40 protein-coding genes are annotated in these 44,496 nt (G+C 43.4%); 23 read left to right on the plus strand and 17 right to left on the minus strand.

Going from position 1 to position 44,496, the window contains the following annotated elements; translation table 11 throughout:
* The 10 genes from V7L07_RS12035 to V7L07_RS12080 all read left to right on the plus strand — a co-directional run.
* Nucleotides 1-223, plus strand: a 223-nt coding sequence (locus tag V7L07_RS12035) for a hypothetical protein (protein ID WP_335058033.1), incomplete at its 5' end; no start/stop codon positions are given.
* A gap of 3 nt (nucleotides 224-226) precedes the next feature.
* Nucleotides 227-409: a hypothetical protein gene (locus V7L07_RS12040; protein ID WP_335058035.1), complete on the plus strand. Its 183-nt coding sequence runs from the start codon at nucleotides 227-229 to the stop codon at nucleotides 407-409.
* A gap of 86 nt (nucleotides 410-495) precedes the next feature.
* Nucleotides 496-702, plus strand: coding sequence for a hypothetical protein (locus tag V7L07_RS12045; RefSeq protein WP_335058037.1), 207 nt, complete (start codon nucleotides 496-498; stop codon nucleotides 700-702).
* Between the two features lie 16 nt (nucleotides 703-718).
* Nucleotides 719-1,129: a hypothetical protein gene (locus V7L07_RS12050; protein ID WP_335058039.1), complete on the plus strand. Its 411-nt coding sequence runs from the start codon at nucleotides 719-721 to the stop codon at nucleotides 1,127-1,129.
* Entirely contained in the window at nucleotides 1,122-1,364 is a 243-nt protein-coding gene (locus tag V7L07_RS12055) for a hypothetical protein (protein WP_335058040.1), read from the plus strand. Before V7L07_RS12050 ends, V7L07_RS12055 begins: the two co-directional genes overlap by 8 nt.
* Nucleotides 1,364-1,498, plus strand: a complete 135-nt coding sequence (locus tag V7L07_RS12060) for a hypothetical protein (RefSeq protein ID WP_335058041.1) — start codon at nucleotides 1,364-1,366, stop codon at nucleotides 1,496-1,498. The genes V7L07_RS12055 and V7L07_RS12060 overlap by 1 nt, the downstream gene beginning before the upstream one ends.
* A 213-nt stretch (nucleotides 1,499-1,711) precedes the next feature.
* Nucleotides 1,712-3,091, plus strand: a complete 1,380-nt coding sequence (locus V7L07_RS12065; RefSeq protein ID WP_335058042.1) for an IS110 family transposase — start codon at nucleotides 1,712-1,714, stop codon at nucleotides 3,089-3,091.
* Between the two features lie 122 nt (nucleotides 3,092-3,213).
* Nucleotides 3,214-5,328 (plus strand): MASE1 domain-containing protein, encoded by a 2,115-nt coding sequence (locus V7L07_RS12070; protein WP_335058043.1) that lies wholly within the window; start codon nucleotides 3,214-3,216, stop codon nucleotides 5,326-5,328.
* A 457-nt stretch (nucleotides 5,329-5,785) separates the two neighbouring features.
* The gene (locus V7L07_RS12075) at nucleotides 5,786-7,981 is read left to right on the plus strand and encodes a lytic transglycosylase domain-containing protein (protein WP_335058045.1); all 2,196 of its coding nucleotides are present in this window, start codon (nucleotides 5,786-5,788) and stop codon (nucleotides 7,979-7,981) included.
* A gap of 399 nt (nucleotides 7,982-8,380) precedes the next feature.
* Nucleotides 8,381-9,766, plus strand: a complete 1,386-nt coding sequence (locus V7L07_RS12080; RefSeq protein ID WP_335058047.1) for an MATE family efflux transporter — start codon at nucleotides 8,381-8,383, stop codon at nucleotides 9,764-9,766.
* Nucleotides 9,767-10,114: 348 nt separating this feature from the next.
* On the opposite strand, the gene V7L07_RS12085 is transcribed toward V7L07_RS12080, so the two are convergent.
* From V7L07_RS12085 to petC, 7 genes are all read right to left on the minus strand, one after another.
* Nucleotides 10,115-11,104 (minus strand): D-alanine--D-alanine ligase family protein, encoded by a 990-nt coding sequence (locus tag V7L07_RS12085; RefSeq protein ID WP_335058049.1) that lies wholly within the window; start codon nucleotides 11,102-11,104, stop codon nucleotides 10,115-10,117.
* Nucleotides 11,105-11,186: 82 nt separating this feature from the next.
* Complete coding sequence (locus tag V7L07_RS12090) at nucleotides 11,187-11,582, minus strand: SET domain-containing protein (protein ID WP_335058051.1); 396 nt, start codon at nucleotides 11,580-11,582, stop codon at nucleotides 11,187-11,189.
* A 112-nt stretch (nucleotides 11,583-11,694) separates the two neighbouring features.
* Nucleotides 11,695-12,855: a KamA family radical SAM protein gene (locus V7L07_RS12095; RefSeq protein ID WP_335058053.1), complete on the minus strand. Its 1,161-nt coding sequence runs from the start codon at nucleotides 12,853-12,855 to the stop codon at nucleotides 11,695-11,697.
* 131 nt (nucleotides 12,856-12,986) lie between these two features.
* Nucleotides 12,987-13,337 (minus strand): DUF6717 family protein, encoded by a 351-nt coding sequence (locus tag V7L07_RS12100; RefSeq protein WP_335058055.1) that lies wholly within the window; start codon nucleotides 13,335-13,337, stop codon nucleotides 12,987-12,989.
* Between the two features lie 300 nt (nucleotides 13,338-13,637).
* Nucleotides 13,638-14,705, minus strand: coding sequence for an SDR family oxidoreductase (locus V7L07_RS12105; protein ID WP_335058057.1), 1,068 nt, complete (start codon nucleotides 14,703-14,705; stop codon nucleotides 13,638-13,640).
* Between the two features lie 121 nt (nucleotides 14,706-14,826).
* A complete protein-coding gene (gene petA, locus V7L07_RS12110) occupies nucleotides 14,827-15,828 on the minus strand; it encodes a cytochrome f (protein WP_335058059.1) in 1,002 nt (333 codons plus the stop codon).
* A gap of 196 nt (nucleotides 15,829-16,024) precedes the next feature.
* Nucleotides 16,025-16,564: a cytochrome b6-f complex iron-sulfur subunit gene (gene petC / locus V7L07_RS12115; RefSeq protein ID WP_335058061.1), complete on the minus strand. Its 540-nt coding sequence runs from the start codon at nucleotides 16,562-16,564 to the stop codon at nucleotides 16,025-16,027.
* A gap of 229 nt (nucleotides 16,565-16,793) precedes the next feature.
* Between petC and V7L07_RS12120 the strand changes: the two genes are divergently transcribed.
* Nucleotides 16,794-17,102, plus strand: coding sequence for a DUF3067 family protein (locus V7L07_RS12120; protein WP_334697172.1), 309 nt, complete (start codon nucleotides 16,794-16,796; stop codon nucleotides 17,100-17,102).
* A 530-nt stretch (nucleotides 17,103-17,632) separates the two neighbouring features.
* On the opposite strand, the gene miaA is transcribed toward V7L07_RS12120, so the two are convergent.
* Complete coding sequence (gene miaA / locus V7L07_RS12125; RefSeq protein ID WP_335058064.1) at nucleotides 17,633-18,550, minus strand: tRNA (adenosine(37)-N6)-dimethylallyltransferase MiaA; 918 nt, start codon at nucleotides 18,548-18,550, stop codon at nucleotides 17,633-17,635.
* Nucleotides 18,551-18,820: 270 nt separating this feature from the next.
* Between miaA and gyrB the strand changes: the two genes are divergently transcribed.
* Nucleotides 18,821-20,758: a DNA topoisomerase (ATP-hydrolyzing) subunit B gene (gene gyrB / locus V7L07_RS12130; protein ID WP_335058066.1), complete on the plus strand. Its 1,938-nt coding sequence runs from the start codon at nucleotides 18,821-18,823 to the stop codon at nucleotides 20,756-20,758.
* A gap of 1,897 nt (nucleotides 20,759-22,655) precedes the next feature.
* The gene (gene rpoD, locus V7L07_RS12135; RefSeq protein ID WP_094353188.1) at nucleotides 22,656-23,825 is read left to right on the plus strand and encodes an RNA polymerase sigma factor RpoD; all 1,170 of its coding nucleotides are present in this window, start codon (nucleotides 22,656-22,658) and stop codon (nucleotides 23,823-23,825) included.
* A gap of 131 nt (nucleotides 23,826-23,956) precedes the next feature.
* Here rpoD and V7L07_RS12140 read toward each other — a convergent pair whose 3' ends face one another.
* Entirely contained in the window at nucleotides 23,957-24,142 is a 186-nt protein-coding gene (locus V7L07_RS12140; RefSeq protein ID WP_335058068.1) for a chlorophyll a/b-binding protein, read from the minus strand.
* Nucleotides 24,143-24,601: 459 nt separating this feature from the next.
* Nucleotides 24,602-27,175, minus strand: a complete 2,574-nt coding sequence (gene gyrA / locus V7L07_RS12145) for a DNA topoisomerase (ATP-hydrolyzing) subunit A (protein WP_335058070.1) — start codon at nucleotides 27,173-27,175, stop codon at nucleotides 24,602-24,604.
* Nucleotides 27,176-27,644: 469 nt separating this feature from the next.
* Here gyrA and V7L07_RS12150 point away from each other — a divergent pair, with 469 nt between their 5' ends.
* Entirely contained in the window at nucleotides 27,645-28,043 is a 399-nt protein-coding gene (locus V7L07_RS12150) for a response regulator (RefSeq protein ID WP_292847718.1), read from the plus strand.
* A gap of 226 nt (nucleotides 28,044-28,269) precedes the next feature.
* Here the strand turns inward: V7L07_RS12150 and V7L07_RS12155 are convergent, their stop codons facing one another.
* A complete protein-coding gene (locus V7L07_RS12155) occupies nucleotides 28,270-29,163 on the minus strand; it encodes a tetratricopeptide repeat protein (RefSeq protein ID WP_335058072.1) in 894 nt (297 codons plus the stop codon).
* Between the two features lie 408 nt (nucleotides 29,164-29,571).
* Here V7L07_RS12155 and V7L07_RS12160 point away from each other — a divergent pair, with 408 nt between their 5' ends.
* The 6 genes from V7L07_RS12160 to V7L07_RS12185 all read left to right on the plus strand — a co-directional run bounded on the left by V7L07_RS12160 (nucleotide 29,572) and on the right by V7L07_RS12185 (nucleotide 36,221).
* Nucleotides 29,572-30,141 (plus strand): hypothetical protein, encoded by a 570-nt coding sequence (locus tag V7L07_RS12160; RefSeq protein WP_335058074.1) that lies wholly within the window; start codon nucleotides 29,572-29,574, stop codon nucleotides 30,139-30,141.
* Between the two features lie 101 nt (nucleotides 30,142-30,242).
* A complete protein-coding gene (locus tag V7L07_RS12165; protein ID WP_335058076.1) occupies nucleotides 30,243-31,829 on the plus strand; it encodes an efflux RND transporter periplasmic adaptor subunit in 1,587 nt (528 codons plus the stop codon).
* A 155-nt stretch (nucleotides 31,830-31,984) separates the two neighbouring features.
* Nucleotides 31,985-33,265: an ABC transporter permease gene (locus V7L07_RS12170; protein ID WP_335058078.1), complete on the plus strand. Its 1,281-nt coding sequence runs from the start codon at nucleotides 31,985-31,987 to the stop codon at nucleotides 33,263-33,265.
* 60 nt (nucleotides 33,266-33,325) lie between these two features.
* The gene (locus V7L07_RS33460) at nucleotides 33,326-33,586 is read left to right on the plus strand and encodes a four helix bundle protein (protein ID WP_442936050.1); all 261 of its coding nucleotides are present in this window, start codon (nucleotides 33,326-33,328) and stop codon (nucleotides 33,584-33,586) included.
* 410 nt (nucleotides 33,587-33,996) lie between these two features.
* Complete coding sequence (locus V7L07_RS12180) at nucleotides 33,997-34,668, plus strand: ABC transporter ATP-binding protein (protein WP_292847700.1); 672 nt, start codon at nucleotides 33,997-33,999, stop codon at nucleotides 34,666-34,668.
* 116 nt (nucleotides 34,669-34,784) lie between these two features.
* Nucleotides 34,785-36,221, plus strand: coding sequence for a TolC family protein (locus V7L07_RS12185; RefSeq protein ID WP_335058080.1), 1,437 nt, complete (start codon nucleotides 34,785-34,787; stop codon nucleotides 36,219-36,221).
* A gap of 288 nt (nucleotides 36,222-36,509) precedes the next feature.
* Here V7L07_RS12185 and V7L07_RS12190 read toward each other — a convergent pair whose 3' ends face one another.
* Together V7L07_RS12190 and V7L07_RS12195 are read right to left on the minus strand one after the other, a co-directional pair.
* Entirely contained in the window at nucleotides 36,510-38,774 is a 2,265-nt protein-coding gene (locus V7L07_RS12190; protein WP_335058082.1) for a cation:proton antiporter domain-containing protein, read from the minus strand.
* A gap of 254 nt (nucleotides 38,775-39,028) precedes the next feature.
* The gene (locus V7L07_RS12195) at nucleotides 39,029-39,847 is read right to left on the minus strand and encodes a class I SAM-dependent methyltransferase (RefSeq protein ID WP_335058086.1); all 819 of its coding nucleotides are present in this window, start codon (nucleotides 39,845-39,847) and stop codon (nucleotides 39,029-39,031) included.
* A 6-nt stretch (nucleotides 39,848-39,853) separates the two neighbouring features.
* On the opposite strand from V7L07_RS12195, the gene V7L07_RS12200 reads away from it, so the two are divergent.
* Complete coding sequence (locus tag V7L07_RS12200) at nucleotides 39,854-40,615, plus strand: class I SAM-dependent methyltransferase (protein ID WP_335058087.1); 762 nt, start codon at nucleotides 39,854-39,856, stop codon at nucleotides 40,613-40,615.
* Nucleotides 40,616-40,678: 63 nt separating this feature from the next.
* Entirely contained in the window at nucleotides 40,679-41,368 is a 690-nt protein-coding gene (locus tag V7L07_RS12205; RefSeq protein ID WP_335058088.1) for a Uma2 family endonuclease, read from the plus strand.
* A 69-nt stretch (nucleotides 41,369-41,437) separates the two neighbouring features.
* Here V7L07_RS12205 and V7L07_RS12210 read toward each other — a convergent pair whose 3' ends face one another.
* Entirely contained in the window at nucleotides 41,438-41,734 is a 297-nt protein-coding gene (locus V7L07_RS12210; RefSeq protein WP_335058089.1) for a hypothetical protein, read from the minus strand.
* Between the two features lie 28 nt (nucleotides 41,735-41,762).
* A complete protein-coding gene (locus V7L07_RS12215) occupies nucleotides 41,763-42,230 on the minus strand; it encodes a VOC family protein (protein ID WP_335058091.1) in 468 nt (155 codons plus the stop codon).
* A gap of 77 nt (nucleotides 42,231-42,307) precedes the next feature.
* Here V7L07_RS12215 and V7L07_RS12220 point away from each other — a divergent pair, with 77 nt between their 5' ends.
* Complete coding sequence (locus tag V7L07_RS12220; protein WP_335058093.1) at nucleotides 42,308-42,790, plus strand: DUF4385 domain-containing protein; 483 nt, start codon at nucleotides 42,308-42,310, stop codon at nucleotides 42,788-42,790.
* A gap of 371 nt (nucleotides 42,791-43,161) precedes the next feature.
* On the opposite strand, the gene V7L07_RS12225 is transcribed toward V7L07_RS12220, so the two are convergent.
* Nucleotides 43,162-43,359 carry a hypothetical protein gene (locus V7L07_RS12225; protein ID WP_334696435.1) on the minus strand — a complete coding sequence of 66 codons (198 nt, stop codon included), beginning with the start codon at nucleotides 43,357-43,359 and terminating at the stop codon, nucleotides 43,162-43,164.
* 226 nt (nucleotides 43,360-43,585) lie between these two features.
* The coding region (locus V7L07_RS12230) for a tetratricopeptide repeat protein (protein ID WP_335058096.1) at nucleotides 43,586-44,496 on the minus strand (911 nt) is incomplete at its 5' end.

The raw sequence follows: 44,496 nt of genomic DNA on the forward strand, positions 1-44,496 counted from the left end.
CGTCCGTTTAGCCCTGGTTGACCATCAACACCGTTGTGACCGTCAACGCCATCACGTCCGTTTAGCCCTGGTTGACCATCAACACCGTTGTGACCACCTCACCCATGAAGCTAATCGGCGAATGGCGAAACTTCCGCCCGGTAGTGAGGAGGAAATCATCAATTCTTATTTCCAGGGAAAAACAGACAACGTTTCCGCCATAGTCACAACCATTACCTTTTAAACCATGACTTACTCCGAGCAATTAAGACCGTGGGCAATTTTACGACGACTGCCCAGTGGTGAAAATGTTTGTGTGACCAGACTTCGTACCCGATCAGATGCCGATGCTTACACCAGCATTCTTCGCCAAGGTGGAGGGGTGTTTGAGGTAGTTTTCGATCATCCCCAGGGAGTTACCCAAGGATAACTTAAATCAACTGCGATCGCAGCGCCAGGAGGAGTGCGATCGCAATTGATTAATCGATTCAAACAAGTAAAAAATAGCACATGCCTATGAAAATTGAAACTATTACTTACAAGCGGGTCAAAAACCTGGGGAACTACCAGAGTGAAACGATGGAAGTGACCGCAGTCTTAGACCAATATGATGAGCCAGATAAAGTTAGTCAGCAACTCCGGGAACTGGTGAAGAATCAACTTTTTCCACCAACACCTACGCCGACTTTCACTGAATCTGACACTGAAACTGATAATTTTTAACTGACAGGTATCAAATATGAAAATCAAAACAATCCATGCACACTTTCTAATTTCAATTGGTAGTTACAGCAATGAGCGAATTGGCTTTTCAGTTGAATTAGATGAAACAGAATCTATTGAGTCAACTGTAGAAGAGTTGCGAGAAAGAGCTAAAAAAATTGTCGGTAAAACAGCCGATGAACTTTACGAAGAAAGGAGTAAAATGTGGCGCGAATGCGCTGAATTAGAAAAGAAGCTCAATACATTACGTAAAGAATGGGATGCAACAGCCGAATTCTTAAAAGCTCAAGGTCTAAATCCTGCTGCTCCTTCAATGCCTCAGTTTAGAAATTTGCTTACTGCTGTCACTGTTGAGTCTGAAGTTGTCACAGAAACAGAAGACGAGGAAAGCGATGATTACGACGAAGATGATGAGGATTATGGGTAAAAATTTAACAACTGAACAACCAAATAATGAGTTTGTGACTTTACCAAAAGATTTGTATGTTCTGAACACTTTAGCAATGGGAGTAGCTATACAACTTCTTGCCAAAATGACTGGGGAAAGCATAGAAGATTGGAAACAATATGTAGGGGCAAAAGCTGGCGAACAATACCGTGAATTATCTACTGAAAGAATTCAAGAAATAGTTGAGTCTCTGGATAAGGAAAGAACCGCCTGATGAATCGCAATTGCGATGGCGTAACCGCCCGCTGGAAGCGATCGCGCCACAAGCGCGGGCTACTTGACCCCGTAGCCGAAACTCTGGCTACTGTCAGAGTCGCGGATTGGGTCGCGCAACTCAATTCGTCTTGAGAATTTCTCAAGTCGGAGATAGCAGCAGTAGACGAATTTTTTAATGGGAAATGACCGCAAGGTTTCCTCTTTTCATGAATGCGCTACTGTTGTATATTTCCCCCATATTTGAGCTTCAAAGTGAATTGATTTCAAATCAATTTTAGAAGATTCGCGGCTTGTATGTATGGGTAAATTGTTGCAAATAATCTTCTCTACCTGAACCTTGAAAACATGAAAATAGTTGGTTTAGATGTCTGTAAAGACAGTGTTGTGGCGTGGGTATTAGAATCCGTTCCGAGGAATTTCCGGCAACACTTCAAGGATCGTAAACGGCGTGAACCTGACGAATTAACCTTTAAGGCTAACGCTGAAGGTGTTGCAGGACTACTGGCACTCAAACCCGATGCCGTAATTATGGAACCTACCGGGGTGCATTATTCCTGGATTTGGGCCCACATCTGCCAATCCGAAGGCATCGAGGTTTTATGGGCGGGGCATCAGGAAGCTGTGCATTACCGAAAAGAACACAAGCTACCCGATAAAAATGACCAAGCTGATGCTCTAGCTCTTGCTGCCTATGCTCTAGCACACTGGCAGCAGTCAGAATTCTTCCTAGAATTTGAACCGGGAAAGGTGGCTAAATTGAGGGAGTACTGGTTGCAGCTTCAATCCCTAAACCGGATCAGAAACCCAGTAGTCAACCGTGCCCGTCAACAACTTGCCAGAGAATTTCCCGAAGCTGCCCTCAAGGAATCCGACCCCAGTAAAACGGATGGGATGGAACCCTTATGGAGTTGGTTAGCTGGTCGAGAGCGCAACCTCAAGAAAAATAATTTCTACTACGATAAGCTTTATGCCAAATCTATAGCTAAAGTTTATGGGGTAGAAATTTCACATTTTACCCGGCGGCTGGCTAATCACATCTGTGACTTACGAGACTGGGAAATTGAGGTTGAGATTCAAATGTTGGAAATCTTAGCAGATCCCAAATTTGCAGCCTACCGAGCGGTGATGACTAATTTTGGTATCGGCAACCGTCCCCAGGCGTTACTCATCAGTCAAATTTATCCATGTACCAAGTTTGAATCCTTGGGGCGTTTCAAAAGACGCTTGGGGATGGCTAAAGATGAGAATAGCTCCGGTGACAAGGAGACGATGAACACTGGCAACGGCTCTAAACTGTGTCGTAGTCAACTATATATGTGGATATTGGATCGAATTGCCCCACAAAAAGCTAGACCCCAAAACGAAATTGGCGAGAAGCTGGGGAATTTTTACGATTCCAGAAACGCCCAATTTCAAAATAATCCAGAACTCTGGAAACAGAAAACAATCGCTCGTCAACAGGAGAGGGCATTACGAGAGTTTAAAGAAAAACTCCTAAAAAGCCTACTACCAATGATGACTAAGGAGATGGCCCCGCAAGTTGAAGCGATGTTAAATCTAACCATGCAAACCATGCAAATTAGTCTAGCTGCGTCATCTGAAAAACTCGCTCCTGGCGCTAAGTCCCAAGAGGTGAAGCGGGGGTTTGGGAAGTTGGTCATCTCCCAAACTGCCGCTTATGGTTGTCGGTTGCTGTTCAAAGAATTGAAAAAGGCAATTCAATAGTAACTTGAAACTACTCCTCTAATTCACCTGGGGAGTAGTTTTGTACTATATATAATATCTAAAGTGAAAAGGGCACTCTATGTAAAGATAAGCAACGTTGATATCAAGCAGCCATTAAAAAGATGATTCAACAAAAATCCTCTATAGTCCCTCATCCGCTATGGCAAATTGGAGGCAGCGTTGTTTTGGCGATCGCCTACTATGGAATGGCTGAAATTTCGCGGCATCTTGCCTCCACACCCCAGAATGTGACTCCAGTTTGGCCGCCGGATGGAATTGCTGCCGGGGCTGTTCTGTTGTTTGGTAGCTGGATCGGGTACGGTGTTTTGCTTGGTTCATTTCTCGCCAACTTCTGGGCGTTTCGAGATCCCACAAGTTTCTTATCCTTGATGATTTCCACGTTGCCAGTTTTGGGAATTGCGATCGGCACAACTCTAGGGACTCTCTTGGGTAGCTTCCTGCTGCGGAAAACTACCAACCTTCACCATCCCTTAGAACGTGTTCCCGACGTATTCAAATTTTTGATCTTAACCGGCATGGTGGGGCCAATAATCAATGCAACTGTAGGAGTGGCTTGCTTGGCATTGAGTGGTAAAGTTCCCTGGCCAGCTTATGGGAGAGTCTGGTTAACCTGGTGGATTTCTAATGTTTCGGGAATTTTTATCGTCACCCCAATTCTGCTTAGTTGGGGGCAATTCATTCAAAAAAACCGACATCCAATCAGGCAATGGTTATCCCTCGGTTCAACGAGTCGCACCCAGCAAGTTGGGGAAGAATTAGTTTTCCGGGACTCTTTACTGAGTACTGGGTATCGAGTAAGAAATTTTTTTAAGATTTGGTTGGGGTCTGCATCCTCATTCAAATCTTCCCAATCCCCAATCCCCAATCCCCAGTCCCCAATCCCCAGTCCCCAATCCCCAGCAAACCTTTTAAGATTCTGGTTAATCGTAGAGGCTGTTATCCTGATGGGGTTGGTCATTCTCATCACCAAAGTTGCTTTTGGTAAAGGATATCACCTGGAATATATGTTGATTCCGACGTTGATCTGGTCTGCTTTTCGACTGGGACAACCAGGGGCAACGCTGTTAACTTTTATTGTGGCAGCGATCGCAGTCATCGCAACTGTCAATGGCAAAGGTGGTTTTGTAAGTGAGGATCTCAACCAATCTTTGATGCAGCTGCAATCGTTTATTGGCGTGATTACACTCACCATTCTCGTGCTAACAGCAACGATCGCAGAACGAACACAAGCAGAAACCAAGCTGCGTTTGGCTTTTGCTGAATTAGCTAGAACTAATGAAACTCTGGAAGTTCGAGTCCAGGAAAGAACTGAAGAATTGAATGAAAAAAATACGACTCTAAAACAAGCCCTACAAACACTCAAACGGACTCAATTGCAGATGATTCAGAGTGAAAAAATGTCTGCATTGGGACAGATGGTGGCAGGAGTTGCCCATGAAATCAATAACCCGATTAATTTTATTTATGGCAACTTGACTCATCTTTCTGACTATATTCAAGGCTTATTTAGAGCATTGCAACTTTACCAACAGCACTATCCTAATCCACCTCAAACCCTGCACACAGAATTAGATAAACTTGAACTGGAATTTTTGCAAGAAGACCTGATCAACATTCTTGAGTCTATGCAAATTGGTACTGAGCGGATCAGTACTATTGTAGTGTCGCTGCGGAACTTCTCGCGCTTGGATGAAGCAGAAGTGAAAGCGGTAGACATTCATGAAGGGATTGATAGTACTTTGGTGATTTTGCAACATCGATTGCAAGAGACAAGCGATCGTCCGCAGATCCAGCTGATTAAAGAATATGGTCAGTTACCACTGATTGAATGTAATGCTGGCTCCCTGAATCAAGTGTTTATGAATCTTTTGAACAATGCTGTTGATGGATTAGAAGAATCTAATCAAGGGCGTTCGTTCCCAGATATTTTAGCTAACCCAAATACCATCTGGATTAAGACTCGTCAAATCGATACCAACCAAGTGACGATTATAATTTCTGATAACGGCATAGGCATTCCTAAAGAGATTCGCTCTAAATTATTTGATCCTTTCTTCACCACTAAGCCAGTTGGTAAAGGTACTGGCTTGGGTTTGTTTATGAGCTATCAAATTGTTACCCAGAAGCATGGTGGTAATCTTTGGTGTGACTCCACAGTGCGGAAAGGTACAAAATTTGTGATTGAGATTCCGATAAAAGCTCAGAGGATTGCATAAGGGCATTGGGCAAAACAGTTCCGTTAGCGGATAGCTAAGGTTTAGCCCGTGCTGAGTGGGGAATCTCACTTCTTTACTCAGCACTCATTACTCAGCACTCTTGAGGGGCATTGTCAGGAGAATTTCGATAAGTGATGCCTGCGGCGGTAAACTACGCATTTTGGCAACAAGCACTCAAGTTTGACCCAGAAAATGCGATCGCTTGTAATTAAAGGGACTGGGAACTGGGGATTGGGTTTTCACTGCCAAGTGGTGGCGACGAATTGCATTTATGATATACCCAAGGTAGATGTAATAGTATCTAATATGTGCTAACTACTCAATACTGCCAATTGTAGGATTGAAAATTAGTATTTTTCTACATAAAATGAAAAATCTAAAATTAAAATTTGGTAACACTGATGGTTAGGAGTGTTAGAGTTTCAAGAAATTCACCGGAACTTTTCAGCGGGTATTCATGCTGAAGAAACTACAGAAAAAGCAAATTTCGATAATCGCAGGTGCGGCACTGTTTGCCTTTTTAGCTGGGGCAATGGTATCAGCACCGGAGATCGGCAAATCTCTAGGGAAATGGCTCAAACTGAGTCAGAATAAAACGGAGCAAACATCAGAGGCGAGTAAGGCTCAATCAGCCGTCTTTCCACTGATATCACAATCGCTGCCAGAACGGGCGGCAAAACTAGCAGCGATCGCCCAAGAATCGCAATCGCCAGACCGAAATCGCGCTCGTTATCTTTTGGCGAGTGATTACATTGAAAGAACCCAAGGGAAAAAAGCTCTACTTTTACTCCAAGGACTAGAGAAAGACTATCCCATCCTTGCGCCCTACATTTTGCTAAAACAAGCCCAGGCAGAGGATATGCTGGGCGAGGATGGCAAAGCCTCGGATCTTAGGCAAAGAGTACTGAAACTGTATCCCAAAGAAGCGGCTACCGTGAAAGCACTATATCTAATTGCCCAACCGAAGCAACAAGAAACTGCGATCGCTCAATTTCCTAGCAATCCTCTAACTTGGGAAATTATTCGCAAACGCTTGCAAGAAAATCCCAATCAGCCCAATTTACAATTGATTTTGGCTACTTATGCTTACGACCAACCGGGCATAGTGGGCGTTTTGGATCAGTTAGTCAAACAGCCTACCTTGAAACCCGGAGATTGGGAACTAATTGGTACAAGCTATTGGGAAAATAGTCAATTTCTGAAAGCGGCCAATGCTTATGCCAAAGCACCCAAAACATCGCGTAACCTCTACCGTACCGCACGAGGGTTACAGGTGGGAGGCAAAGATAAAGAAATAGCGATCGCCACCTATAAACAATTGGTGCAGCAATTTCCCAATGCTGAGGAAACTGGGAATGCTCTACTACGGTTAGCAGAAACCGCAAAAACCCCTAAAGACGGCTTACCCTATCTCGATCAGGTAATTAGTAAATTTCCAAAACTTGCTGGTACTGCACTGACACAAAAAGCTAAAACTCTCCAAACTCTTAAGGATCAAAAGTCAGCTAGCGCCGCATGGCAAATACTCATAGCTAAATACGGTAATTCTGATGAAGCCGCAGAATATCGCTGGAAAATAGCCCAAGATAAAGCCAATGTTAAAGATTACGTCGGTGCTTGGCAATGGGCAGAACCAATTGTTACCAACAACCCCAACAGTATTTTGGCTCCGAGAGCAGGCTTTTGGGTAGGTAAATGGACAGCTTTACTAGGCAAGCAGCAGGATTCTAAAACTGCTTATGAATATGTGATTAGCCAGTTTCCTTACTCTTACTATGCTTGGCGAGCCGCAACCATGCTAGGGCTAAATGTCGGCAATTTTGATAACGTGCGCGCCATGAACCCAGAAGTAATCGCACCTCAACGTCCAGTACCACCTGCTGGTTCTGAGACTTTCAAAGAATTATATCTGCTGGGTCAAGACCGCGATGCCTGGTTACAATGGCAAACAGAATTTCAGAACAAACTTCAGCCAACGGTAGCAGAGCAATTTACTGAAGGGTTGATGCGGCAGGCTAAGGGAGAAAATCTCATCGGAATTGACAAAATTTCTAAATTGGAAGACCGCGAAATCCCCGCAGAACTGGCCCAATATCAAACTCTGAGCAAACAAATCACCTACTGGCAAGCCCGTTATCCATTTCCCTATCTTCGAGAGATTGAAAAGTGGTCTACTGAGCGTAAACTCAATCCTTTGTTAGTCACTGCCTTAATCCGGCAGGAGTCGCGGTTTGAGCCAAAAATCAAATCCGTTGCTAACGCCACTGGTTTAATGCAGCTGTTACCAAGTACTGCTCAATGGATTGCCCCACAAATCAAGGTGGATTTCAAAACCATAAACCTAGAAAATCCCAACGATAACATCATGCTAGGTACATGGTATTTAGATCATACTCATCAGCAATATAACAATAACTCTCTGTTGGCGATCGCTAGTTACAATGCTGGCCCCGGCAATGTCTCCAAATGGCTGCAAACTCTAACTACACAAGATCCAGACGAGTTTGTTGAAGAAATTCCCTTTGATGAAACCAAAAATTATGTGCGGCAAGTATTTGGCAACTACTGGAATTATCTGAGGCTTTACAACCCAGAGATTTCTGGCATCGTCGCTAAGTACTCAACTACACACCCACAACTACCGACCCGATAATCTGAGAAAGTTATGAGTTGTGAGTGTTGATTTATAGCGGTTCCCACTCAAATGCCGTACAAATTATATCGTAAGATGTAGAGGCAATTCATGCATATTGGTGTCAACTTAACGTGAAAGCAATTCTAGAACTAGCTTTTAGATTGCCTCGTTCCCAGTCGGAGACTGGGAATGCTCGTATTTGAGGCTCCGCCTCTCTTACTGGCGGCAAAGCCGCTTTTGAGTTGTATTTCCAGCCTCCGGCTGGAAACGAGATTTGAAAAGGGTTTTAGCTTAAGTTGACACCAATGGCAGGATGCCCACCCCACAATATTGGATAATTTATTTCTTGAAGTCCCCTAAGTGTTAATATATACTTAAGTGTTAATTTTTTTGCACCCCTCTTAATTTTCGTGCCCAATGGAGTTAACTTCAAAAGAATTTAAGTCAGAACTGATATTAGAAATCCAAGCCTGCCTGCAATTGGCAGTACCTTTAGTAATTACTCAAATATTAGAAGCGGGCATTCCTTTATTAGATGGCGTGATGATGGGCTTGCTTAACAGCCAAGCTTTAGCGGCGGGTGCTTTAGGTGCTGTTACCTTTTCGACTCTAGCTTCCATTTGTCGTTCTATTCTTTCCGCTGCGGGTGTGAGTGTTGCAAATGCTTTTGGTGCAGGAAAAATAGACCAAGTTAGCCGTGCTACTGGTCAAGGAATTTGGTTAGCGGTGACAATGTGCTTACCTGTGATGTTTATCATTTGGCACTTTGACTATATCCTACTGGTGACTGGTCAAGAAGAAAGCAATGTATTATTGGCTCAAACCTATTTGCGGTCTATTGTCTGGGGTTTTCCTGCTGCACTCGGTTTTTGTATTTTAAAAGAAGTTAGCTCCGCCCTCAATCGCCCCCAATTCTTAATAGTAATTACGGTGGCTGGACTATTATTAAATGGGGCTGCCAATTACATCTTAATGTTCGGTAAATTTGGTTTCCCAGCCCTTGGGTTAGCTGGTATTGGTTGGGCAAGCGTACTCATTTTTTGGCTGAATTTTATCGCCGCCGCCACTTGGATTTGCTTGGATAACTACTTTAAAGATTACCAACTTTATTCCGCTCTGCATCAGTTCGATCGAGATATGTTTTTAGATATCTTCCAAACTGGGTGGTTTTTGGGATTGCAGTATGGAGCAGAAATTGGAGTATTCACTGCCACTGCTTTAATGATGGGGTGGTTTGGGACAGAGACGTTAGCAGCCCATGAAATTACTGTCGAAACAGAAAGTTTTGTCGAAACAATATCTATAGGTATTTCTTATGCCGTCACAATGAGAGTAGGACAGTTGAGGGGACAAAATGACCTTAAGGGTGCAAGCAGAGCGGGATTTGTTTGCATTGCCCTTGCTACTCCCTGCGTGAGCATTGTGGTACTAGTTTTTTTGCTATTTCCCAACTATATTGTGGCAATGTATTTGGACACCAGTAATTTAGATAATATCGAAATAGTTAAAACGGCAATTTCTTTTCTAGGCGTAGCAGCAATAGTCCAGATATTTTATTCTATTCAGACTATTGCTGCTGCTGCTTTGATCGGCTTGAAAGATACCCGAATACCAACCTTAATCACTATGTTTGCTTACTGGGGAGTAGGTCTAGGTGGGGGCTATCTAATGGCATTTACTTTCGGTTGGGGTCCGATAGGTTTATGGTTGGGTTTAATGCTAGGGCTACTCATGGGTGCGGTGTTTTTGATTGGGCGTTTTTATCTTTTGACTTCCGAGATTGAGTCTGTTGAACAGAGTTAAAAACTTCAACATTTATACCTTTCCTAACCGAACCTTATTGCCTATTTACCTATTGAGTAAGTCCTGCTAAAATAAATTTTAAATTATAAAAACTATCTCAACTGTATTAACCTGAGTTCGATAAACTTCTGCCTGCCTTGAACTAAAGTTCAAGTCTGTTCCTCTCCGAGTCGGAGAGGGACGGTTTTGCATAGTAAAACCTTCTTAGAGGTCTTTTTTACGGCTAATTAGATGGACACTATATGATTCGTCGAACTCACGTTGTATTAGGCAATAAATTCCTTGATTATTTTGGTTGGGGTCTGATTACTTACTTATCTTCCCAATCCCCAGTCCCCAATCCTCAGTTCAACCTTTGTACCTTTGCCATGCAGAATCGATTATTTCAGAAATGATTTCTGTATATGTCACACCACCTAAACGTCCCATAATTACTAGGTCTGAGCGGATATGGTTTAGCCCTGGCAGTGGGTTAACTTCCATAAAGTGCAACACACCGCTAGCATCGCACCGCAGATCCACACGGGCAGCATCTCGACAACCAAGGGTATGGTAAGCATCCAGCGCTAGCTGCCTCGCTTGCGCTGCCAATGGTTCGGGATCTATGAGCAAACGATAAGATACCCGTTCCAGATACTCATCCTTGTTAAGGGTGGTATAAGCAGAAGCTTCAGCTTGTCCTGTAAAAATTACTTCCATCACACCTACTACTCGTGAGTTGCTGCCGTTGCCAACAATACCCACTGTTACTTCTCGACCAGGAAGAAAGGTTTCTACGAGTAGTGGTTGCTGAAAAAGTTCACGTAACAATTCATAAGTATTTACTAGCTCCTCGCGTTCTTTGACAAGAGAACGTCCAGTTACCCCTTTAGAACTGCCCTCTGCCACAGGTTTGAGGAAAAGTGGCATTGGCAGCGACACGGCTGCTGCTTCTGCGGAAGTACTGACCACTTCAAAGGGGGCTGTTGGTAAACCGCGATCGCGCACTACTCTTTTAGCAAGCGCCTTATCTAGGGTTAGGGCGCAGGTGAGTGGATCGGAAAAGGTGTAAGGTTGAGCAAATAACTCGCAGACTGCCGGGACTTGGGCTTCGCGAGAGCGACCCTTTAAACCCTCAGCAATATTGAAAACCAGATCCCAGCGATCGCCTTTAGCCAATCGCCCAGCCAGTTCTCTACCATTGCCCACACGTTCAACCTGATGACCTAACTTAAATAGGGCATTTTCCAGCCCGATAATAGTTTCTTCATCGTCGAACTCCATCACCTCAGAGGCACTAAAACCAGCCTTCAGGTAGTCTACCTTCAGGTCATAACACAGACCAATGAATAACCCCATAGCCCGATAATTCTCAATGAAAAAGCTTTTTCTGTTAGCTTGAATTTACAAATCAGGTTCTTAATTAAAATAATTTCAATTACTAATTCTTCAATTGAGTTGAAGATAGCTCATCAACAACATCAAACCATATAGGAGATTTATCGTCAGGAGAACCGTTGTAGTTGGCAGTAATTTCTTCTCCTGCTTCGATATCTCGGTAGGCAATATACTCCACTTCTCGTTCAGCGAAGTTTTTCACATAATAAGTATTGGGATAGTAAGAATGGTTGAACAAGGACACTAAACCGAAGGCGATCGCTGCTGCTTTATCTTCCCAATCATAGTAATAGTTACCCAAGACTGTTTGATCGAGCAATTTAACCTCTTCTGCGGGTATAACCACAACTGGCGCTCTTTCAATGATTTCTCCCTTTAAAAAGTGCTTCTGTGCGAAGACACCTCGACCTTTGATGTTTGTATTACCAACAATTAACATTCCAACTAATCTCCTGCAATTATTTAGTTTTTTAGTTTGCCATAATCTAAAAGAATCATTCCAACTGTCCCTTTTAGATCATGGCGATCAACTTATATACAAATATATAGTGTTATCCCTGCTCTACTGGATCTATATATGTGTACTTCTTACCTGCCCAATTTTGCACTGTAGCTGTGCCTTTCTCATAAGCAAGTAGAGTCTCGGCTTGAATTGGGACTTTGCCACCACCACCAGGGGCATCAATTACATAGGTTGGTACAGCGTATCCAGTAGTATGACCGCGCAATTTAGAAATTAAATCCAGTCCAGTTTGAACACTAGTTCGCAGATGTGCAGTGCCAACAACTGGGTCGCATTGGTAAAGATAATAGGGTCGCACACGCAGCTTGAGAAGACCGTGAAATAGATTTTTGAGGGCTTTTTCAGAATCATTCACACCTTTTAACAGCACGGTTTGACTGCCTAGAGGAATGCCGCCATCAGCGAGGCGATCGCAAGCTTGTGCTACTTCTGGGGTAAGTTCCCGCAGATGACAAAAGTGCAAAGACAGCCACACACGATGTTTCCGAAGCAAGGCAACCAGTTCTGGTGTAATTCGCTGCGGCAAAAAACTCGGCACACGAGAACCAATTCTAATAAATTCAATGTGCTTAATAGCACGCAGCCGCCCTAGCAAATTGTCTAAAGGTTCATCAGACATCAACAAAGGATCGCCGCCGGAAATTAGCACATCACGAATTTCGGTGTGTTCTTCTAGGTAAGTGGCGATCGCATCCAAGCGCCGCGTTACTGGGTACATCTCACCTTGGCTCACCAAACGAGAGCGGGTGCAGTAACGACAATAAGCAGCACATGTATCTAGAGCAAGGAGCAATACGCGATCGGGGTAACGGTGTACAAGTCCTGGTACTGGGGTGTCATTATCTTCACCGCATGGATCTACCATGTCTGCTGTACTGACGATTAGTTCTTCTTGCCGTGGTATCACTTGCAACCGTAGTGGGCAAAAGGGATCTTCTGGATCGAGTAGTGATGCAAAGTATGGTGTTACGGCGACAGCAAACTTTTCTGGTGCGATTAAAAGTCCCTGTTCTTCGGTAGCACTCAGCCTTAGTAACCGCTGGAAGTGTTCCAGCTTAGTCAACCGATGCCGCATTTGCCAGCGCCAATCGTTCCAGCGTTCCTGGTTGTAAGTCTCTCCCAAAATCTGACAAATTTCTGCACACCGAACATCGCTCACTAGAGGTTCTAGAGTAGTCTTTTTGATCATGATTAGAACTAAAGCTGAGAATAATAAACCAATCACAGCCTAGTTTGTTTAGCTACATTAGTCGATAGAAGAGAAAAATATTGACAAATGTTACCCCAATCTAAATCAATAGAGAAAAAGCTTCATTAACTTTATCGGTTTATCTTCGCTTTAAACTGAGCGTAAAACTCTTTGGGAGCTTCATCAAAATACTTAAAGAGAGCAGGGCAGAGCCATCCTTCCCGATCTAAATCTGCACTATAATACCAGTTACCTCGATATTCTTCACGCCGCCAGTCAAACTTGAGTTGATAGCCAGGAAAGGGAAATGCAGAAAATATCAAACTGAACCCTGATTCTGCATCTGGAATGTGTGCCACCATTCTTTCAATAATTTCGTCCACCCCTGCCACAAAAGGCTCCCGAACTAGACTTACATTTTCATCGTCAAACACCCACATCTCACCGAATTTATAGGGATGAATAACCATGATTGAGTTCATAAAGTTTACTCGCAGTAAATACCGTTTCACTTTATTAATAATGATACAAATACGTTGGTAGAGGTACAGCAATTGGTATAAGTCCCAAATTTACAGGCTTTGTGTAACTAAGGAATAAGAATTAAATAACATACAATTTATGTCCCTGCTTTACCTTATAAAGATAAAGGAGAGGGAAGCTAGCAAAAAAAATTGTAGGTTGGGTGGAGGCTTTGCATAACCCAACATACTGATATATGTTGGGTTGCGCTCCGCTCGGCCCAACCTACGGCTCTATTACAAGTGCCATCCACCGAGGTTCTACGGAATCAACCGATCTGCGCGTAGTTGCTCGAACAGGTCAAAAAACGACTCGTCCGTTTTCTGGTATATGGAGAAGCCGAGTTTGCGGCTCTTCGACATGTCGGTCATAACTTCAATCGGACGCCCAAGATCGAGATCGGTGTGCCATGCAGATGATAGACGGCTCAGATCCGGCTCGGCAAGGCTATGCTGCTTTGCGATCTCGCGCCAGACAGCACCTTCATTCGCCATTTCGGCTTCGAGCGGGTGGGTTGTGCCGTCGAAGCCGATAGGATCGATGCCGAACCAGTCAGCCAGCCGCTCCCACAACCATATCCAGCGGAAGATGTCGCCATTGACGACGTTAAACGCCTCGTTGTGGGCCGCTTCGGTCTTCGCCGCCCAGACTAGGTGCTTCGCTAGCACCCGCGCGTCGGTCATGTCGGAGATGCCCTTCCACTGCGCTTCCGAACCCGGCCAGCGGAACGGGCGCCCGGTTTCCTTGCAGATCGCAGCATACACGGCCAGCGTCGTGCCGAGGTTCATCAAATTGCCGACCGCCTTTCCAATGATAGTGTGAGGGCGATGAATGCTCCAGGTGAAACCGTCACGGGCTGCGGCGGCATAGACCTCATCTTCCTGAGCATAATAGAAATTTTCGATGTCGAGCCGGGGCTGCTCCTCGCGCAATGGAGTTTCTGGCAGCGATCCGCCCCTGGCGTATGCATCGAATGGTCCGAGATAGTGCTTGAGGCCGGTGACGAGGGCGACGTGCTGCACTGAGTCCTTCGGTGACAGAACATCCAGCAGATTGCGAACCATCGTGCCATTGACCCTGATATTCTCGGCTTCGGTGGCATTACGCATCCACGTCGTAATGAAGATGTGCGTTGGGGCGATGTCTGACAGCGCAGTTTTCAGGCTAGCTAGATCGAGCAGATCGGCAGCAACAGGGTGTAACCCTTCCACCCCTTTTTTAAGATTTCGGGCCAATCCATAGGTCGTCCATTCATTCGCGATCAGTTCTCTCGTAAGATTGCTGCCGATGATGCCGCTCGCGCCCACAACTAAGGCTGTCCCATCCATATCGTGTCTCCGGAAATTTTCTATAGCAATCCTAAGCCCCAAATTTCCAGGCTTAGTACAAATAACATATAAAAAAGACAGGCATTTTGCCTGTCCTATAAGTAATGATTTAGCAAAGAATTTAGAAATTCATCTCAGCAGCTTGAACTTTTTCAACCTGCTTCTTCTTCAGCACCAGCATAACTTGAGCCAACATCACAAGAGCGATGAACGCAATCAGCCATTTGACTCTAGATGCGTCTTGCAATACGATTTCTGCATCTATTTGACCGAATCCACCAACATTTGGATTGCTGGTCAAAGCATCACCAGTTTTAACTGTTTGCCCTTCGGAAACAAGCAATTCTGGCCCTAAAGGAATCGTATCAACAACAACATCACCAGATTCAGGTTGGATGTTGACTAGATATTTGACGTTGCCATCTTCATCTTCCTCTTTGGCAATCTTGGTAATTGTGCCAGTAGCGGAAGCGTTGTAAACAGCGTTATTGCTCTTTTCGCCAGTGGGATAAACTTGTCCGCGTCCTCGGTTACCACCTACGTGAACTGAATATTTACCGAAGTGGATGTTTTTGTCGGTTGCGGGGTTAGGAGAAAGAACTGGGAAGATGATTTCCTGATACTGTTCACCTGGTAAAGGGCCGACAATGACGACGTTTTCTTTATCTTCGCTGTAGGGTTGGAAGGCAGTGTCGCCAATTTCTTCTTTAAGTTCCTCGGAAATACGGTCTTCGGGAGCAATCTTAAAGCCTTCAGGTAGCATCAGTACAGCACCGACGTTCAAGCCAACCTTGGAACCATCAGCACCAACTTGCTGGGCACTCAAATCGTAGGGGATTTTCACTACAGCTTTGAATACAGTGTCAGGTAGCACCGATTGAGGAACTTCCACTTCTGTAACCTTGGCCGCTAGGTGACAGTTGGCACAAACAATCCGCCCGGTTGGTTCACGGGGGGTTTCGGGATAGGTTTGCTGTGCCCAAAATGGATAGGCGGCAGCTGATTGGGGAAGTGCTAAATCGCTGGTGAAGTAAAATGTCACAGTGGCGATCGCTATGAGCAATGTTTTTACAATCGCTCTAGCACTGCGAGTTAACCTCGCTGTTATGAAAACATTTCTCATCTCTAATAAGGGCGACGATTGAATTAGTAATTAGTTATTGGGCATTGGGTGTTAGGAGTGCTGAGTGCTGAGTGCTGAGTTAGGAGTTAGGAGTTTTGTTTACCTCCTTGTCCCCTCATCTCCCTCATCTCACTCCCTCACTCCCTCATCTCCCTCATCCCTTACTCAGCACTCAGCACTCATAACTCAGCACTGATTAACCCCACCAAGGTGCATCACCTGTGCGGAAGTCGGTTTCAGTCCAAGGGGTTAAAACGATTTTGTCGTCGTTGACGTTGGTATGGGCTAAAGCCAGAGATAGAGGTGCTGGGCCCCGAACAACTTTACCAGTTTCGTCATACTGGGAACCGTGACAAGGACATTTGAATTTGTTCTCAGCAATGTTCCAGGGGACGACACAACCTAAGTGGGTGCAGATGGCGTTAATGCCGTAATCTTTGATCGCCTCTTTGCTGTCTACCACAATATAGGTAGGATCTCCCTTTAGTCCTTGGACTAGGTTGCGATCGCCTGCATTCCGGTTTTCTAGAAATTTAGTGACACTAACATCGTTACCTAGCTCGTCTTTTGCCGTTACACCGCCACCGGCACCACCAGCAGAGGGAGGAATAAAGTACTTGACAACGGGATACAATGCACCCAGAGCCACTCCGGTGACAGTCCCAAAAGTGAGCAGATTCATGAACTGACGACGCCCCATATCGGGCACGTCTGCTGATTCAGAAAATTGAGCCATAATCTACGCGCTCTTTGTGTATTTTGTTAAGCATTTTGACAAAAGTACTAGTACTTGAGCAACTCTTGTCTAAGTCGAAATGCTAGCGCTCACAACGATGCCATAATTCTTTGTTCCAAGATATATTTAGCATCTTTTCTGTTAGCATTACATTTCTTTATATCCTTATCATACTGGAGTCACGGAACTTAACATCATAACTAAATGTAAAATCTGATTGAGAAAAGCTATGACAGGACAGGAATTACGTCAGATATTGCTTGATAAGTGGGGATATTCTTACGATGTCCAGTTTCGGCGGACACAGGGAAAGATATTTTTGCAAGTAATGTGGAAATATCTAGAGCAAGCTTCTTTTCCCTTGAGTGAGGCGGAGTACCAAGAACATCTCGATAGCATTGCCAATTATCTTCATGCCTTGGGTGGCTCAACACAGGTACAAACTTTTATTGCCCAAACCCGCGATCGCCCCCGACTCGGCAAAGCTGTTAGCATTCCTCTAGATTTAGGCGAACGTTCTTCGGAATGGATATTGTGACCTGCTATCGCATGAACATTAATAATTTTCATAGTATTTTTTTTATCTAAAAATACCATAATATGCTGTATGATTATTTTGCTAGTTTAGTAATGTAAAAAAATACACCTCCTCAAGGAAATAACTAATGGCTTTTATCTCAACATTTGAACTTCTTCTTAAGCCTCAACTTCCAAAGAAACTTACAGATGGAGAAACCAGGGGAAACGCATCTAAATTATCTTGAAAAAATACAATCTTAGTGAATCAACATAGAAGAGAATGCTTAATCTAATTCAAATGCTTATAAAATTTTTGATTAGTACCTGAAAAGTTTCATAAATCTACAGTAATTATTTATTTTTCAGAATATTTTTTCATCGACTGGAGATGAACACACCAAACAGGAACGACAAAGTGCCGAACAAGCAAAATAATGCACCCAATTACTAGCAGAAAGGCTACGGGCTATGAGCGTAGATCCAGACACCCTATAGGATACTGGCTGTGAGAGCGCAAAGTTTTTTTACGTCTTTGTATGAGCCAAAAAATTATCCCGAACTTGTGCAACTTATAAACTCTTTTATACGCTGCCAAACATTCTCTAATAAATCATGCTCATCGGCATCAAACCACTCAATTTGTGGATATGCTCGAAACCAAGTACGTTGTCGCTTGGCAAATTGTCGGGTATGCAAAACTGTTAATTCTTTCGCTTCATCCAAGGAAATATCCCCAGCCAAATATTGCTTTATTTCTTGATAGCCCAAAGTATTCAACAAAGACAAATCAGCGCCATATTTTTGATAAAGATTCTCCACCTCTTTAACCAAACCATTTGCTATCATTTGTTCAGTACGCCGTTGAATCCGAGCATCTAACTTTTCGACGTTGCAATCTAAACCAATTTGCAAAATCGGATAATTCGGTGGATTTTCCCCTTGCTGTTCTGAAATTGGATATCCGGTTACGTAAAATACCTCTAATGCTCGTAAAGTCCGTACTGAATCATTGCCATGAATCTTTTGTGCGGCAACGGGGTCAACTTGTTGTAACATAGCGTAGAGTTGTGGTTGACCTAGAGATTCAAGCTGTGATCGCAATTCCGTTTGTGGTGCGACTCTCGGAATTTTCATCCCTCGAACAATAGAACGGATGTATAAACCAGTGCCACCAACTAGTAGAAGTGGGGGAGATGATGAAGATGGGGGAGAGTTAATTAAGGCTTGTGCTTGTTGTTGATAGTCTGCTACCGTCATTGTGTCTGTGGGAGCGCAGATATCTATTAAATAGTGCAGCACTAATTTTTGTTCCGCCACAGTTGGTTTCGCCGTCCCGATATCAAACTCACGGTAAACTTGACGAGAATCAGCACTGATAATTACAGAACCCAAGCGCATTGCCAAAGCCAAAGCCAAACCCGATTTACCCGTCGCAGTTGCCCCACAAATCACAATTAATTTAGTCATTAGTCATTAGTCATTGGTTGGTTATGGGGCATTGGGCATTGAAAAGAGGCAGAGGGGCGAGGGGCGGAGGGGAAAACTCTTCTCCCTTGCTTCCCTTGCCTCCCCTGCTTCCGGCTCCTCTGCCCTCTCCAATGGGACTGCAACCCCTGTATAAACTTCTCTTGAAAATGCCCTACAGACGCCAACAAGGCTTTTGTGTTACAATTTTGGAGTGTTTTTACTTTTATTTGCCTTTTGGCGAGTTCAACCCCACACATCAGGAGAGTTTACATGACGAGCAGTTACAGTGCCGATCAGATTCAAGTTCTGGAAGGTCTGGAAGCCGTCCGCAAACGACCAGGAATGTACATTGGTACTACCGGGCCGCGAGGACTCCACCATTTAGTTTACGAGGTGGTGGACAATTCAGTTGATGAGGCTTTGGCAGGTTATTGCACTCATATAGAGGTCGATATCAACGCTGATGGTTCCGTAACTGTAACAGATGATGGTCGCGGTATTCCCATCGATACTCACTCGCGAACCGGGAAATCGGCTTTGGAAACCGTGATGACGGTACTGCACGCCGGTGGTAAGTTTGGCGGCGGTGGCTACAAAGTTTCTGGAGGATTGCACGGGGTTGGTATTTCTGTTGTTAATGCCCTATCTGAGGTTGTAGAGGTTACAGTTTGGCGAGATAAAAAAGTTCATGTCCAGCGCTATGAACGGGGCGTACCAGTTACCGAACTACAAGTCAAGCCTTACAAAGAAGCTAGAACCGGAACTTCTGTTACTTTTAAACCAGATACCCAAATATTTACTACCAGTATTGAGTTTGATTACATCACTTTATCAGGTCGCCTGCGGGAATTGGCGTATCTAAATGCTGGTGTCAAAATTACCTTTACTGACCACCGTCTGGAATTACTAAAAAGCGATACACCGAAGGTAGAATCCTACGAGTACAAGGGTGGTATTAAAGAATATATCGCCTATATGAACCGCGAGAAGCAACCACTGCATGAAGAAATTATCTATGTGCAGGGGGAACGGAATAACGTGCAAGTGGAAGTTTCATTGCAATGGTGTACTGATGCTTATACGGATAATGTACTAGGTTTTGCTAATAATATTCGTACAGTGGATGGTGGTACGCACTTAGAAGGGTTAAAGGCGGTTCTGACTCGGACATTAAATGCGATCGCTCGTAAGCGCAATAAAATTAAAGAGAATGAAACTAACCTCAGTGGCGAACATGTCCGTGAAGGTTTGACAGCCGTCATTTCCGTTAAAGTACCAGACCCAGAATTTGAAGGACAAACCAAAACCAAACTCGGTAACACCGAAGTTCGGGGAATTGTTGATTCTTTGGTAGGAGAAGTCCTCACTGAGTATCTAGAATTTCATCCCGCTATAGCAGACTCAATTTTAGATAAAGCTATTCAAGCCTTCAAAGCGGCAGAAGCAGCGCGTCATGCGCGGGAATTAGTTCGGCGCAAATCGGTGCTGGAATCTTCGCCATTACCTGGTAAATTGGCAGATTGTAGTTCTCGTGACCCTAGCGAATCAGAGATATTCATCGTGGAAGGGGATTCAGCAGGTGGCAGTGCCAAACAAGGACGCGATCGCCGCACTCAAGCAATCTTGCCTCTACGTGGTAAAATTCTCAACATTGAAAAAACCGACGACGCTAAAATCTATAAAAATAACGAAGTTCAATCGTTAATTACAGCACTTGGTTTAGGTGTCAAAGGTGATGAATTCGATTCTACTCAACTGCGCTATCACCGCATAGTCATCATGACGGATGCTGACGTAGATGGAGCGCACATTCGGACTTTGCTGTTAACATTCTTCTATCGATATCAGCGATCGCTCATTGAACAAGGCTTTATTTATATTGCTTGTCCCCCATTGTTTAAAGTAGAACGGGGACGTAATCATGAGTATTGCTATAGCGATCGCGAAAAAAATCAAGCGATCGCCAAATTTCCTGCTAACGCCAACTACACCATCCAACGCTTCAAAGGTTTGGGTGAAATGATGCCACAACAACTCTGGGACACCACCATGAACCCAGAAACTCGTAAAATGAAGCAAGTCGAAATTGAGGATGCTGCCGAAGCCGATCGCATCTTTACAATTTTAATGGGCGATCGGGTCGCACCCAGACGAGAATTTATCGAAACCTATGGTTCTAAGCTCAACTTCACCGATCTAGATATCTAATACCAGCATTCCTAAATCATTCGTCAAAAACAAGATCCCCGACTTCTCAAAGAAGTCGGGGATCTGTTGCATTGAAAGTAAGCTGTTGCGCCTTTAATTTGCACTAATATTTTTCCAATATGATTGTAGGCTGGGCATCTTGCCATAGGTGTCAAGTTAAGCTCAAACTTCCTATGTCAATAAGCATTTATGCTGATAAATTCGGTTTGAAAGGGACAAAAAACGAACTTTTTCAGGGGCTATTAATGCTTTGTTTCTTAGCATCACTCCCAGTTTGCGTATAAAAGTCAGAAAAAGTTTACTTTTATACTTTGCTCCTCACAAAACCTATCGTTGACAAATGGATTTTAACCTTAAGTTGACACTAATGGCATCTTGCCCAGCCCACAAGACTTAATTGGATATTTTTTTATTTGTCAGTCCCTAACTTTAAACTAGGCGCTAACAATAATTAAAAAAAATTTAGGTTGAATTGTCACACAAGTAATACCTCAACACTACATAACTAAAAAAAATTCTAAATCTCTGTTAGTTAAATACACACAATCTGTATATTGTCAATATTTTCCAAAAAATTAATGTTTGAGCGCTAGCAAAATTACCAACTTCGTTAGAAGCCTGAGTGTAGACAATACTCTTTGCTCTGACTCACTGATTAATTTCGCCTACCAACTAGAAACAAATTTGTTATAACCTCAGAAAATAACTCAATATCGTCTATAAAACCCCAATTGATAAGTATTTTGAGGATTTCTCATCATAAGATGACAGAAACTCACCGAAATAAAAGTATTTAAATTTACAATTAAATTACGTAAAAAAGCTTTGTAACTAAAATCATCAAGTAATCTTCTGGATTCTGTATGATGGCTGGTGGAAGTACACACCATAAGTCTGAAAACTTGTTAATATCTTCATGTAGAGTCATGGCGATCGCGATTGTATCGTATATATCTAATGTACTTTTGCCTAAGATAGGACTATATTGGCGAATTCGCAGGACAAAATGTTTTTGAATTGATTAAAATATCCTTGTATACAATAAGAAGAGTTTGTCAACTTTCATAGGGCTGAAATCGCCACAGTGCGCTAACGTGTGAATAAGGCCGAATTAGTGAAACCTAAATTGATCTCCGATCAGGTCGATTCTGTCACCGCCTTAACTCCTCAGTTAAGGTAGTTAGTACGCAGAAGGTTACTGCTTTCAGGCAAGCACCACCAGCGTTGTTGTATTTACCCAAGGTCAAGACCCACTTGAGTCTAAGGGATGCGTAATTTATGAAGGAAATGTAAAAATGGGTAGGTTAAGATCAATAGTCTGAGTTAACATAAAATTCACTCTTCCTCAGTAATTAATGTTGTGTAAAATACATGAAATTCGGCAAAAGCAAACGTACTTACTTCGTAATGTCATAAGAACGTCACTGCAATTCCGAAAAGTGGAAAAAAAATCTCAGGGTACTAATCCCGTTTTTAATGTCTTTTTGGTGAAAGTGGCTAACAGTTGCTTAATGAATTCATGATTAATACACAAAAAGAGTGCAATTTCTGTGAAACAGGCTACAATCGGAAGAGTCTTTATAGGAAAATCTGCCAACAGTCTGAACTCATTTGTATAGAGTGGCAAATTTTTTGAAAAAGGCAAGTCTTTATTTGACCAGCTAGTTGAAAGCAATATGTGATAGCAACACATATAACAATTTACGAAAGTGAGTAAGTCACCTTTAGTAATTGCTGAAACTAAAGTAAAAACCCTCCGACCGGAGGTGTAAAACGTCCGAAAATATCTCTGGCAAATCTGCCAATAAACTTATTTTCGGTTGACAATTGGCTCGTTTAAAAGAGCAGTAAACACATCTTGAGTAATTGATTCTGCAAGGAGCATGAGGAACGCGGCATGAACCAGGCTAACAACGTACTCGAAAGCATATATCAGCCTGACCTAGAAATAATGAATCAGCCTGAGCTCGAGTTAGAAGAACTCTTAATAGACGATGAAGAGGACTTGCTGATCATCGATGAAGGTGACGAGGAATTTTTAGAGCCTCAGTCTGATGAGGACGACGCAAAGTCTGGAAAAGCCGCTAAATCGCGTCGTCGGACACAAAGCAAGAAAAAGCATTACACAGAAGATTCAATTCGGCTTTACTTGCAAGAAATTGGTAGAATTCGGCTGTTGCGGGCAGACGAAGAAATCGAATTGGCGCGTAAAATCGCCGATTTGCTGGAATTAGAGAGAGTCCGCGAAAGACTCTGTGAACAGTTAGATCGCGATCCTCGAGATAGTGAATGGGCAGAAGCAGTACAACTGCCACTACCAGCCTTTCGTTATCGCCTCCATGTTGGTCGTCGGGCGAAAGACAAGATGGTGCAATCTAACCTCCGTCTTGTAGTTTCAATTGCTAAGAAATACATGAATCGTGGTTTGTCGTTCCAGGACTTAATTCAGGAAGGCAGTCTCGGTTTGATTCGTGCCGCTGAAAAGTTTGACCACGAAAAAGGTTATAAGTTCTCCACTTATGCTACATGGTGGATTCGTCAAGCAATTACCCGTGCGATCGCAGACCAATCCCGCACCATTCGTCTTCCAGTTCACCTTTACGAAACCATCTCTCGGATTAAGAAAACTACCAAGTTGCTATCTCAAGAGATGGGTCGCAAACCCACTGAAGAAGAAATCGCCACTCGCATGGAAATGACCATTGAGAAGTTGCGGTTCATTGCAAAATCGGCTCAGTTACCTATCTCATTAGAAACGCCTATTGGTAAAGAAGAAGATTCTCGATTGGGCGATTTTATTGAATCCGATGGTGAGACACCAGAAGACCAAGTTTCCAAAAATCTTTTGCGCGAAGACCTTGAAAAAGTCCTCGACAGTCTCAGCCCACGTGAACGTGATGTTCTCAGACTGCGTTACGGCTTGGATGATGGTCGGATGAAAACCCTTGAGGAAATCGGCCAGATTTTCAACGTCACCCGCGAACGGATTCGTCAAATTGAGGCGAAGGCACTCCGCAAGTTACGCCATCCAAATCGCAACAGCGTTCTCAAGGAATATATTCGGTAGTCAATTAGTCATTGGTCATTATCCTTAAACAAATGACTAAGGACTAAGGACAAATGATAAACAAATAAAAACCTGGTAGTGAATTAGCACTCCAGGTTTTTTTATTTATAGGTCATCTTGGATATTAAAACTTATAGGATGCCCCAAAAATGTAGGAAGCCTTGACCAGAAAAAACCTCGACTAAAATCGCTGCTGAAAAGCCAATCATTGCCAAGCGACCATTCCAAATTTCTGCTTGTGGGGTAAAGCCCCAACGCCAAGCGTTGCGATCTTCAATTATAGGAGTAGTCACTTTTGTTGTGGTTACATTTGTCATGGTTAGGACTCCAAACTTAATTTTTAAGGTTTATTGCCTTATGTAAACTAATATAACAAATATTTTGAGAAAGACAACATTTTTTATACTTTTGTCTTTATAGCTTGACATAAATAGAAATAGCTATTTATACAGATTTAAGCATCTGCCTCCAGTGAGATTTACTGAGGTTGAAAAAATGTTATCTAGATTTCTACGCTCATAGAGAATCTTAAGCTTATTAATATTTAATATCAAATAACTCTTTTGTATTGCTTGATTTTCAATAGAGTTTATTATTTTAAATTAAAAATTATTGATAATTACTGGAGATATTGGAGTCAAAATACTGCCCAGAACCCCGACTTCTTCAAGAAATCGGGGTTAATACTATTCGGTTATGGCAAGAGACGCGATGAATCGCCGTCTCTACAATAATCAGTCTGTCGGAGACTGGGAACGAGATCAGCCCTACATAATTTACGATCGCACTTCAGCCACAGTAATGATTTTTTCATCGCGGCTGAGTTGGAGGATGCTTTCACCTTTGACATCTCTACCTAAAATTGGCACTGTTTCCACAGGTATTCGCACTACCCGTTCCTTATTCGTCACTAAAGCGACCTCGCCAGATGCGTTGGCGTAGCCCGCCGTACCACTTCGTGGAAGCAAGCTACGCGTAGCGTCTCCAAGAGTTGGCATCGCTATGACCATACCAGCTAAGTTGTCAGTTTTGGTAGCAAATTTCAGTGCTTGCGTGCCTAAATCACCGCGATTAGCTGCTCGCAACTGACTTGCAGCCATCCGCTTGGCATACCCTTCTTGAGTAACTAGCAGCAGTTGGTCATCTTTACCGACAGTCACGCAGCCAACCATTTGCTGATTTTTCAATAACCGAAATGCTTGTAAACCCATTGCTGCGCGACCCATGATCGGTAATTGTTCATCATTGACTGCAAAGCGCAACATTCGTCCACCGGAACTAGCTAAAATCAGATGCGCCCCTGGAGCGGTGAATTGGGTAAATGACAATTCATCATCATCTTTGAGCTTCAAAATCGTGATGCCGCGCCGAGTCAGGTTAGCAAATTCTTCCAGAGATAGACGCTTAATTCTTCCTTGTTTTGTTAGGAGAATCATCTGTCTAGTTTCCAGATTTTCTGGGAGCAAAAAGCGGCTGACTACAGCTTCTTGAGCGCCTTGAGCAGTACTACTGAGCATCGTAATCAAAGGTTTCCCTCGTGGAGAACGTCCAGTAGTTGGCGGAATTTCTCCTACATTCACCGGATAGACTTTGCCGCCACCAGTTAGTATTAGCAAGTCTTTCCCTGTATCAGTTAAAACAGTTTGGATAATGAAGTCATTATCGTGTAGACCATTTTCCGCTTTTGACTTTTTCCCAGATGGCTGAGTGCGGCGGACATAACCCCGTTGGGTAAATTCTAAGAATGCTTCCTCTACCGGTTCAGAAGATTTAAGTTCCTCCTCCTCTGCCCCTCTGCCCCTCTGCCCTTCTGCCCCTCTGCCCTTCTGCTCCTCTCCCTTAAACTTTTGCTCCTCTCCAATTTTCGTCCGCCGGGGATCGTTGTACTTGCGCTTGAGCGATCGCAAATCTTTTTTCAGCGCCTTCAATAATTCGCGGCGATCGTTGAGTAATTGCTCCAACGAGCTAATTTGTTCGCTGATCTGCTCAAATTCTTGCTGCAAATTTTGCTGTTCTAAACTAGTGAGGCGACGCAACGGCATCGCTAGAATTGCATCTCCTTGTACCTCACTCAAATCCAGTTGGCTACAAAGATTAATTTTTGCCGTACTACCATCGGGAGCTTGGCGCAAAATTTGAATTACCTCATCCAAATTAGATAGCGCTTTCAGCAAACCTTCCACCAAATGCACACGACTTTGAGCCTTACCCAACTCGTAATTGTAGCGGCGGTTTAGCGTCTCTTCCCGGAATCTCAAAAACTCCTGCAATAGTTGACGCAAACTTAATTGGCGGGGTTGTCCATCCACTATTGCCAGGAGAATTGCCCCAAAAGTCATTTGTAAAGCAGTTTGGTGATATAAATGCTGGAGAATTTCTTGGGGATTGGTATCGCGTTTGAGTTCAATTACCACCCGCATCCCTTCGCGATCGCTCTCATCCCGAAGATCAGAAATTCCTTGCAAGCGTCCTTGATTTACTAAGTCCGCGACCTTCTCAATCCAGGCAGCCTTATTCACTTGATAAGGCAATTCTGTAATGATAATTGCCGTCCGTCGCTTGCTTCCCCTACTGGCTGGAATTTCTTCCAGAGTTGCGACTCCCCGCAGCAGAATTCCACCTTTACCTGTGGTGTATGCTTCCCGAATTCCCGCTTCACCAATGATTTCCCCACCAGTGGGAAAATCTGGCCCTGGAATTAACTCGAATAATTTTTCATCTGGTAAATCTGGGTTGTCGATTAAGGCAATTAACCCATCGACAACTTCGCCCAAATTGTGGGGTGGTACATTTGTTGCCATGCCTACGGCAATACCAGAACAGCCATTAAGCAACAGAAACGGCAACTGAGCCGGTAACACCGTTGGTTCTTGCTGGGAATTATCGAAGTTCCCGACAAATTCCACAGTTTCTTCCCCAATTTCTGTCAGCATTCCCTCATGGCTGATGGGTGCAAGGCGCGTTTCTGTGTAGCGCATCGCCGCCGGCGGATCATTATCGACGCTGCCAAAGTTACCGTGTCCTGCTAGTAAAGGATAGCGGCTAGAAAAATCTTGCACCAGCCTAACTAAAGCATCGTAAACTGATTGGTCGCCGTGGGGATGGTATTTACCCAACACATCACCCACCACACGGGCACATTTTCGATAGGGTCTATCTGGTACTAAACCGAGTTCGTGCATTGCATACAAAATGCGGCGATGCACTGGTTTTAAGCCATCACGCACGTCTGGTAGCGCTCGCCCGACAATCACGCTCATGGCATATTCTAGATAAGACCGCTGCATCTCGGTATGCAGGGCTGTTGGAATTACCTGTCCCGTTGAGAGAAGGTTTAACTGTTTTGCCATGAGTTTTTTCCCTGAAATTTAACTACACAAAAGCCGATGGAACTCAACACTGCGGCAACCACAGCATAACGGATGAAATAGGATTCATAACAAAATTTTGATAGTCACAGAAAAAAAGCAGTAGTATCATCCTTGATGACGAGGATGTAAAAGGGATTGGGGACTGGGGACTGGGGATTGGGTAATCAGCGGAAAAATTATGGAATTTGCTCTGATCCATCCCAGATTTTGGAATGTTTTCTTAGTCCTGAGTACCCAGTCTCGGAGCAGCGTTCCTGCCGTCCCTAACATATAGGTATAGCAGGGTACTCCAACGATCGAATACTTCCTATCACCGCGACCAGTTAAAAAGGATGCACACGAGTATAATCTACATAAACTTAGTAGCCATGATACTTACAATGATTGCATTTGTTAATTTTGAATTCTGGAATTCTTGAATCTCCTCACCTCTATAACTAAAATTCTCATGAAAACTGTTTTAATTGTCGAAGACGATCTAATTAATGCTCGTGTTTTTTCCAAAATTTTGTCCAAGCGTGGCGGCTTGGGTGTGAAACACACTGAAAATGTCGAAGAAGTCATAAAAATTGCCCAATCAGGAGAAGCCGACCTGATTTTGATGGATGTTTCTCTGTCCAGAAGTGTTTACCAAGGTAAGTCTGTCGATGGAATCAAGATTACACAGATGTTAAAATCCGATCCAAAAACAGCAAACTTACCTGTGATTTTGGTAACGGCACATGCTATGGAAGGCGATCGCGAGAATTTTCTCAAGCAAAGCGGTGCTGATGGCTACATTTCTAAGCCAGTTGTTGACCATCAACTGTTTGTTGACCAAATCATCGCACTTCTACCCACAGACTAACACTGAGAATTAACGACTTATTTCAGGAATACTCGCCCGCCAATGTTTTTGGGCGAATAGTTCCTGTATTTTGTTAGTATATATGTACTACAGAAAGGTACTTTTATGCAAGTGGTAAGGAGGAGTGCTGAGTTTGGAGTTAGAAGTTTGGAATTAAGAGTTAAATATTTGAACTCGTAAATTCATAACTCCTCACTCTTTACTCTTTACTCTTTACTCAGCACTCCTATTGAGTAGGCTGTTTTCTAGGCGTAGGCGCTGATGATGAGTTTTCTCTTTGCTGTAGGGCTGCTTGAATACGGGGTAATTCTAGGAATTTTTTCGTATCAGACAGGAGGCGATCGCCCCAAAGATTTTCTTTGAGGAAATTCAAATTAGCATAGCGCGAATCGATACGGAGTGCAGCTTCTCCCAAGGTTAGTCCTTGTTGGCGATCGCCTTTAGTATAGAGTGCCACTGCCAAGGCCAATAAAGGTTCTGCGGCTTGTTTATCAAGGGTTACAGCCGATTGCCATCGCTTAATCGCTTCGGGGATATTACCCTGCTCGTAGTTGATTAAGCCAATATTGTTAAGCGCTGGCCAGAATTTTTTATCATGAGAGACAGCTTTATCGTACTGGGCGATCGCGTCTGGTAATCGACCCAGCAAATAGTAAGCATTACCCAAATCAAATAAACCCTCTGGATCATTGGGTTTTAACTTCAAACCATCTTGGTAATTGACAACAGCAGCCTGGTAATTTTTCTGCTGAAAATTAGCCGAACCCAAAGCAAACAAAATATCACCATTTTTGGGGTTGATAGATTGCGCTTTTTTTAAGCTAGCGATCGCCCCGTCAAACTCTTTAGTTTGCAGTTGCAATCCACCTAACAGCAACCACACCTTATCATTCCCAGGAGCCAGTTGACTAGCCAGCCGCGCTCGTGGCAAAGCTAAGTCAACCTGTTGAAACTGAGCTAGTTGAGCCGCCTCTTGTGCCAAGCTCAACCCCTGCTTCTCTAACTTTGTCGCATCTAGTTGCAGTGTGTGGGGTATTAATGCCTGCGCGTTAGCGGCTTTTGGCATACTCCACAAACTACAGATCATTAGAAAAGAAATCAAACGTACATGTTTAGGCACACTACCGCCTTTAAGCCACTAATCAAAGAATCTTTCAGCTAGCTTAAACGATCTGCGCTGTTGACGGTAGCAAAATCTTACCAATCTTGGGCATTGGGCATTGAAAAGAGGCAAGGGAGCAGGGAGCAAGGGAGAATAGTTTTCCCCTCCGCTTCCTGCACCCTGCCCCTCTGCCTCTTTTCAATGCCCATTAGAAAAACTTATGACTTTGGTCATACATCAGTTTGGGCTTACTAATGACTTTGGTCATACATAGATTCGGAATTTTTGAGTGATAATTGTTATGTATGAATTTATACGGAGAAGTAAATCTTAAACATCTTGATGCCAAAACAAAGCCAACTGTTTAAATTACTGAATCCGAACCTAAGCAAAATAGAACTTTAATGCAAATAAGGAGTTAATTTCATGTTGAAAACCAACCGTTTATCGATAGTCTTAGCCGCTACTGCCTTGATCGTTGTTCCTGCTCTCTTAACTGCGCCTGCAAATGCCCAGACGAAAGTCCAGGTTATTGCTCAAAGGGATCAAGATCGCGATCGCGATGACAGACCCAATTCTAGAGAAGTTAGAACACCAGTAGACAGACGCAATTTGAACCGCGACGGTAGACCCAATTCTGGAGAAGTCAGAAACTCTAGAGACAGGGATAATTGGAACCGCGACGGCAGACCTTATCCCGTACAAGTCAGAAACCCTAGAGAGCAGGATAATTGGAACCGTGACCATCGTGACAACCGTGACAACCAATTCAATAGCAGAGTCGTCAGACTTGGTAATGGAGACATAAGATACCCCAATGGGCAAATTATTCCTTCTAGATCCATAGTCAGACTGCGTAATCAAGGTTACTTCCGACTTCCCAACGGCGACATTCTTCTTCCCAATCAGGAAATTGTTCCGGCTGGGAGATTAGAGAGAGTGCGTGATGATTACTTCAGACTTCCTAGTGGATTAGTATTGCAAATAAACCTTTAAAACACTAAAAACCCAAAATCATTGTCAGTATAGCGCTACCAGGCTATAGTTTTAGCCGTGAATAACTAGCTCGGTAGCTGTTCTTTATAGACAAAGTGGACATGAAAATTGATACACCAAATACCGTAGATTCCTCAGCATCAGTTTCAGAGGTAAAGAAAAAAAAGGGCAGACGCAATTGGCTTTCTTGGCTAATAGCTCTTTGCCTTGTGGGTGGAATTGGCTATGCCGTCTATTACCAAGTAACGGTTGTTCCCCGTCAAGAAGCTAGACGCCGGGTACTGACAAAGCCTGTAGAAAGGCAAAGTTTAACAATCACAGTTTCAGCGAACGGAACGATCAAACCTGAGCGGTCAATTAACCTCAGTCCGAAAAATTCCGGTATCTTGAAAAGCCTACTGGCGAAAGAAGGAGATATTGTCAAACAAGGACAGATTGTCGCCTACATGGATGATTCCAACCTGCGGGGGCAACTCACCTCTGCTCAAGGACAATTGGCACAAGCCGAGGCGAATTTGCAAAAGGCGATCGCAGGTAATCGTCCTCAAGATATTGCTCAAGCACAAGGAGTATTAGACGAAGCCGAGGCGAATCTGCAAAAGGTACAAACAGGCAATCGCTCTCAAGATATTGGCCAAGCACAGGCACGCTTGCAAAGCGCTCAAGCTGCTCTTCGCCAAGCAGAAGATAATTTTATTCGGAATCAACAACTTTATAATGCAGGCGGTATTTCCCTCCAGACTCTTAACCAAAATCGTTCTAATCGTGACAGTGCCCAAGCGAATGTAAATGAAGCACAGCAAGCACTGGCTCTGCAAAAAGCCGGATCGCGTCCAGAAGATATTCAGCAAGCACAAGCTGTAGTGAAGCAGAGACAGCAAGCTTTGGCACTCATTAAAGCCGGAACCCGCCAAGAAGATATTAACGCAGCCCGTGCCCAGGTAACATCTGCTCGTGGATCGCTGCAAAACATCCAAGCCCAAATCAATGACACGATTATTCGCGCACCCTTTGATGGTGTGGTGACAAAGAAGTATGCCGATCCAGGTGCTTTCGTGACACCCACAACTGCTAGTAGTGAAGTCGCTTCTTCTTCTTCTTCTTCAATCTTGTCTCTAGCTTCAACCAATGAAGTTGTCGCCAATTTAGCGGAAACAAATATTTCCAAAATCAGCCTTGGTCAAAAAGTCTCGATTAAAGCAGATGCCTACCCAGGAAAAACCTTTGAAGGTAAAGTGAGCCAAATTGCTGCCCAAGCAATCGTAGAGCAAAACGTTACCAGTTTTGAAGTGAGAGTATCACTTTCAGACCCTCAAAGACTACTACGGTCTGGGATGAATGCAGAAGTAGATTTTCAAGTCGGTCAAGTTGCAAATGTTCTAGTAGTACCAACGGCCTCAGTGGTGCGCCAAGAAAATGCCACAGGTGTGTTTGTGGCAGGAAAGAATAACAGACCTGTGTTTACTCCCATTGAGACTGGTGTCACTGCCAATAACTTTACCGAAGTTAAATCGGGATTGACAGGAGACGAAAGGGTATTACTCAGTTTCCCCGCAGGATCGCGTCCGCAATCAACACCAAGAGGAGGAGTTTTGCCTGGTCTAGGTGGAGGTGGTGGCGGTGGCGGTGGCGGCAGAGGAGCAGGTGGAGGTGGCGGCGGAGGTCGTTCCGGTGGTGGTTCCCCTTAAAGTTAGTTTTAACAATAAAGAATTCGGGAGTCAGGAGTCAGAATTCAGTATGAATTCGAGTTTGACTAGCGGATAAATATGTGGGTTTAATTCCTCCACTAATTGATTCTGAATTCTGGATTCTGAATTCTGCATTCTTCTTTCAATAAAACATTATGTTTAAGATATTTAAGGGCTTTTCCAAAACTAAGAATACCCGCACAGTACCGTTTCTGGAAATCTTGACAATGGCGGCAGAGACTTTGTGGAGTAACAAATTACGCACAAGTCTAACTATGTTGGGCGTGATTATTGGGATTTCTTCAGTTATTGCCATTACTTCTGTCGGTCAAGGGGTACAAAAAGGGGTTGAGCAACAGATACAAGCATTGGGTACAGATGTCATCCAAATCTTGGCGGGTGCGGCTAGAAGTGGGAATGTCCGTCAAGGAGTCGGTTCTAGCAGTACCTTGACTTGGGAAGATGCTAAAGCGATCGCTACACAAGCACCATCAGCACAGATGGTTTCTGCTTATCTCCAACGCAGCGCCCAAGTTGTCTATGCTGGACAGAACACCTCAACAACCATTTATGGCACAGATTTAAACTACCCAGAAGTCAGAAATACTCACCCCCAACAAGGGAGATATTTTACTCAAGAAGAACTAGATACTGCCGCCCAGTTTGCCATTCTTGGCCCTACAGTTCAAAAAACACTCTTTGACCAGGGAGCCAATGTCATCGGCGAGAAAATTCGGATTCAGGGAGAGGCTTATGAAGTGATTGGGGTGATGGAACCTAAAGGTTCTCAGGGGCCGATGGATCGAGATGACCAGATTTTCATCCCTCTCACTACTATGTCAAAAAGACTAGTTGGGAACAATGCCCTGGTAGGCGTTTCTGTAAATGGAATTTTAGTCAAAGGCGCTAATCAGGAGCAGTTAGAAGCCGCTCAATTTCAAGTTACCAATCTCTTACGGCTGCGTCATAATATTTATCCACCACAAGCTGATGATTTTCGGCTGACTAATCAAGCTGATATTGTTAGTACCTTAACTGGTGTTGTGGGTTTGTTTACAGTAATGGTGGTAGCGATCGCTGGAATTTCCTTAGTAGTTGGTGGCATTGGTATTGCTAATATTATGCTAGTTTCCGTAGTTGAGCGGACGCGAGAAATCGGGATTCGCAAAGCTGTAGGAGCAACTAATTCAGCTATTCTCAATCAATTTTTAGCTGAAGCGATCGTGATTTCCATTGTCGGCGGATGTATTGGTATGACAGTTGGTATTTTATTAGCCTTTATAGCTTCAAGCATTTTCAAATTTCCGTTTATAATTTCTTTCTTATCGATCGTTGCTGGCTTTGGACTCTCGTTAACTGTTGGCTTAATTGCTGGGGTAATTCCAGCACGGAATGCCTCTAAATTAGATCCAATTAACGCTTTAAGAAGCGACTAAGCTTAAGAGTGCTGAGTGCTGAGTGCTGAGTAGTAAGTGATGAGTGATGAGTGATGAGTAATGAGAGTTCATTTAATGGTCAGTAGAATGAGTAAAGTTGAGCGATTTGAAGATTTGATTGCTTGGCAAAAAGCAAGAATCCTTACTAGAGATATTTATCAGGTTACTCAGCAGGGCGCGTTTGCTAGAGACTTTGGATTATCGGGACAAATACAAAGGGCAGCAGTATCTATTATGTCTAACATTGCGGAGGGTTTTGAAAGAAGTTATTTAGGAGAATTTCATCAGTTTCTTTCCATAGCCAAGTCATCTTGTGCATAACTGCGTTCTCAACTTTATGTAGCTCTAGATGTTGGCTACCTCGATCAAGTCAAATTCAACCAACTTTTAAATCAAGCAGAAGAAGTGGGAAAAATTATTGGCGGTCTTCGCATCTCAGTTAGTAAACAAAAACATCAAAAAAACTCAGTCCCTACCACTAAAGAAAAGTGTTGAGTGCTGAGTGCTGAGTGCTAAGTAAAAACCCAGTTTTTTCAAGCCTTTGAGCAATCAACACTGTCCTAACCTATGTGACTACGGCTATAAATGAACTCTCAGCACTCACTACTCGCTACTCCTACTCCTACTCACTACTTATTACTCACTACTCACTACTTATTACTCACTACTCACTACTTATTACTCACTACTCAGCACTCATTACTCAGCACTCATTACTCAGCACTCATCTTATGCCAACAATGATTTGGATGGAATCTATTACCAAAACTTACCACTTGGGAGAAGTTAGTGTTCCAATACTGAAGGGAATTCAACTCTCTATTGAGGAAGGGGAATACGTCTCGATTATGGGTGCATCAGGTTCCGGTAAGTCCACGCTCATGAATATTTTGGGATGTCTGGATCGTCCCACAACTGGAGACTATATTTTTGAAGGCAGAAACCTGACGACTTTTGATGATGATGAATTAGCCTATATCCGTAATCAAAGGATTGGTTTTGTGTTCCAACAATTTAACCTATTGGCGCGGGCGACAGCATTGGAAAACGTGATGTTACCAATGGTTTACGCTAACTTACACAAGGCAAAACGCCGAGAAAGGGCATTAGAAGCCTTAGAAAAGGTAGGATTAGGGGAACGCATAAGTAACCGTCCTAGTCAATTATCTGGCGGACAACAACAACGGGTAGCGATCGCTCGTGCTTTGGTCAATCGACCTGCATTAGTTTTGGCAGATGAGCCAACAGGAGCTTTAGATACTGAAACTTCCCATGAGGTAATGAGCTTGTTGACTGAACTTAATGACCAGGGAATCACCATCGTGATTGTCACTCATGAACCAGATATTGCTGCTCAAACCAGAAGGATTATTCGAGTTCAGGATGGTTTGATTGTCGGCTAATTTGTTAATATCAACCATTTGAGGGGAGATTTACAATTCAAAATTCTGTAGGTTAATCAGAATGAAAACTTTGATTTTATCCTCAAAGAAACCCAATTAATGACTACATCTAGATTATGAATTTCAGCTTGTTTTTCGTGCATTCTACCTGGATTAGTGTCGCATTGGCTGTAGCCTTGCCGTCAAGTATCGCTATTCTTTTTCTAAATCCAGTCAGGGCTGCAACTCCTCCAAAACCGCAGAATTCCTCAAGTTCTGTACCGGCTCCTGATTATCTCAACCCCAATCCGAATCCTCTCCAATTTCCTACCAAACCGGAGGAAGTAAAGATTCAGGGAACTGTGCCAATCACTTTGGCACAAGCTTTGGAACTAGCACAACGCAACAATCGAGACTTACAGGTAGCCATATTACAGCTAGAACGCAGTCGTTCATCTCTACGCGAGTCTCAAGCTGCCTTATTTCCTACTCTGGGAATCAATGGTAATCTAACCAACAGTGGTAATGGTTTTGTTAGCAATCCATCTCAACCCAGCACTTCTTTCAATGGTTCAGCACAACTGAATTATAATGCTTATACTTCCGGGAATCGAGAGGCAACTATCCGAGCAGCTGAAGAACAACTACGTGTAGATGAATTGAATGTTGAAAGTCAGTCTCTCACAATTAGGTTGAATGCCACCACTCAATACTACGATTTGCAACAAGCCGATGAAGAAGTAAGAATTAATCGGTCTGCTGTGGAAAATGCCCAAGCTAGTTTGCGGGATACTCAAGCTCGACTAAGTGCTGGAGTAGGTACGCAGTTTGATGTACTGCAAGCTCAGGTAAATTTAGCAAATGCTCAACAAGTTCTGACTAATGCTATCTCACAGCAGCGCATTGCCCGTCGTCAGCTTGCTACTTTGTTAAGTTTGTCGCAGTCAGTTGATATCAGTGCCGCAGATCCCGTAGAATTGTCGGGTCTTTGGCCGGAGACAGTAGAACAAAGTATTGTCCAAGCGTTTCAAAATCGTCCAGAATTACAACAGTTTTTAGCACAACGTAATATTTACGAGCAACAGCGAAGACAGGCACTTTCACAGCTAGGGCCACAAATCAGTTTGGTAGGCAGCTATAACGTGCTAGATCGGTATAACGATGGCGTCAGCATTACTGATGGGTATTCCGCAGCAATTCAAGGAAGTCTAACTTTGTTTGATGGGGGCGCAGCAAGAGCGCGTGCGGCTCAATCGAAAGCTAATATTGCGATCGCAGAGACTCAATTTGCTACCCAGCGCGACCAAATTCGCTTTGATGTAGAACAGTACTACTCTCAATTGCAATCTAATTTAGATAATGTGCAAACTTCTAGTGTGGCTTTAAATCAAGCCAGAGAAGCCCTGAATTTAGCAAGGCTGAGGTTTCAAGCTGGTGTAGGCACTCAAACAGAGGTAATCTCTGCTGAAAATGACCTGACAAGAGCAGAAGGTAATCGAGTCACAGCTATTTTGGATTACAATCGCGCTTTAGCTAATTTGCAAAAATCAGTCACTTCCAGAGCTTCGCGTTAAGGTCACGTCGCTTCTCTACGAGACGCCAAGGGCGAACGCTCCGAATTCAAAATGACGCTCGATGACTCGCTAACGCTGCGCTAACAAAATTCAAAATTAATGATCCCCATAAAGAAATTTAGGGGCTTGTATCATGAGTCGTTTTCGGTCAAATCATTAGACATCTGGTGAAAGTAAATATGCGTTATCCAGAAACTTTGTTTTGACGTAGCAGTGCTACGTCAAAACAATTCTTTTTTACGCCTTGAAGCAACTGGGTTTATACTCAGCACTCAGCACTCAGCACTCTTATGGCACTGTAATAACTGCTACAGGGCAATGGGCTTTACTCAAAATTGCATCCACTCTATGACCGAAGAAAACGCGACCTGTAACCATGCGGATGCTACTTCCGAGAATAATTAGGTCAACTTCTTGGGTTTGGGCAAACTTGAGGATTTCTCTTTCAGGACTGGTTCCTTGAAGAATATAGGTTTTGACATCAGCACCCAGATTACGGCCAATTGCGGCTTGCTGTTCGAGCAGATCGTGGGCAATTTCCTTGACTGGATTTAGCGATCGCTGTTCATAAAGAATATACTCAACCTGTGGTAAATTAATCACGTTAACAATCATCACTAATGCCCCGGTTTGAGCTGCGATCGTACTTGCCATCTCCACGGCATTTTTGCTGTATTCTGTCCCCACCGTTGGCACGAGAATTTTTTTCAGTTGTTGTTGAGGGATTTTGCATATCTCGCCTTTGGGTTGGGGTAAGTGCGACTTCACCACCATCGTTGCACAAGGCGCTTCTTGTACAACCCGGTCAACAAGCAAATTAAATAATGCTTTCTGGGGGCGGATCTGTTCAGAAGCTCCCAATACAATTAAGTCATAATTTTTGTTGGCTTCATTCAGAATTACTTCCGCTTTATTACGCCCAGACTCCGTTTTTGTTTGTAGGGTGGTATCAGTCGGCAGCTGCATTTCCTCAGTAACAGAAGCTAGAGCTTGCTCGGCAGCAGTATCTTTAACCTGGGTTGCCTCCGTCCGGCGGGCTTTGCTTTGAGGTTGCTTATCACTCAGGGCATATAAAGAGGTAACTTCTATCGAGTTTTGGTGAGCCATGTAACCGACTAATTGCGCCGCCAGTTGGATGTTGGGGCCACCACTAGTAGGTATTAAGACACGCTGAATCTGTTTGATAAAGCTGCGGCTATCTTGTTCTTCTTGTTCTAAACGTCGAGCTTCCTCTTCACCCATAACTACTTTTGACAAAGACCAGCGCAAAAGGGGCGGAGCCATTAAGGAAGTGACGATCGCTACCATCACAATAATCGAGTACATTTGGGGATTCAGCACTCCCAAAGATAAACCAATGGTGGCAACAACAATTTCCATCGCCCCGCGAGCATTCATCCCCGAACCCATCGCCAAACCTTCCCAGTGACTCAAGCCGCCGACGCGAGAACCGATGTAAGCACCTGTAAATTTGCCAACACAGGCGACAGTGAGAACAATTAAGCCAAATATCAATGTTTGGGGGACTAACAAGGTTAGCAAGTTAACTTTTAAACCAGCTGAAGCAAAGAAAATTGGCGCTAAAAAGGCTGCTGTGAAGACTTCTAGCATGTGTCCGGCTTCATTGCTAAAGCGGCGGGATTGACCTGCTAGAATCCCCAGGACGAAAGCACCTAATGCTGCTTCTAAACCTAATGCGTGGGTAAGTGCTGCGGCTGAGAGCGAAAGAATCAGCACAACCGAGATACTAGCGGCGATGCCACCAACGTAGTCATCAACCCAGCGTAAAATTTGATCTACAATAGTACGCCCGATTGTGAAGGCGATCGCGAGAAACAATATAGCCGCACTCACAGAATGAAAAATTGTCCCAAAGTCAAATTTGCCGCTACTAGCTAGACCTGAAACCACAGAAAGTAAAATCCAGCCAATGGTGTCGTCAGTCATCCCCGCAGCTAAGGTGACTTGACCAATGTCACGACGAATCAGGTTTAAGTCCATCAGCACCTTTGCAATCACTGGTACTGCTGAAATACTCATGGCTGTGGCGATAAACAGACTAAATACCAATCGCTTTTCTGGGTCGGCTAAAAAACTATTTGGTAATAGCCAGCCCAGTCCAAATCCGGTGATAAAGGGGACAATAATTCCGCCCAGCGAGATGAGTAGAGCCGTTTTACCCTTACGAAGAATCAGCTTGAGATCCGTTTCCAACCCAGTCACAATCAGCAAAAATAACACACCTAACCAAGAAATCACCGAAAGTAAATTAGATTGTTCTTGACTTTTGGGAAAGATTTGTGCTTGTAAATCTGGAAGGAGCAAGCCAAATAGAGAAGGGCCAAGTAACACACCTGCCAGTAGTTCTCCAACAACAGGCGGTAGGTTAATCCGGCGCATCAACTCACCTAATCCCCGCGCTACCAAAAGCAACAGTGACAGTTGTACTAGCACCAACAGCAACTCATGATGACCGAGAGGTTTAATTACACCATCACCTGCTACTTTCTGTGCAGCGAGTACAGGCACTAATATCAGGGACAGGTTTTGCATAATGTCCAAAGGTTGGTTTAAAGGGGTTGCTTAAGTAAATCCTGAAAATGTTTACTTTCACATCGGCCTATGAGATTAAACTGTCATTATCCTTAGACATTTGGTAAAAATGATATAGGCTACAATTCGTGAATTTTGCCTACCAAGGATTTCGGGCAACCCATAATTGATTTTTGGAGATGGGTATGTATTAATGGCAAGATGATTGTGCGCGATCGCCCGAAGTTGTCAGGAGTAAAGTTTTGATCGTCAACCTATTTTCTGGCGCGAACAAAGAGCTTTGTAGTGTCTTCCCAAATCCCTTGCTCGGTTGCTCGTTTCTCAATTTCAGCTTGGTACTCAACTTGCAACTGATTTAATTGTTCTGGTGATAATGTTGACAACAGGGGATTACCTTTAAAATTAATATTAATTGCTGTCCAAGATAACCCGTTATTCTTAAGAGGTCGATAACGTCCTGATGGCTCAATCTTAATTTCGATATCTCTAAAACCTGCCTGATTAAGCAAATCGTGACATTTTTCTGGAGTCCCCAATGGTTCGAGGATATGTGGTAACGATACGCCCAAAACTTTCGCGCAGAGACTCTGCTGAAGAGATGCCATAAAAGCAGTTTCGGGAGGACAGGTAAATGCTATAAACCCTCCGCTTTTCAAGCAGCGATGCCACTTTTGTAAAATCGCAAGAATATCAGGAAAAAGTACAATTGCCTCACAGCAAAAGACAACATCAAAACTACTATCACTAAAGTTAAAATATTCGGCATCAGCCTCAATCAACTCAATATTTTGTAATTTTGCTGCGGCAATCTTTTTTTTTGCTTGATGCAACATTTCAGGGGTCATATCAATCCCAATCACGTAGCCCTCTGAACCAACTTTTTCAGCTGCGGGTATCGCAACTAAACCTGTTCCAGTTGCCACATCAAGAATTTTCTGTCCCGAATGTAGTGGAACAAATTCAAGTAGAAGTTTGGCTTCTAGAGGATGGCGAGTATCTTTTTCATGATCATAAGTTGTTCTACTACCATAAAATTCTTTTAGTTGCTGTTTATAGCTATCTAGATCAGTCATAACCAAATGTCAAATTTTCTCCACTTTATAGTAACTTTTATTGTGATGTTGAGTTGCTGGCTGCTGAATCCAACCCTGACAGCACAAGCCGCGACTTCATCCACCAGTGTTTACGAACAACGGATAATCCACAGTCCAGATGGTATCGGCAAATATTACATGGGGCGCGAAATCGCCAAAGTGATGGGATACACCGGCGCTGGCTGGCTAGAACGTCCCAGCCGAGAGGGAGAGGAACAGCCAACTAAAGTAGTTAACGCCCTCAATCTGAAATCTAATAACGTAGTGGCCGATATTGGCGCTGGAACAGGTTACTTCAGCTTTCGCATCGCGCCGTTATTAACAACAGGTAAGGTGTTGGCTGTAGATGTTCAGCCAGAAATGTTAGAAATCATTGATTTGTTCAAAAAAGAGAAAAATATCACCAATGTTGAGCCTGTTTTAGCAACCCTTAGCGACCCCAATTTACCATCTGAAAGTATCGATTTGGCGTTGATGGTGGATGCTTACCATGAACTTGAGTATCCCCAAGAAGTGATGCAAGGAATTGTGAAAGCACTTAAACCAGGTGGTCAAGTGGTTTTGGTTGAATATCGGGGTGAAAATCCCTTTATTATGATTAAAGGTCTGCACAAAATGACTCAAAAGCAAGTCCGTAAAGAAATGCAAGCTGTTGGTTTAGTTTGGCGTGAAACTAAAAACTTGTTACCTCAACAGCATTTAATGGTGTTTGAGAAACCTGATTCTAGCGATTTATTGACAAAATGAGCTTGGGCGGTGTGTCTGTAGAAAAATATAATAAAGTAAGACTCCTTGCCAGAGCAGAAAATCATGGTCAACCTATCATTCAAGCAGCGAATTCCTCCTTTAGAAAATGGCGATCGCCTCACTCGCTACGAATTTGAACGACGCTATCAAGCAAGGCCCCGTCATCAAAAGGCAGAATTAATTGAAGGAATTGTATACTTGGCATCCCCGTTACGCTTTGAAAGTCATGCTGAACCACATGGTCATGTAATTGGTTGGTTATGGACTTACCAAATTGCCACTCCTGGTGTGAGATTGGGAATTGAGCCAACAGTCCGCTTAGATAGAGACAATGAACCGCAACCAGATGGAGTGCTATTAATTACACCAACATCTCAAGGACAATCTCGTTTGAGTAGTGATGATTACATCGAAGGTGCGCCAGAACTCGTAATAGAGATAGCAGCTAGCAGTGTTGCTATTGATTTACATGACAAGAAAAAAGTTTATGGTCGTAATGGGGTAAAAGAATATATTGTTTGGCAAATATTTGAAAATAAATTAGATTGGTTTCGCCTGCAACAAGGAGAATATGTATCCTTAGAAGTGGACGCAGATGGAATTATCAAAAGTCAAGTATTTCCCGGTTTGTGGTTGTCAATGTCTGATTTACTTGCTGGCAATATGCTGCAAGTATTGGCTACGTTGCAATTGGGATTAAATTTGCCAGAACATCAAATATTTGTGCAGCAATTGTCTGAGCAAGGAAGATAGTTAGTCAGAATGGGCTACGCCCCGCTGCGCTAACAAGAGTCAGGGAAATATTTGATGATTATTTTGGCATCAGTCTATTTTTTGAGGAATGAGACTGGCGCTTTTGGTTACACTATCCCAAACAATCCAGCTAAGAGAACTATCTAAATCATCGGGGCTATTTGAAACTTTAAAATATAACTTTTCTGCACGTTTTCTTTCAATAGCAAAGTCAGCATTTTGAGCATAAACGACGATAAAACCTTTGTCTCGCAAACAATACATCGCCCAAGCTTTCAATGAGTGCTTGTATGGTTCGTGTGGAATTGGCGGTTTTACGATCGCGTCTTCAATTACTTGAAATATTTGCGTGAGGTTTGCGGTCATAGTAGATACTTTTGTGATTACCCCTAATTTAACTAGCTTCTGGATCGCAACGAATTTCAATCATAAAGCCATCTGGATCATAAAAATACACTCCTCTACCAGTGGGACGAGTGACTGGGCCGTGTGCGATCGCTATTTTATTTTCTCTGATCACTGTCACCGCGCGATCGAATAACTGCGGATCGATGTCAAAGGCTAGATGGTAGGCTCTAGTGAAGGTCTTTTCTGGGTCTGGGTTTGGTGGTGTTAAATCGGGTTCCCCAAATAAATCCAGAATTGTACCATCTGGGGTGATGAAGTTGGCTACTTTCCCAGATGCGACAAGTTCCACGAGAGTTGCAGGTACTTCATCGCCTGTGAGTTCGTGCAAACCCAGGATTGTGCCATAAAAGTAGCGGGAAGCCTGCATATCCTGGACATTGAGGGCAATATGATGTACTTTACGCAGATTTCCTGGCGCAAGGACATTGTTTAGGGATTGGGTGCTGGATAGCATAGTAGAACAAAATCTCTTTACTAAGATAGAAGTTGAACTTTTTTCTTAAAGCTTACTATTTCTAATAAAAACCTATCATGGCTTTTGATTATTCTTTAGACTTTAAAGTTATTGATTTTCGCCAACATCCTGAACTCTATCGTGTTGGCAAGGGTGAGCAGGGTGTACTTTTGGTAGAACCATACAAATCAGAAATTCTTCCTTACTGGCGGTTTAAAACTCCTGAGATTGCTAGAGAGTCGAGTGAAAAAATTTATGAGATGTTTCTTGATTATTTAGATAAAGATGATTTTGTTGGTGCGGATATGGCACGGAAGTTTATCCAAATGGGTTATACTCGCTCTCGCCGTTATGCTAATCATAAAAGTGGCAGGAAATATAAACAAAATTCGGAAACTTCAGATACCAAAAAAGAAATTCTTCCTTATGAAGTAGACCCCGTGAAAGCGGAATCAGCAGCAATATTTAAAGCTAAGTGGTTACAAGCAAAGACAAATGAGAAATATCAAGAGCTTTTAGCCAAACATAAGCAGATGTATGACAATATCTCACCTTTGTAAATAAATATACCTGGCGATTAGGAATCATATCATGTTCGGTTAAGACAAGAGACGCGATGAATCGCCCTCTCTACAAAAGATTGATTATTGTAGAGACGGCGATTTATCGCGTCTTTTCTTTATATCGGAGTATAAACTATGGACTGGCAACAGTACATTCATTCACACCCTAAAATCCTGCTGGGTAAGCCAACTGTGAAAAAATACCTTTTACTTGCAAGGCAAACTCTCATTTATGGGGAGAGAGTGAACAACTACGGAATATCACTTCATGAAACTGAATTTAGATCCCCGACTTCTTGAAGAAGTCGGGGATCTGGATAGCAACAAATTACTACATGAACTTTTGCATTATTCTTTCGCAAACCCAATCAATCATCACTTGCATCGTCAATCATTTCTGGTACTAAAGCTGGGTTACTTTTACGTTCTTCTGGTGATTGCTCCCGGATAACATCGTCGATTCTCCGAGGGTGTTTGATTTTGTCGAGTAGCTCTGGACTTAATTGTAATGCCTCACCTTCTGGATTCGACTTTTCAGCTTGATTAGGAACTGTTTCTTTATTCATCACTATTTCCCCAAACTTATAAGCCAAGCTTAAGTTTTTTATGGTGAGGTACACACTATCTTGAGACTTAATTTCAGATAGCGGTGGGTAAGAAATGCGTCACCCAACAACCTATCGTACTCTTACGGAAAAGCAAGCTACGGGTAGCGTCTCGCAGAGAAAACATCGCGCTTTGGAGATTAAAGATTCAGCAACACAGCAAAAATGGGATCGCTCCCATCTCCCCTTATTCACCCATTGAAACTTGACTGCGATCAAACAACCACCCATCGCTGACTATTTCCTCTAGGCGTTGATTGAGTCGAGGGAGGAAATATTCTGGATCAATTTGCTGGGTAAGCCAAGTATCGAAAGCTTCCTGTGTTTCAATTCCTTGGGCACTTGCCGCACCTAATATAATTTTGAAACTATCCTCCTGAAGTTCCTCTAACTGCGGATTACCTTCACCTCGGCTGCTGCAAAAGAAAATTGCCGTTGCTCCTAGCACAGCTTCTAGTTCATCGCCTTGAGGAACTCTATTATATAAAGCACGGATAAGTCTAATGGTTTGTCCTAAAGGTGCTTGAATTCTCAGCGTCAACCAGATTGCTTGAGCTAGGTAAACTAAACCGTTACTTTCATCTGTTACGCCTAAATTACTCAGAACTGTTACCAAATCACTATATGCATAAACCTGTGTAAGTGCTGAAACAGCTTGTAGATTTAGTTCCAATTGCTTAGGTTTATCTCCAGTTTCACCTGCCCAATAAGCCATATTTGCCAGGGTAGCGGCTTTACCTTTGACATTGCCAATCTGCTCCTTTATTTCCAAGGATTGCTCCCAGAGTGCGATCGCTCTCGGTATGTCCCCTTGTTGGGCGATTACCCCTGCCATATTGTTGAGGGTAGCGGCTTTCCCTTTGACATCGCCAATCTGCTCAAATATTTCCAAGGATTGCTCCCAGAGTGCGATCGCTCTCGGTATGTCCCCTTGTTGGGCGATTACCCCTGCCATATTGTTGAGGGTAGCGGCTTTCCCTTTGACATCGCCAATCTGCTCAAATATTTCCAAGGATTGCTCCCAGAGTGCGATCGCTCTCGGTATGTCCCCTTGTTGGGCGATTACCCCTGCCATATTGTTGAGGGTAGCGGCTTTCC

It is taken from the genome of Nostoc sp. (assembly GCF_036916985.1).
Classification (GTDB): Bacteria; Cyanobacteriota; Cyanobacteriia; order Cyanobacteriales; family Nostocaceae; genus Nostoc.

What these genes read in the sequence shown, in the direction of transcription:
- V7L07_RS33460 (WP_442936050.1), top strand. Translation starts at nt 33,326, where the DNA reads ATGAGAGTTCATTTAATGGTCAGTAGAATGAGTAAAGTTGAGCGATTT.
- miaA (WP_335058064.1), bottom strand. Translation starts at nt 18,550, where the DNA reads ATGACTAAATTAATTGTGATTTGTGGGGCAACTGCGACGGGTAAATCG.
- V7L07_RS12185 (WP_335058080.1), top strand. Translation starts at nt 34,785, where the DNA reads ATGAATTTCAGCTTGTTTTTCGTGCATTCTACCTGGATTAGTGTCGCA.
- V7L07_RS12040 (WP_335058035.1), top strand. Translation starts at nt 227, where the DNA reads ATGACTTACTCCGAGCAATTAAGACCGTGGGCAATTTTACGACGACTG.
- V7L07_RS12210 (WP_335058089.1), bottom strand. Translation starts at nt 41,734, where the DNA reads ATGACCGCAAACCTCACGCAAATATTTCAAGTAATTGAAGACGCGATC.
- V7L07_RS12215 (WP_335058091.1), bottom strand. Translation starts at nt 42,230, where the DNA reads ATGCTATCCAGCACCCAATCCCTAAACAATGTCCTTGCGCCAGGAAAT.
- petA (WP_335058059.1), bottom strand. Translation starts at nt 15,828, where the DNA reads ATGAGAAATGTTTTCATAACAGCGAGGTTAACTCGCAGTGCTAGAGCG.
- V7L07_RS12080 (WP_335058047.1), top strand. Translation starts at nt 8,381, where the DNA reads ATGGAGTTAACTTCAAAAGAATTTAAGTCAGAACTGATATTAGAAATC.
- V7L07_RS12100 (WP_335058055.1), bottom strand. Translation starts at nt 13,337, where the DNA reads ATGAACTCAATCATGGTTATTCATCCCTATAAATTCGGTGAGATGTGG.
- V7L07_RS12085 (WP_335058049.1), bottom strand. Translation starts at nt 11,104, where the DNA reads ATGGGGTTATTCATTGGTCTGTGTTATGACCTGAAGGTAGACTACCTG.
- V7L07_RS12045 (WP_335058037.1), top strand. Translation starts at nt 496, where the DNA reads ATGAAAATTGAAACTATTACTTACAAGCGGGTCAAAAACCTGGGGAAC.
- V7L07_RS12120 (WP_334697172.1), top strand. Translation starts at nt 16,794, where the DNA reads ATGACAGGACAGGAATTACGTCAGATATTGCTTGATAAGTGGGGATAT.
- V7L07_RS12225 (WP_334696435.1), bottom strand. Translation starts at nt 43,359, where the DNA reads ATGAATAAAGAAACAGTTCCTAATCAAGCTGAAAAGTCGAATCCAGAA.
- V7L07_RS12075 (WP_335058045.1), top strand. Translation starts at nt 5,786, where the DNA reads ATGCTGAAGAAACTACAGAAAAAGCAAATTTCGATAATCGCAGGTGCG.
- V7L07_RS12050 (WP_335058039.1), top strand. Translation starts at nt 719, where the DNA reads ATGAAAATCAAAACAATCCATGCACACTTTCTAATTTCAATTGGTAGT.
- petC (WP_335058061.1), bottom strand. Translation starts at nt 16,564, where the DNA reads ATGGCTCAATTTTCTGAATCAGCAGACGTGCCCGATATGGGGCGTCGT.
- V7L07_RS12160 (WP_335058074.1), top strand. Translation starts at nt 29,572, where the DNA reads ATGTTGAAAACCAACCGTTTATCGATAGTCTTAGCCGCTACTGCCTTG.
- gyrB (WP_335058066.1), top strand. Translation starts at nt 18,821, where the DNA reads ATGACGAGCAGTTACAGTGCCGATCAGATTCAAGTTCTGGAAGGTCTG.
- V7L07_RS12055 (WP_335058040.1), top strand. Translation starts at nt 1,122, where the DNA reads ATGGGTAAAAATTTAACAACTGAACAACCAAATAATGAGTTTGTGACT.
- V7L07_RS12170 (WP_335058078.1), top strand. Translation starts at nt 31,985, where the DNA reads ATGTTTAAGATATTTAAGGGCTTTTCCAAAACTAAGAATACCCGCACA.
- V7L07_RS12180 (WP_292847700.1), top strand. Translation starts at nt 33,997, where the DNA reads ATGCCAACAATGATTTGGATGGAATCTATTACCAAAACTTACCACTTG.
- V7L07_RS12150 (WP_292847718.1), top strand. Translation starts at nt 27,645, where the DNA reads ATGAAAACTGTTTTAATTGTCGAAGACGATCTAATTAATGCTCGTGTT.
- V7L07_RS12205 (WP_335058088.1), top strand. Translation starts at nt 40,679, where the DNA reads ATGGTCAACCTATCATTCAAGCAGCGAATTCCTCCTTTAGAAAATGGC.
- V7L07_RS12190 (WP_335058082.1), bottom strand. Translation starts at nt 38,774, where the DNA reads ATGCAAAACCTGTCCCTGATATTAGTGCCTGTACTCGCTGCACAGAAA.
- V7L07_RS12060 (WP_335058041.1), top strand. Translation starts at nt 1,364, where the DNA reads ATGAATCGCAATTGCGATGGCGTAACCGCCCGCTGGAAGCGATCGCGC.
- V7L07_RS12195 (WP_335058086.1), bottom strand. Translation starts at nt 39,847, where the DNA reads ATGACTGATCTAGATAGCTATAAACAGCAACTAAAAGAATTTTATGGT.
- V7L07_RS12105 (WP_335058057.1), bottom strand. Translation starts at nt 14,705, where the DNA reads ATGGATGGGACAGCCTTAGTTGTGGGCGCGAGCGGCATCATCGGCAGC.
- rpoD (WP_094353188.1), top strand. Translation starts at nt 22,656, where the DNA reads ATGAACCAGGCTAACAACGTACTCGAAAGCATATATCAGCCTGACCTA.
- V7L07_RS12090 (WP_335058051.1), bottom strand. Translation starts at nt 11,582, where the DNA reads ATGTTAATTGTTGGTAATACAAACATCAAAGGTCGAGGTGTCTTCGCA.
- V7L07_RS12095 (WP_335058053.1), bottom strand. Translation starts at nt 12,855, where the DNA reads ATGATCAAAAAGACTACTCTAGAACCTCTAGTGAGCGATGTTCGGTGT.
- V7L07_RS12165 (WP_335058076.1), top strand. Translation starts at nt 30,243, where the DNA reads ATGAAAATTGATACACCAAATACCGTAGATTCCTCAGCATCAGTTTCA.
- V7L07_RS12065 (WP_335058042.1), top strand. Translation starts at nt 1,712, where the DNA reads ATGAAAATAGTTGGTTTAGATGTCTGTAAAGACAGTGTTGTGGCGTGG.
- gyrA (WP_335058070.1), bottom strand. Translation starts at nt 27,175, where the DNA reads ATGGCAAAACAGTTAAACCTTCTCTCAACGGGACAGGTAATTCCAACA.
- V7L07_RS12220 (WP_335058093.1), top strand. Translation starts at nt 42,308, where the DNA reads ATGGCTTTTGATTATTCTTTAGACTTTAAAGTTATTGATTTTCGCCAA.
- V7L07_RS12200 (WP_335058087.1), top strand. Translation starts at nt 39,854, where the DNA reads ATGTCAAATTTTCTCCACTTTATAGTAACTTTTATTGTGATGTTGAGT.
- V7L07_RS12070 (WP_335058043.1), top strand. Translation starts at nt 3,214, where the DNA reads ATGATTCAACAAAAATCCTCTATAGTCCCTCATCCGCTATGGCAAATT.
- V7L07_RS12140 (WP_335058068.1), bottom strand. Translation starts at nt 24,142, where the DNA reads ATGACAAATGTAACCACAACAAAAGTGACTACTCCTATAATTGAAGAT.